At 54.7% G+C, this 51611-nt stretch carries 40 protein-coding genes and 3 tRNA genes; 29 read left to right on the top strand and 14 right to left on the bottom strand.

The window, feature by feature from the left end; genetic code table 11:
- Positions 1–1331, bottom strand: a 1331-nt coding sequence (locus tag GXP58_11275) for a glycosyltransferase family 39 protein (protein ID NOY54178.1), incomplete at its 3' end; no start/stop codon positions are given.
- A 228-nt stretch (positions 1332–1559) separates the two neighbouring features.
- Complete coding sequence (locus GXP58_11270) at positions 1560–2333, bottom strand: DsbA family protein (protein NOY54177.1); 774 nt, start codon at positions 2331–2333, stop codon at positions 1560–1562.
- A gap of 139 nt (positions 2334–2472) precedes the next feature.
- Here GXP58_11270 and GXP58_11265 point away from each other — a divergent pair, with 139 nt between their 5' ends.
- Positions 2473–3777 carry an alpha-amylase gene (locus tag GXP58_11265; GenBank protein ID NOY54176.1) on the top strand — a complete coding sequence of 435 codons (1305 nt, stop codon included), beginning with the start codon at positions 2473–2475 and terminating at the stop codon, positions 3775–3777.
- Positions 3778–4078: 301 nt separating this feature from the next.
- On the opposite strand, the gene GXP58_11260 is transcribed toward GXP58_11265, so the two are convergent.
- Together GXP58_11260 and GXP58_11255 are read right to left on the bottom strand one after the other, a co-directional pair.
- Positions 4079–4279, bottom strand: a complete 201-nt coding sequence (locus GXP58_11260; protein NOY54175.1) for a cold-shock protein — start codon at positions 4277–4279, stop codon at positions 4079–4081.
- 224 nt (positions 4280–4503) lie between these two features.
- A complete protein-coding gene (locus GXP58_11255; GenBank protein ID NOY54174.1) occupies positions 4504–5823 on the bottom strand; it encodes a B12-binding domain-containing radical SAM protein in 1320 nt (439 codons plus the stop codon).
- 388 nt (positions 5824–6211) lie between these two features.
- On the opposite strand from GXP58_11255, the gene GXP58_11250 reads away from it, so the two are divergent.
- The 7 genes from GXP58_11250 to hemH all read left to right on the top strand — a co-directional run bounded on the left by GXP58_11250 (position 6212) and on the right by hemH (position 13060).
- Entirely contained in the window at positions 6212–6991 is a 780-nt protein-coding gene (locus tag GXP58_11250; GenBank protein NOY54173.1) for an ABC transporter permease, read from the top strand.
- 9 nt (positions 6992–7000) lie between these two features.
- On the top strand, positions 7001–7774 hold the full coding sequence (locus GXP58_11245; GenBank protein ID NOY54172.1) for an ABC transporter permease: 774 nt from the start codon (positions 7001–7003) through the stop codon (positions 7772–7774).
- A gap of 2 nt (positions 7775–7776) precedes the next feature.
- Entirely contained in the window at positions 7777–8541 is a 765-nt protein-coding gene (locus GXP58_11240) for an ABC transporter ATP-binding protein (protein ID NOY54171.1), read from the top strand.
- A gap of 97 nt (positions 8542–8638) precedes the next feature.
- Positions 8639–9562: an MCE family protein gene (locus tag GXP58_11235; protein ID NOY54170.1), complete on the top strand. Its 924-nt coding sequence runs from the start codon at positions 8639–8641 to the stop codon at positions 9560–9562.
- A gap of 90 nt (positions 9563–9652) precedes the next feature.
- A complete protein-coding gene (locus tag GXP58_11230) occupies positions 9653–10723 on the top strand; it encodes a radical SAM protein (protein ID NOY54169.1) in 1071 nt (356 codons plus the stop codon).
- Positions 10724–11045: 322 nt separating this feature from the next.
- Positions 11046–12080: a uroporphyrinogen decarboxylase gene (hemE, locus tag GXP58_11225; protein ID NOY54168.1), complete on the top strand. Its 1035-nt coding sequence runs from the start codon at positions 11046–11048 to the stop codon at positions 12078–12080.
- Positions 12080–13060 carry a ferrochelatase gene (gene hemH / locus GXP58_11220; GenBank protein NOY54167.1) on the top strand — a complete coding sequence of 327 codons (981 nt, stop codon included), beginning with the start codon at positions 12080–12082 and terminating at the stop codon, positions 13058–13060. The genes hemE and hemH overlap by 1 nt, the downstream gene beginning before the upstream one ends.
- Here hemH and GXP58_11215 read toward each other — a convergent pair.
- From GXP58_11215 to GXP58_11195, 5 genes are all read right to left on the bottom strand, one after another.
- On the bottom strand, positions 13050–13988 hold the full coding sequence (locus GXP58_11215) for a hypothetical protein (protein NOY54166.1): 939 nt from the start codon (positions 13986–13988) through the stop codon (positions 13050–13052). The two genes, hemH and GXP58_11215, sit on opposite strands and share 11 nt — an antisense overlap.
- 160 nt (positions 13989–14148) lie before the next feature.
- Positions 14149–15093, bottom strand: a complete 945-nt coding sequence (locus GXP58_11210) for a hypothetical protein (protein NOY54165.1) — start codon at positions 15091–15093, stop codon at positions 14149–14151.
- Between the two features lie 19 nt (positions 15094–15112).
- Positions 15113–18541, bottom strand: a complete 3429-nt coding sequence (gene mfd / locus GXP58_11205; protein NOY54164.1) for a transcription-repair coupling factor — start codon at positions 18539–18541, stop codon at positions 15113–15115.
- Between the two features lie 120 nt (positions 18542–18661).
- Positions 18662–19207, bottom strand: coding sequence for an RNA polymerase sigma factor (locus GXP58_11200; protein ID NOY54163.1), 546 nt, complete (start codon positions 19205–19207; stop codon positions 18662–18664).
- A gap of 351 nt (positions 19208–19558) precedes the next feature.
- On the bottom strand, positions 19559–20380 hold the full coding sequence (locus GXP58_11195) for a protein phosphatase CheZ (GenBank protein NOY54162.1): 822 nt from the start codon (positions 20378–20380) through the stop codon (positions 19559–19561).
- Positions 20381–20556: 176 nt separating this feature from the next.
- Here GXP58_11195 and GXP58_11190 point away from each other — a divergent pair, with 176 nt between their 5' ends.
- From GXP58_11190 to GXP58_11160, 7 genes are all read left to right on the top strand, one after another.
- Positions 20557–21174 (top strand): RlmE family RNA methyltransferase, encoded by a 618-nt coding sequence (locus GXP58_11190; protein NOY54161.1) that lies wholly within the window; start codon positions 20557–20559, stop codon positions 21172–21174.
- 65 nt (positions 21175–21239) lie between these two features.
- Entirely contained in the window at positions 21240–21581 is a 342-nt protein-coding gene (locus tag GXP58_11185) for a hydrogenase maturation nickel metallochaperone HypA (GenBank protein NOY54160.1), read from the top strand.
- Positions 21582–21820: 239 nt separating this feature from the next.
- Positions 21821–22900, top strand: a complete 1080-nt coding sequence (hflK, locus tag GXP58_11180) for an FtsH protease activity modulator HflK (GenBank protein ID NOY54159.1) — start codon at positions 21821–21823, stop codon at positions 22898–22900.
- Entirely contained in the window at positions 22897–23757 is an 861-nt protein-coding gene (hflC, locus tag GXP58_11175) for a protease modulator HflC (GenBank protein ID NOY54158.1), read from the top strand. The genes hflK and hflC overlap by 4 nt, the downstream gene beginning before the upstream one ends.
- Positions 23758–23771: 14 nt before the next feature.
- Positions 23772–24488 (top strand): tetratricopeptide repeat protein, encoded by a 717-nt coding sequence (locus GXP58_11170; protein NOY54157.1) that lies wholly within the window; start codon positions 23772–23774, stop codon positions 24486–24488.
- A gap of 99 nt (positions 24489–24587) precedes the next feature.
- Positions 24588–25571: an ABC transporter ATP-binding protein gene (locus GXP58_11165; protein NOY54156.1), complete on the top strand. Its 984-nt coding sequence runs from the start codon at positions 24588–24590 to the stop codon at positions 25569–25571.
- Between the two features lie 109 nt (positions 25572–25680).
- Entirely contained in the window at positions 25681–26655 is a 975-nt protein-coding gene (locus GXP58_11160) for a dipeptide ABC transporter ATP-binding protein (GenBank protein NOY54155.1), read from the top strand.
- 161 nt (positions 26656–26816) lie between these two features.
- Here GXP58_11160 and GXP58_11155 read toward each other — a convergent pair whose 3' ends face one another.
- Positions 26817–27347, bottom strand: a complete 531-nt coding sequence (locus tag GXP58_11155; protein NOY54154.1) for a nitroreductase — start codon at positions 27345–27347, stop codon at positions 26817–26819.
- A gap of 307 nt (positions 27348–27654) precedes the next feature.
- Here GXP58_11155 and dprA point away from each other — a divergent pair, with 307 nt between their 5' ends.
- The 11 genes from dprA (at position 27655) to GXP58_11100 (ending at position 46391) form a co-directional block, all read left to right on the top strand.
- Positions 27655–28749 carry a DNA-protecting protein DprA gene (gene dprA / locus GXP58_11150; GenBank protein NOY54153.1) on the top strand — a complete coding sequence of 365 codons (1095 nt, stop codon included), beginning with the start codon at positions 27655–27657 and terminating at the stop codon, positions 28747–28749.
- An 85-nt stretch (positions 28750–28834) separates the two neighbouring features.
- Positions 28835–31267: a type I DNA topoisomerase gene (gene topA, locus GXP58_11145; protein NOY54152.1), complete on the top strand. Its 2433-nt coding sequence runs from the start codon at positions 28835–28837 to the stop codon at positions 31265–31267.
- A gap of 26 nt (positions 31268–31293) precedes the next feature.
- Positions 31294–32619, top strand: coding sequence for a methylenetetrahydrofolate--tRNA-(uracil(54)-C(5))-methyltransferase (FADH(2)-oxidizing) TrmFO (locus GXP58_11140; GenBank protein ID NOY54151.1), 1326 nt, complete (start codon positions 31294–31296; stop codon positions 32617–32619).
- Positions 32616–33578 carry a tyrosine recombinase XerC gene (xerC, locus tag GXP58_11135; protein NOY54150.1) on the top strand — a complete coding sequence of 321 codons (963 nt, stop codon included), beginning with the start codon at positions 32616–32618 and terminating at the stop codon, positions 33576–33578. The genes GXP58_11140 and xerC overlap by 4 nt, the downstream gene beginning before the upstream one ends.
- A gap of 140 nt (positions 33579–33718) precedes the next feature.
- Positions 33719–37231: a DNA polymerase III subunit alpha gene (gene dnaE / locus GXP58_11130; GenBank protein ID NOY54149.1), complete on the top strand. Its 3513-nt coding sequence runs from the start codon at positions 33719–33721 to the stop codon at positions 37229–37231.
- Positions 37232–37372: 141 nt separating this feature from the next.
- Positions 37373–38323 carry an acetyl-CoA carboxylase carboxyltransferase subunit alpha gene (locus tag GXP58_11125; protein NOY54148.1) on the top strand — a complete coding sequence of 317 codons (951 nt, stop codon included), beginning with the start codon at positions 37373–37375 and terminating at the stop codon, positions 38321–38323.
- A gap of 225 nt (positions 38324–38548) precedes the next feature.
- Entirely contained in the window at positions 38549–39190 is a 642-nt protein-coding gene (locus GXP58_11120; protein ID NOY54147.1) for a hypothetical protein, read from the top strand.
- Positions 39187–41280: a PAS domain S-box protein gene (locus GXP58_11115; protein NOY54146.1), complete on the top strand. Its 2094-nt coding sequence runs from the start codon at positions 39187–39189 to the stop codon at positions 41278–41280. The genes GXP58_11120 and GXP58_11115 overlap by 4 nt, the downstream gene beginning before the upstream one ends.
- Positions 41273–42601 (top strand): sigma-54-dependent Fis family transcriptional regulator, encoded by a 1329-nt coding sequence (locus GXP58_11110; protein NOY54145.1) that lies wholly within the window; start codon positions 41273–41275, stop codon positions 42599–42601. The genes GXP58_11115 and GXP58_11110 overlap by 8 nt, the downstream gene beginning before the upstream one ends.
- 461 nt (positions 42602–43062) lie before the next feature.
- The gene (locus GXP58_11105) at positions 43063–43956 is read left to right on the top strand and encodes a DUF3034 family protein (GenBank protein NOY54144.1); all 894 of its coding nucleotides are present in this window, start codon (positions 43063–43065) and stop codon (positions 43954–43956) included.
- A 269-nt stretch (positions 43957–44225) separates the two neighbouring features.
- Positions 44226–46391: a hypothetical protein gene (locus GXP58_11100; GenBank protein ID NOY54143.1), complete on the top strand. Its 2166-nt coding sequence runs from the start codon at positions 44226–44228 to the stop codon at positions 46389–46391.
- Positions 46392–46507: 116 nt separating this feature from the next.
- Here the strand turns inward: GXP58_11100 and GXP58_11095 are convergent, their stop codons facing one another.
- The 4 genes from GXP58_11095 to GXP58_11080 all read right to left on the bottom strand — a co-directional run bounded on the left by GXP58_11095 (position 46508) and on the right by GXP58_11080 (position 50783).
- Complete coding sequence (locus GXP58_11095) at positions 46508–46780, bottom strand: TMEM165/GDT1 family protein (GenBank protein NOY54142.1); 273 nt, start codon at positions 46778–46780, stop codon at positions 46508–46510.
- 21 nt (positions 46781–46801) lie between these two features.
- Entirely contained in the window at positions 46802–47497 is a 696-nt protein-coding gene (locus tag GXP58_11090) for a LysM peptidoglycan-binding domain-containing protein (GenBank protein ID NOY54141.1), read from the bottom strand.
- 248 nt (positions 47498–47745) lie between these two features.
- Positions 47746–49521 carry an aspartate--tRNA ligase gene (gene aspS, locus GXP58_11085; GenBank protein NOY54140.1) on the bottom strand — a complete coding sequence of 592 codons (1776 nt, stop codon included), beginning with the start codon at positions 49519–49521 and terminating at the stop codon, positions 47746–47748.
- Entirely contained in the window at positions 49518–50783 is a 1266-nt protein-coding gene (locus GXP58_11080) for a histidine--tRNA ligase (GenBank protein NOY54139.1), read from the bottom strand. Before GXP58_11080 ends, aspS begins: the two co-directional genes overlap by 4 nt.
- A 129-nt stretch (positions 50784–50912) precedes the next feature.
- Between GXP58_11080 and GXP58_11075 the strand changes: the two genes are divergently transcribed.
- The 3 genes from GXP58_11075 to GXP58_11065 all read left to right on the top strand — a co-directional run bounded on the left by GXP58_11075 (position 50913) and on the right by GXP58_11065 (position 51251).
- A tRNA-Gly gene (locus GXP58_11075) sits at positions 50913–50987 on the top strand.
- 51 nt (positions 50988–51038) lie between these two features.
- A tRNA-Cys gene (locus tag GXP58_11070) sits at positions 51039–51113 on the top strand.
- Between the two features lie 50 nt (positions 51114–51163).
- Positions 51164–51251, top strand: a tRNA-Leu gene (locus tag GXP58_11065).
- Positions 51252–51611 lie beyond the last annotated feature (360 nt).

The following is a 51611-nucleotide window of genomic DNA, read 5'->3' as shown; positions in this document are numbered from 1 at the left end:
TTTGATGAACGACTCTTGACGTCGATGGAAGGATAGACCACCCCCGCCATGAGGAGTTCCAGACCGAAGGCACAGACCAGGAAGGCCGTCACGATCCCTCTTCCTTCCCCTTTCCGGATCATCCGGTAGAGAAGCGCTGCGCCCGCCAGGGCAGCCGCGACAAGAAGGGCGACCGGCCGGGCAAGATCATGAAAACGGGTGGCCGCGAGCCAGGCGGCGGTCCCTCCCGCCGTGACGAGGAGAAGAGCAAAAAAGGCCGCCCCTCCCCGGATCCAGGGCAGAAGAGAGGCCAGGTTCTGCTCCGACGAGATCCTCTCCAGTGCTTCCGCCACGAGAAGGGAGAGGGCCGGATAGAGCGGAACGATATAGAGCGACCGTTTGCTTTGGGAGAGGCTGAAAAAGACGAAGGTCGCAATGAACCAGATGAGCAGAAAGGTCCGCCCTGGATTTTTCTCCTTCCGTCGGCGGAACCAGTAGGCGACGGCCGCCGGAAGCAGGAGGGTCCAGGGAAGAAAGTGGATCGGAAGTTTAACGAAATAATAGTACCAGGGTTGGATGTGATCGAAGGCGTGGAAGAAACGCTCGAAATTCTGCCGGAAGAAGAATTCGGCACCGAAGGCCCGTCCTTCCAGGATGAACCAGGGGGAGGCGACGGCGAGGATGATCAGCAGACCCGCCGGGAGTTTGATCTTTCCGATGGCCTTCAGGTCCCGCCGGGCCAGGAGATAGAGAAAGGCGATCATCAGCGGAACAATGACCCCCACCGGCCCCTTGGCCAGAACGGCAAGGCCCAGGGCGGCGTAGGCGGGGTAGAGCCACCCCGGCCGGTAATGCTCATGATAACAGTGGTAGAAGAGAAAGAGGGCGGCCGTGATGAGAAAGGTCAGGGTCATATCGATCTCGGCGGAACGAGCCTGTTCAAAGAGCATGTGGTTGCTGATGAAGATCAGTCCTCCGAGAAACCCCGTTTTTGTCCCGAAGATCCTTGCCCCCAGGAAAAAGACAAGGATTGCCGTGGTGATCCCGGCCAGTGCCGAGGGAAGACGGGCGGAAAACTCATCCACATGCCCCTGGAGTGCCGAAAAGAGGGCAATACTCCAGTAGTAGAGGGGAGGTTTGACCAGCGCAGGGTTATCCGTGACCGGATGACCGTTGTAGCTTAAGTGGATCCAGTCGCCCCGTTGCAACATCTCATGGGCGATCACCGCCCCCCTCGGTTCATCCGGGTCCCACAGGGAGATGTCTCCGAGATTGTAGAAAAAGACCAGGGCGGCCAGCAGCAGGATAAGCAGCGCAGGACCCCATTTGTGCCGGAAAAAAAGTTTCAACATTTGCCTGAATGAATTCGAAAAATAAAATTTTCTGAAACTTCAAGAAACTATATGGAAAGCGGGAGAGTGTCAAGAATTTTCATCGAAATTTCAACGGGGGGCCATGGATGATGAACTCGTAAAACGTCGTTTTCCGGGTTCCGTTCATGGTTCGACAAGCTCACCACGAACGGAATATTAATAACTTACACCGTTCGCCCTGAGCTTGTCGAAGGGCTTCATGACTTTTTACGACACCATCATGGATGCGGCTTCCTGCAGTTTTTCTTCGATCAGGGACCGGAAGGCGGCGAAGGGCTCACTCCCCCGGAGGATCGTCCCCTTGATCCGGCCATCCTTCCGGGTCACTCCGATGAAGAAACTCGGGGTCCCCGTGACGCCGGCCCGTTTCCCGTCCCGGATGTCCTTTTGGATCTCCACGGTATGTTTGCCGCTCTCCATGCAGAAAAGATAGTCATCCATAAAGAGGCCGGCCTCCTTGCCGTAGCGATTCAGGTTTTCCTGCGTCAGCGTGTCGTGGTGCTGAAAGAGGATGTCATGAAGATTCCAGAACATCCCCTGCTCGGCGGCGCAGGCCCCGGCTTCCGCCGCTTTTGCAGCGTTCTTGTGGAACGCCAGCGGATAGTTACGAAAGACGAAACGGACCTTCCCCGTATCGATATATTTTTTCCGGATCTCCGGAAATGTGTTCAACGCAAAGCGGGCGCAGTAGGGGCACTGGAACTCGGAAAACTCAATGATCGTGACCGGGGCATCCTTTTTTCCCAGCATCGGGTCGTCGTCAATCCCGATCCAGGTCGTTTTCGGCGGCGGGTTGAGCCGTTTGTTGATCGCGGCAAGAAGATTTTCCGTTTTTGCCGATGAGGTCTTTAACGCAGTGATCTCCTGTTGCAGCTTCTCCAACTCTTCCGTCAGTGCCCGGTTGCGTGCCCGGGAATAGAAGAAGGAGCCGATCAGTGCTGCAACAATAAGGAGCAGAATCAGGGGGGTTGTCTTCCGCATGAGGCGTCCTTTCCGGTGGAGCAGGGAATTTTTTATTCAGGAAATTAGCATACCTTCCCGAAGCAGGGCAAGATTTTTCTCCCATTGACAGGGCGACCTCCCCTCGGCTACACTTCCCAAATTCACCGAAAGGACGTTCATGAAACGACATCGCCCCGTTGCGGAAGGAGCGCGGATTTACAATCTTTTCCCGCTGATCGCCGGCCCCTTCGACCGTTGGCGCCCCCACCTCGAACGGGCGTGCGGCATGGGTTTCAACTGGATTTTCATCAACCCGTTTCACCAGCCCGGTTTTTCGGGGAGTCTCTATGCGGTAAAGGATTATTATGTGGTCAATCCGCTGTTTGTTGCAGACAACGGACTTCCGCCGATGGAACAGCTACGGCGGATTGTGGAGGAGGCGCGCGGGATGGGGCTTCACCTGATCATGGACCTTGTCATCAACCATACCGCCATCGACTCCCCTCTATTGAAGGAACACCCCGACTGGTACCGCCGGGATGAGAAGGGGAAGATCGTTCACCCCTCGGCCTGGGAGGGAGACAAATGCGTCGCCGTCTGGGGGGACCTGGCCGAGATCGACAACGAATGCTCCCCCGACCGGGAGAACCTCCGGCGTTACTGGGAGGATCTGGTCCTCAATTACCATGAGATAGGATTCGAGGGGTTCCGGTGCGATGCCGCCTACCAGGTGCCCGATGCACTCTGGGCGTCGCTGATCGGGAAGATCAAAGGAATCTACCCCGGGACCCTCTTTTTTGCGGAGACCCTCGGCTGCACGATTGAGGATGTGGTCCGGCTGGCGAAGGCCGGGTTCGACTACACCTTCAACAGCTCAAAGTATTGGGACTTCGAGGCGCCCTGGTGTCTGGACCAGTATGCCGAAAACGCACAATGGGCCCCCTCCGTCAGCTTCGCGGAATCCCACGATACGAACCGGCTGGCCGAAGAATTGGAAGGAAATGTGGCGGCGATCAGGCAGCGCTACCTCTTTTCCGCCCTCTTCTCCACGGCGGTAATGATGCCGATCGGGTTCGAATTTGGATTCCGGAAACGGCTTCATGTCGTTTCGACCCGCCCCTCCGACTGGGAGGAGACGGGGATCGATCTTACCGGATTCATTACCGAGGTCAATGCCTTCAAAAAGGGACACTCCGTCTTCAATGAGGACGGTCCGATCGAAGTCATCGACTGCGGCAATGACCGGATCTGCGCTTTGCGGAAATCGACCTTCGATCGGACGGAATCGGCCCTCCTCCTGCTCAACCGGGATCCCGCAAAAGAACAGGCCGGTCGGATCGAGTCGTTCCCTCCCCTCTTTCCGGAAGGGGTGCCTTTTTTTGAGGCGTTTTTGGGTCCGAACACCCGGGTACTTTCCGGTTTCTCTGATTTTAGCCTTCCCCCCTCCGGTTTCAAGATTTTCTTTTCCAGGGAAAATGTATAATCCCGCTGTGGTCAACTTTGGGGATTCCGAAATCTTGATGGTGTCGTAAAAAGTTACGAAGCCTTTCGACCCTTCGGCCGGCTCAGCACAGGCCCGCTCAGGACGAACGGTGTAAGTTATTGATATTCCGTTCGTGTGGTTCGGCAAGCTCACCATGCTCGGAAGCCTGTCGAACCATGAACGGAACTTTGTGAGCAACTTTTACGACACCATTAAATCTTGTGTGCGAAGCAAATGAGGGCATAAAAAAAGCTCCGTGGTTTCCCTCGGAGCTTTTTGGTTCGTAACCTCTGTTTAAGAGTTACATCTTGATCACTTTGGAGGCCTGGGGGCCTTTCTGCCCCTGGCTGACTTCAAAGCTGACCTTCTGACCTTCTTCCAGGGTTTTGAAGCCTTCATCCTGAATCTCGGAAAAATGGACGAATACGTCAGGACCATCTTCCTGCTCAATGAAACCAAAACCCTTGCCGTCGTTGAACCACTTCACTGTACCTTCTGACATTTTGTTCTCCTTTGTCTTCGGTATAAAACAATAACCCAATGTGCAGTTTTGACCGATGACCAAAAAAAGAAAACCGCACAGGTTTGACAATCTGTGCGGTTTATATTTATCTGATTTACGATGATATATCTGCACAACCCAAACTATGCCTCACAGTAGACCACATCCGGATCATCATGTCAAGGGAATTCTTGTCTTTTTTTCAGCGGACAGGATTGCGGCGGTTACCATTCGCATACTTCCCGGAAACGTTTGTAGTGAAATTTTCGGGCCAGGTTGTAGGCAAGAACTTGCAGAGGCCGTCTCGGCAGGTGCTGCAATGTCCGCCGAAGGATCGAGGAGGTTCCGTAGAACGACCGGTAGGCCCCGAGGTATCCTTCCATCAGTTCCTCCGGGGTCATGTTTTTGGGTTTGAAGACCACATGGTTGGCATCATACCTCGACCAGTCTTCGTGAAGTATGCGTCCATCGTCCTTCATCTCGTCGAAGAGCTTTGTGAACGGCATGGGTGTGAAAATATAAAAGTTTGCTGCAGCCAGTCCGTTGCGGATACAGAAATCGACGGTGTTATCAAACACGTCACTTGTGTCATGGTCGAGGCCGAAGATGAAGGAGCCCAAGACTTTGATCCCCGCCTGATGAATCGTGGCAATGGACGCTGCGTACTCTTCCACGGGATTCGTTCGGGATTTTCCCACGTCGGCGATGTTTTCTGAATTGACGCTCTCAAGACCCATGAACAACCAGCGGCATCCACTTTCGGCGCAGAGCCGGAGGAGTTCGGGATCCCTTGCGATCTTGAGGTCCGCCTGGCTGGCCCAGGTCCGTTTCAGCGGGGTAATGGCTCGAAAAAGTTCTTTGGCACGCCTGGGTGAGCCGATGATATTGTCATCGATAAAAGCGATTTCCCCCGGAGGCATGGAACGTATCTCCTCGATGACCTCTTCAATCGGTCGCAATCTGAATGTATGTCCCCAGTAGAGTGTTACACTGCAATATGTACATCGGTGCGGACATCCTCTTCCCGTTTCGATCACGTTCACAGTGTGGTAGGCATTGCGTCTGAGCAACTCAAGCCGGGGACGGGGAAGCCCTTTCATATCGTGCAGGTGCTCCCCTTCGTATCGGGCCTTCATGTCGCCGTTTAAGAAATCCTTCAGGAGTGGCGGCCAGGCCGTTTCGGCCTCCCGCAGGACAAGCGCATCCGCATGCTTTGCCGCTTCTTCCGGGAAGAAATAGACATGGGGACCCCCGAGGACAACTTTGACTCCCTCTTTCCGGAAGGCATCAGCGATTTCATAGGCCCGTTTAGACGTCAGGGTCAGGACCGTTACTGCAACCAGGTCGGGCTTCATACGGAAGTCGATGTCGTCCACACTTTCATCCACGATACGGACATCGAAGCGTTCCTCCGCATAGGCGGCAAGCAGAGGAAGGGTGACCTTCGGAAAGCCGGTCGTACGCCTCCGTTTTGTCCCGAGCCGGTCACTTTCCTGTGCGGGCTGGATTAAGAGCAGTAAGGGTCTTTTTGGGGATGAGGGCATAATTATTTTCCTGCTTTCATAATCTGAATGTTGGTTCCCCCTGGGAGGTTTTGACCTTTTCCTCCGGTGTCGTGCAGGTCTTGCTTTTTTCTCCGCCGCAGGCTACGGTCAAAATAAGTATCCCCATACATTTCCGGAGGCGGGGGTTCATGGTGACTCTTTCGTAAAGTGTGATGGAGGTGACGACTTTTCTTTCATACTATGTCCGTGCTGCCTTGTCAATGAAATCATATTCTCGACCGGTGTGCAAAGAGCCTCCTTCGCTCCCCCTTTTGTTGACAAATCAACGGTTTTCATACTATGATAGGCCCGGTTCTAAAGATCGCTGAAAGAGCTGTCAAGATCTTCCGAAGCGAAAGTTCTCAGGTTAAAGGGGTGATGAACCGTCATGGAATGGGCTGCCGAGATGATTACCCGCTACTTCCCCGTGGTTCCAGCTCTGGGGAGGATCGCCCGATTTTTTCTGGACGTCCTGTTTGCGGTCTTCTCTCCGAAATTCTATTTCCGAAACCTGTTGGAACAGATGGAACGGATGTGCGTTCATTGCATGGTCCCGATCCTCTTTGTCCTTGCTCCCATGGGTGCCGTGATGGCCATGGAGAGTCTCAAGGTCTTTGCAATCTTCGGTGCTACGACGATGACAAGCAGCCTGCTCTCCGTAACACTGTTCCGGGAGATTGCTCCGGTGATGACGGCGATCATGGTTGCCTCCCAGACGGGGGCGGAGATTGCCGCCGAATTGGGAGCGATGCGGGTCAAGGGAGAGATCGACGCCTATGAGGTCATGGCCGTCAATCCCTATAAGGCCCTCATTGTCCCGCGCATGCTGGCGGGTCTCCTGATTACCCCCATATTAACCCTGATCGGCACCTTTACGGGGATCATGGGCGGCTATGTCATCACGGTGATGGTGCAAGGCTCCAACGGCGGTGGTTTCATGGGGAACCTTTTCAAATGGTTGAGCATGACGGACATTAGCGGCGGAATTATCAAGGCGGCCTGTTTCGGGCTCCTGGTGATCCTCATCTCCTGTTATTACGGTTTCCATGTCCGGGACGGGGCGGCCGGTGTGGGGCAGGCGACGAACGATACCGTCGTCTCTTCGGTGGTTTCCATCATGGTGATGAACTATTTCCTGACGACAGCCTTTTTCGGCTTCAGTTTCTAGGATGCAAATATGGCCTTACCCTCCCTCCAGTCCCGCGGGCTTCTTGATTTTCTCTTCGAGGAGTTCGGCCGGTTTGCCTTCTTTCTCATGGAGTCGGTCCGGAGCCTTTTTTCCCGGAAGTTCTATTTTCTAAACTTCATTGATGAGATGAACACGATCGGCAGCCGGTCCCTGCCGGTCCTCTTCCCGGTGGCGGCCTTCATCGGCATGAATCTCTGCGTGGAAGGGTATGTCATCTTCAAGAAGTTCGGGGCACAGGACTTGGTGGGAATGTTCGTAGCCGTAGCGAATATCCGCGAACTTTCCCCCATGATTGCCGGGCTGATTGCCGGGGCCAAGGCGGGAACGCAAATGGCGGCGAGGATCGGGAGCATGCGGATCGGGAAACAGATCGACGCCCTTGAGGTGATGGGGGTCAATCCCTATCCCTACATGATCCTTCCACGGATTCTCGCTGCCATTCTGGTTCTTCCGCTCCTGGTGGTGGTTACCTATTTTGTGAGTACTCTTGCAGCATATCTCGTGGCGGTTTTTCAACTCCATCTGAATGGAAGCGCCTTCATGGATCTTGTGTTCGCCAATATTACGATTCAGGATCTGCTGAAGGGGATGGTCAAGGGGTCGGTCTTCGGAGCGATCGTAACGACCGTCTCCTGTTACAGCGGCTATACCGCCTCGGGCGGGGCCAGGGGAGTGGGGGTGGCGACAAACCTTGCCGTGGTCCGGATGTCCACGGCGGTCGTTTTTATCAATATTGTCCTGACGCAGATCATGTTTATGTAATTATGATTGAATACCGTCATGTCAGCAAGGCCTTCGATGACCTTGTGGTCCTCGATGATGTCTCATGCGTGATTCCCGAGGGGAAGATCACCATGATTATCGGGCCGTCCGGTACGGGCAAGAGCATCTTCATCAAGCTTTTAGTCGGTCTGATGAAGCCCGATGCCGGGGAGGTCATTGTTGACGGAGAGGTGATTTCCCGTATGCCTCCCGGAGAACTCTACGAGTTCCGGAAGAAGTTCGGCGTCCTTTTTCAGAACGGGGCACTTTTCGACTCCATGTCCGTGGGGGAGAATGTGGCCTTTCCCTTACGGGAGCATCGGAACCTGCCGGAGGATGAAATCCGTGAGATTGTTGCCGAAAAACTGGCCGCCGTGGGGATGGCCAATTCCGATTGCCGGTGGCCTTCGGAACTTTCCGGTGGGCAGCGGAACCGGGTGGGGCTGGCCCGGGCCATTGCCCTGGAGCCCCACATTGTCGTTTTCGACGAACCTTCATCGGGGCTTGATCCGGTGACGGCCGATTCGATCGATAACCTGATCCTGGAGATGCAGCAACGTTCGAAATGTACCTTCATCGTTGTCAGTCATGATATTCAAAGTACCTTCAAGATTGCAGATTATATCGGGATGCTCTGGGCGGGAAAACTGGTGGCCTTCGGATCGAAGGAGGAGGTCCGTACCATGGACAATGATGTGTTAAAGCAGTTTTTCGGCCGCAGTTCGGAGGGGCCGATTCAGATCGTGCCGCCTGTCTGTGAATCTTGATCTTGATCTGCATTGATGGGATGCAAGGGAAACAATGGTGTTTTTTGGCGGATTGCTGACAGCGGATTGCTGACAGCGGAATTATGAGAGGGACCTCATGGGCCGGAATCGTTTTGTCATACTCGGTATGTTCGTTCTCCTTGCCATTGCAATGTTTTTTTACCTCGCTTTCAAAGTCGGATCCTTTTCTCTGCATCAGGGGCGTGAGGTGACGGTCGTTTTTAATGACGCCACGGGGCTGAAGAAGGGGGGGGACGTGAAGATCAAGGGGGTGAACTTCGGGAAGATTACCTCCTTGGCCTTCAGGGGGGGGAAGGCGGAAGTCAAGATCCGTCTGACCGGAGATGTGGTGGTCCCCCGTGATGTGGAGGCGAAGATCCGTCCCGAAAGCCTGTTAGGGGAGAATTTTCTGGAACTGATCATCCCGGCGGAGAGCACGGCCGGCCCCTTGCGGGACGGTGATGTGATCACGAAGGCGACCAAGGCAATCGACATGAATCAGTTTGTCGACAAGGTCGGGCATTTCATTGACCGTTTTGAGGCCGAAGGCTTCGCGGACAATTTGAGCCGGGTGGTGAAGACCCTGGCCGACAACAGCGGGAAGCTGGACCGGACGATCGGGAACCTGGATCAACTGACCCGGGATGCGAAGGATCTGATCTCCGACAACAAGGAATCGCTGAACCGCACCATTCACAACCTGGAGCGGATCTCCGTTTCCTTCGGGAAGAATGCTCCAAAGACGGCGAAGAACCTGAATCTCATCCTTGCCCGCCTGGAGAAACTGACGTCCGATCTTGAAAAGAAGTCACCCGACCTTGCCGAAAACCTCGGGAAGACGATGAAGAATCTCTCCATCGTCTCGGAGAAACTTCCCGGCACCCTGGACGATTTCCAGGATCTCTCCGGGCGCCTCAAGACCTCCCTGGACCATGTGGACCACTTCTTCGTGGAGGATGTCCCGGATATAAAGGATATAATGGAAAAGCGGGGGATCAAGGCGCGGGTGAGGATCTGGTAGAAATATAATGCTATTCGGATTGAATTCAGCTGTTCTTTGTGATAAAAATATACAGATACGTGAATATTATACCGGAGACAGGGGAAACCTATGACCAAAGAATTTATCCCCAAATGGATTGCCTGGGAGACGACACAGCGGTGCAATCTTCATTGTGTTCACTGCCGTTGTTCCTCCGATCTCACGGCTTCGGAGGGAGATTTCACCACGGTGGAGGGGAAGAAGCTCATTGATGACATTGTCGAGTTTTGCAGCCCTGTCGTCGTTCTTTCCGGCGGGGAGCCCCTCCTGCGGAAAGATATCTTTGAACTGGCCGCCTACGGGACTGGAAAGGGCCTCCGCATGTGCATGGCCACGAACGGGACCCTTGTCGATGACAAAATCTGCGAGAAAATCAAGGCCTCGGGGATTCGGATCGTCTCTTTGAGCCTCGACGGTTCCTCCGCGGAGATCCATGACAACTTTCGGGACTGTGAGGGCTCCTTCGAAGGGATCCTCCGTGGCGCACGGACCTTGAAGAAGCACGGCATTGAGTTCATCATCAATTCCTCCTTTACCCGTCGGAACCAAACCGATATTTCCAACGTTTTCCATCTGGCGAAGGATTTGGGGGCGACGGCGTGGTACATGTTCATGATCGTTCCGACCGGCCGGGGAGAGGCGATTACCGCCGAGCTGATCTCCAAGGAGGACTACGAAGAGATCCTGAAATGGCACTACGAGCAGGAGAAGAAGGAGAAGGAGATCCTCATGCGTCCCACCTGTGCCCCCCATTACTACCGGCTCGTACCGCAACTGGCCAAGGCCGAGGGGATTCCCTTTGAGCGGCGAAGCCTGAAGTTTTCCACCGGCGGGGGTAAGGGGTGCATTGCGGCGCAATCGATCTGTCTGATCGATTGTTTCGGCGAGGTGAAGCCGTGCAGCTATTTCCCGAAATCGGCGGGGAATGTGAAAACAAAGAAGTTCCGGGAGATTTGGGAGAATTCGGAGCTGTTCCGGGATCTGCGGGATTTCAAGAAATACAAGGGGAAATGCGGCGCCTGTGAATATATCAACGTCTGCGGTGGTTGCCGGGCGCGGGCCGACGCGATCCATGAAGACTATCTGGCGGAAGAGCCCTTTTGCAATTATATTCCGATCAAGATGCGGAAAGAAAAGTAGGCGGAAACACTTTTATCACGGAGCACACAGAGATCACAGAGAGAAACAATAATCAAAGGCGAAAAGCACTCACCGCAAAGACGCAGAGGACGCGGAGAAAAGAAAGGTCAGAGTCAAAAGCAAAAGCATTGAACCACAGGGAACACGGGGAGTCACGGGGAAGAAAGACGAGACACAGCGGGTCAAAGGCACACAGGCACAAAGTTCAGGGTCAAGATCAACGGCTTGGACGAGCAAATAAAAAGAACGAAAACAATCAGTTACCCGTTCTCTTTGCGTTCCTTGCGTCTGGTGAAGAATCGACTTTTCAAAGGGAGAAGTTATGGCATTCAATGATCTGTTCTTACGGGCCTGCCGAGGCGAACCGGTAGAGAAGACCCCGGTCTGGATGATGCGGCAGGCAGGCCGGTTTCTGAAAAGTTACCGGGAGCTGCGGAAGAAGGCGGACTTTCTGACCATGTGCAAGACTCCGGAACTGGCGGCCGCGGCGACCCTGCTTCCCGTGGACGAGGTCGGTGTTGATGCGGCCATCCTCTTTTCCGACATCCTGATCCCGATCGAGCCGATGGGGATGGAACTGAAGTTCACCCCGGCGCCCCTCTTTCCCGACCCGATCCGGAACCGGGCGCAGATTGATGCCCTCCGTGTTCCCGACCCGGAGGAGTCGGTCCCCTTCGTGATGGAGGCTGTCCGGCTGCTTCGCAAAGAACTGGAAGGGAAGGTCCCTCTTATCGGTTTCTCCGGTGCTCCGTTTACCCTGGCGACCTACATGGTCGAAGGAGGCGGCTCAAAAAGTTATATCCACCTCAAGAGCCTCATGTATCAGGAACCCGACCTCTACGCCGCTCTGATGGACAAGATCACCGGGACGATCATCCGCTATCTCAATGCCCAGATCGCCGCCGGCGCCCAGGCCGTCCAGATTTTCGATACCTGGGGAGGGATTCTTAGTCCCGGCGATTACGAGATTTTTGCGCTTCCCTACACCAGGCGGGTTATCGAAGGGGTGAACCGGGAAGACGTTCCGGTGATCCATTATGTGGGAACCGGATCGGCCCTGCTTTCAAAGATTAAAGAAGCCGGCTCCGATGTGGTCGGTATCGACTGGCGGATTGATCTTGATGAAGCCCGACGGATTCTCGGACCGGGAACCGCCGTCCAGGGGAACCTCGACCCCACCGCCCTCTTTGCTCCGATTCCGGAGATTGAGCGGCGGGTGCAAAAGATCCTCGAATTGAACGGCGGTGCGCCGGGGCACATCTTCAATCTCGGTCACGGGATCCTCCCCCCCACGCCGGAGGATCATGCGAAGGCATTTATCGATGCCGTCCATCGTTACAGCAAAAAGAGCGGGTGATGTCTCAGAAGATCGCCGTGATTCTTCTCAATCTCGGGGGGCCGGGAACGCTTGATGAAGTCCGTCCCTTTCTGATGCGCCTTTTCTCCGACCGGGAGATCATTCGTCTTCCCTTGCAGCCTCTCTTTTCTCGCCTGATCGTTTGCTTCCGGTTGAAAAACGTTCTCGACAACTACCGGAAAATCGGAGGGGGGTCCCCCATCCTGAAGATCACGCAACAGCAGGGGGAGGCGTTGCAGGATCGGCTTCGCAGATCCGGGATCGATGCCTCCGTCCGGATCGCCATGCGCTATACTTCTCCCACCGCCTCCGAGGTCGTTGCCGAAATCGAACGGGAAGAGGCGGATAAGGTGATCGCCCTTCCCCTCTACCCGCACTATTCCCGGACCACCACCGGGTCCAGCCTGAACGACCTCGACCGGGCTTTTGAAAAAGCCGGGATCAGGAAAGAATATACCGCCGTCCGGAGCTGGTGCGACCACCCCGCTTATCTCGATGTTCTGGCATCAAAAGTTCGGGAGGGACTTGCCGATTTTCCGGAAGAATGCAGGGACGAAGTCGAGGTCGTCTTCTCGGCCCATGCCCTTCCTCAGAGGATGATCGACGAGGGTGATCCCTATCTATCGGAGATCGAAAAGACCGTCCGAGGGGTTGTCGAACGTGTCGACGGGATCTCCCATCACCTGGCCTTCCAGAGCCGGAGCGGTCCGGTGAAGTGGATGCGGCCCGGCACGGAAGAGGTGATCGACCGGCTTGCCGCTGCGGGAAAAAAGGCGCTTCTTATGGTCCCCGTCAGCTTCGTCTCCGATCATATCGAGACCCTCTACGAGATCGATATGCTCTACCGGGACCGGGCGAAGGAACGCGGGATTACGGAATACCGCCGTACCGAATCGATCAACATCGACCCCGAGTTCATCAATGTCCTGGCCCGGATCGTAGAAGAACATATGGGAAAAAAGAATGTGATCAGAGTTTAATCTCGATGTAGGCTTCCTCGCGTAGCTCCTTGATCCAGGACTCGTATTTTTTCTTTACCTTTTCCTGGTAGAGGGCCTTCCGGATTGAATCTTGGACCTTCTCAAAAGGAATGGGTTTGGGCTTTTTGATCTCTTCGACCATCAGAAGGGTAATTCCCTCCGGTGTCCGGAAGACGGAAGAGACGTCTCCGGCCTTCAATCCTGCAATCGCCCGGCTCAAATCTTCCCGGAGTTCACCTTCGGCAAAGTCACCGAGGTCTCCCCCGTTTTTGCTTTCCGGTCCCTCAGAGGTACGAATCGCAAGTTGCCGAAAATTCTCACCGCTTACGATCCGTTTTCGTAATTTCTCCATCTCCTCCTTTCGGGCGTCGATGATCTCCTGTGTTGCTCCTTCGGGCAGGGTCAGCAGTATCCTGAGGATATGTTTTTTTGCTTTACGGACGAAACGGTCCTGGTGCTTCAGATAGTATTCCTTCGCTTCTTCGGGGAGCAGGACAATCTTGGAGCGGATTTCCCGGTTCAGCATCCGAGTCAGAATTATCTGGTCGCGGATCTGTTCCCTGTAGTCGTTCCAGGGGATGCCCTCCTTCTTGAGTTTTTCTTTCAGAATTGTTTCCGTCAGACCGTTTCGTTGGGCGATCTCGTTGACGCCGTCGTCCACGGTTTTATCGGAGACGACGATCCCCAACTCCTTGGCTTTTTGCAGTTTTATTTTTTTGTTGATGAGTTCGTTAAGGAGTTTGGCCGGGGCCGGTTTCGAGGAAGACGGGCCGGTTTGAAGGATAGAGGTCTCCGCCTGTTTCAGCTCGCTTAGGGTAATGACATCGTTGTTGACAACGGCGACGATTCGGTCGAGAATCTCCGCGTGGGCGGTGCCGAGCGTTCCGAGAAGAAAGAGGATAAATATGATGGACTCGTAAAAAGTCACGAAAAGCCCTTCGACAAGCTCAGGGCGAACGGTGTAAGTGATTGATATTCCGTTCGTGGTGAGCCTGTCGAACCATGAACGGAATCCGGAAAACAACTTTTTACGAGAGCATCAAATATAAAGGATTTCCGGATCATACCGCTTCTCCATGGATGAAGGATCAATGAAAGATGATCTCTGACTGGTTCCAGAGTTTTTCCTGATAATGTTCAAAGGCCTCCTCCCGTTTCCTGGCCATGAATTTTTTGTAAAGCTCCTTTCGGGCCTCTTTGAAGGTCTGCCGTCCCGCCGGGAAGTGCTGCTCTACACGAAAGAGGTGGTAGCCGTAAGGGGATTTCACGACCGGGCTGATTTCGCCGACTTCCAGCGCAAAACAGGTCTTGTCGAACTCCGGGGGCATTTGTCCCCGGGCAAAAGTGCCGATGTCTCCACCCTGCTCTGCATCGGGGCTGAGTGAGACCTCCACGGCAACCAGGGCGAAGTCCTCCTTCCCGTCAACGAGTCGTTTGCGGATTTTTTCGGCCTCTTCTTTTTTTGCTACGACAATCTGCCGAACGTGTACCCGTTCCGGTAGATCAAACTCTTTGGGGTGGGCTTCATAGTAGGCGATCAGTTCTTCATCACTGACATGGAGTTTTGCATTGATCTGTTGTTGTATCAGCCGTTCGATCAGTGCGTCTTCGATGATCCCTTTCTTCCATTCATCGTAATTGTGGTTGGTATTTTTGAGCAAGGTTTCCAGATCCTTCCGGGAGAGATCTCCCTTTCGTTCGGCCACCATTTTTGCCGCCTCCTTGCCGGAAAGGGTCATTCCCAGTTTTTTCGCTTCCTGTAACAGGAGGCGTCGCCGGATCATCCGGCGCAGGATTTCCTCCGAGAACTTCCGGTCCGGTTTCCGTTCCACCGGCAGGGAAAAACTGTTGTCAATATGGAGGATCTCCCGGTCCAGTTCCGCCTGCAGGATGGGCTCGCCGTTCACCCGGGCGACAACGGACGCCTCCTCCTTCTCCGGGATCTTGCTGCATCGGGAGAACAAGATCGGGACGAAGAGCATGAAGAACAGTGTCCGGAAAATGGGTGCCCGGAGAATGGGGGAATGCGACATGACTGGGTTCCTATCATAATCAGATCAGTTCCTGCAAGAAGTTTTTCATCCGGACCCAGGTCTCGCCGAAGGACTCTCCTTCCTTCATGAATTCCAACTGGTATTCGGACAGCGGGTGGATGAGATGGGGAGCGCTTTGCAAAAGCGTAATGATCCGTTCCCGGGAAACCGGGGTTTCCCGGTCGAAGCTCAGACGGATTCCCTTTTTCTGTTCGAGGATCTCCAAAACACGCAGCTTTCTGCAGAGGATACGCAACTCCGCCAGCCGCAAAAGATTGTGGACTTCCTTCGGGGGCGTGCCGAAACGGTCCTTCATCTCATCTGCAATCCGGTAAAGTTCTTCGTTTGAATCGAGAAGAGCCAGACGGCGGTAGAGATCGAGACGAAGACGATCCTCCCGGATGTAAGCCTTCGGGATGCGGGCCGAGACGCGTATCCGGAGGGAAGGCTCAATCGTCTCTTCCCGTTTTTCTCCTTTTAACTTGAGGGAGACTTCTTCGATGAGCTGCATGTAGAGGTCGATCCCTACGGCGGAGATAAAACCCGATTGTTTCGCGCCCAGAAGATTTCCCGCTCCCCGGATTTCAAGGTCCCGGGCGGCCAGTTGAAAGCCCGATCCGAGCTCGGTCAACTCCTGAATGACCTGCAGCCGCTGACGGGCCACCTCGGTCATGGAGCGGTCGGCCCGGGTCAGAAGATAGGCGTAAGCCCGATGACGAGTCCGTCCGATCCGTCCCCGGAGCTGGTAAAGCTGCCCGAGTCCAAACATTTCAGGCTGATGGATAAGCATGGTGTTGGCGTTGGGAATATCGAGACCCGACTCAATGATGGTTGTCGTGACCAGCAGGTCCGTTTCCCGATCGAGGAAGCGATTCATGACTTCCTGCAGATGGTGCTGCTCCATCTGCCCGTGGGCGACGTCCACCCGTGCCTCGGGGACGATCCGTCGCATCCTCTCTGCCATCCGGTCGATGTCCCGTACCCGGTTATGGACGAAGAATATCTGCCCGCCCCGGTCGAGTTCTCTCAGGCATGCCTCCCGGATGATCCCCTCCGAGAATCGGACCACGCGGGTATCAATGGAGAGCCGGTCCTCCGGGGGGGTATTGATGATACTGATGTCCCGGATGCCGAGCAGAGACATCTCCAGTGTCCGGGGAATCGGGGTGGCGGTCAGGGTGAGAACGTCCACCTCTTTCCGGAGCTGTTTAAGCTTTTCCTTATGGCGAACGCCGAAGCGTTGTTCCTCGTCGATGATGAGAAGTCCAAGATTTTTGAAGGCGATGTCCCGGGAGAGGAGGCGGTGTGTTCCGATCAGGATGTCCGTTTCGCCCTTTTTGATCTTCTCCAGGGTCACTTTCTGTTCGCTTCGGTTCGCAAAACGGCTCAACATCGCCACCTCCACCGGAAAGGGGCGGAAGCGCCTGGCAAAGTTTTCGGCATGCTGACGGGCCAGGAGGGTTGTCGGAACGAGGATGGCGGTCTGTTTCCCGTCGAGAGCCGCTTTGAAGGCGGCCCGGATTGCTACCTCGGTTTTGCCGTACCCCACGTCCCCGCAGACAAGCCGGTCCATGGGGGTTGGTTTTTGCATATCCTGGAGGACCTCCTCGATGGCCCGCGCCTGATCCGGTGTCTCATCATATTCGAAGGTTTCTTCAAATTCGCGGAAGAGGCTGTCCGGAGGGGAGAAGGCGGTTCCTTGTGCGACCTTCCGTTCGGCATAAAGTTCGATCAGCTCCCGGGACATCTCTTCGATGGATTTCTTGATTTTTCCCTTCAGTTTTTCCCAGCCGGTTCCCCCCAACTTGCTGATCTGGACGGCATGTTCATCGCTGCCGGAGTATTTCTGCATGAGGTGCAGCTTTTCCGGAGGCAGGTAGAGGAGATCTTTGCCTGCATATTCGATCCGGATCAGGTCCCGGGCGCTTCCCTCGACCTCCACCTCCCGCAGGCCCCGGTAGATCCCGATGCCATGATCGATATGAACGACGAAATTCCCTTCCGCAAGATCGGAAAGGCGGGTGACAAAGGGACCTTCCTTGACCTGACGGGGCGGACGGCGGCTCCGTTTAATGCCGAAGATCTCTTCCTCGGTGATCAGGGTCAGGCCGAAGAGGGGAAAACGAAACCCCGAAGAGAGGGGGGCGATCAGGATTCCGACCGCCCCTTTCGGCCTGGGGACCTCCGGCAGATGGTCGATCCGCCGACAGGGGATTCCTTCCTCTTCCGTCAGGATCTCCATCAATCGTTCGGCCTGCCCTTTCGTACGGACCACGATGGAAAGGTCCGTTTCATTCCGAAGGGTCTGAAGGGTCTCACTCAAAGCGGTGATCCTGCTTTTGCCGGGACGGGCCAACCCGCCGATGGACTCCGTTTTGAAAAAAAGTTCTTGTGGTTCTTCTCCTCCCGACAGGACAAACCATACCCGGTGTTTTGTCTCCAGTACCGCCTGGAAATCTTTTGCATCGAGATAGAGTTCCTCTGCGGCACAGGGAGCTTTCCCCTGTTCCCGGACGATGTCATGGCGTTCGGCAATCTCATGGTGAAACTTTTCCGCCTGCTCTTCGACTTTTGCAGGTTGGTCGATGACCACTCCGGTATTCTCCGGGAGATAATCAAAGAGGGTGGCCATGCGCGGCGTGAAAAGAGGGGCATAAAACTCAATTCCTTCGGGAATGATCCCCTCCTCAATCTGTGACAATGCCGGGCATCGCTGCATCTCACCGTCCGGGTGCAGGGATGCCATGGATGCCGGATCGAGCAGGATTTCCCGGGAAAGAAGGATGGTGCAGGAATCGACCGGGTCCGTCGAACGCTGATTTTCAGGGGAGAAACGACGGATGGATTCGATCTCATCGCCGAAATAATCGAGACGCAAAGGGGTGTCAAGATTCGGGGGAAAGAGATCAAGAATCCCCCCTCTCCTGCAGAAGGTGCCGGGACATTCCACGAGATCGGTCTGACGGTATCCGAAATGGATCAGCTCTTCCGTCAAGAGGTCCGGCTCCAGGGACTCTCCGACATGGAGCGTGAAGGAGCCTCTTGACAAGGCCTCTTTCGGCAGGACCTTCTGGATCGCCGCCCGTACGGTTGTGATGGTGATGAGGTTTTCGTTTCCGGCCAGCCGGTTCAGGGCCGTCAGACGTTGCCGAACGATCTCCGGGTGCGGGCTTCTGTCATCATAGGGGAGGACCTCCCACTGTGGAAAGAGGACGACCGTTTCTCCCAGTGAGGCTCCCCGCAGGAAAAAGGAGAGATCGTTAAAAAACCGTTCCGCCTCCGAGGGAGAAGAAGTAATCACCAGGAGGGGATGGGGCCGGAATTCTTCCAGGCGGGCCAGCAGGTACGCCCGGGAGGACCCCGCCAGCCCGGCCAGGTCGACCCGGTCCCCTTCCGGGGCGAGAATACGGTCCCAGAGGTTTTGAAGATTTACAATCGTGTCGGTCATGGTTTCCAGCAGAGAGATGGAATCTTCTTAAAACCGGTTCAGTGTAGCATCAATTAATGTGGCGGGCAATGAATATGGATTATGAATGTGGAAAGATCTTGGAAAGGATGGACGGCCGGGTCAACCCGTTTCTTCCGTCAGGGCTATTTTCGTGCGATAAAGGGAGGCCTTGATGGCGCCGACTGATTTGTTGGTTTTCCGGGCGATCTCTTTGATGGTCAACCCGTTAAAATGTTTCAGATAGAAAATCGTTCTGGAGTCAGGCGGCAAATTGGAGATGTTTTCGTGCCACTTCTCCAGAAATTCCTTGTATTCCAGGTGGTCTAGGGGGGTCTGAAAAATTTTATGAAAGTTGTTTCGGCACTGACCGTCGGCGTCCACAAAACAGGAACTGTTCTGTTTCCGGGTCCGGTAGAAGTTTTTCAGCATGTTTTTGGTAATGCTGAAGATCCAGCAGAGAAGGGAGGATCGTCCCTCATAACTTTCCAGCGACTCAATCGTTGAGACAAAGACGTCCTGCACCAGGTCTTCCGCCTCCGTCCGGTCCCCCAGTTTCATATAAACATAATTGTAGACCTTCGGAAAGTAGAGGTCGTAGAGGGTCTCGAAGGTTTCCCGTTCACCATTGAGGATTCGTGTTACCATTTGCAGGTCTTTATGTGCCACGTCTTTTCCTTTAAATTGAGGTGTCCTTTCTCAGAAGAATGATTTTATTATATGCAATTCAGATGCCGGAATGTCGGATCTCCCGGCGGCAAATTGCCTATCACATTGAATTATATGTTAAAAAAAGCATCGGCCTTTTTGGCGGGAAGAATTTTGTTTGGTCTGTTTATTTGCAATTTATGCCGTTCGGTCTACAGCAAATTGCAGATATACTGTATATAATTGATTGTTTACAGTGGGTTATGAGGATGATACAGGCACGCAGGCGTGAGTGGTACTCTCTTGAGATGAATAAGAAAAGAAATGCCCTATATATGAAAAACTTTTCCCAAAATGGGAAAAGTTTTTCCACTATTTCAAAAATTCCGTGAGTAATTGATCGACTTCTTCCTGGTCGATCGTTTTTTTGTTCGCTCCCTGCAGGAGGTGCAGCATCTCTTCGCCCCGTTTGATCACCTCGTCATCGGGGTTTTCTTCCTTTCGGAATTCGATCCCGAAATGGAAGAGGATGGAGAGGAGCTTGTCTTCCATCTCCTCCTGCGCGCCGACCACTTTCTGCAGTTTCTGGTTGGTAATGTCATGGAAGGTAAGGGTCGTCATGATCTTCGTCAAATCCGAATTATTGGCATTAATCACGCCTTCCAGTCCCTCAATCAGCTCAAAAAAACTTGTTTCCTGTTTCTTGATCTCCTCCAGTGCCGACTTGATCGCTGAAAATTTTTCCCCCATTTTTTGTTGACTCTCCTGAACCTTTTCGGTCAGTCCCATGATGTTGTCGGCCGTGGCGGCGGATTCGGACTGAATCGAGGAGAGCTGGTCCGAGGTGGTGGGGAGTCCTTCATGGGTGATCCGGGCAAGGTCCTGCTCCATGTTCCTGGATAATTTCCGTTTCATATTGGCGACGTCGTCGGAGACCTCTTTGACTTTGGAGAGAAACTCCCGGTAGAGCTGTTCGTAGGAATCATGACCGGACGACTTCTTTTCAAAAGTATCGACGAGTTCTCCGGCACGATAGAGGGGAAGACGTTCGTCCTGATACTGGATTTCATTGGGAATTTGGGGTGGAAAATTTTGCGGAGGCAGGATAGTATAAAGACCATCCACTTGGATTGCGGTCTTTTTCCCGTTCACATTGGCCAATATAAGATAGCGTGCATTTTCTCTTGATTCCATGACGAGCCTCCAGAGAGTAGAGAAAACAATCAGGATTGAAAATGATTCATTGACAAGGTTGACGGATTGTTTTCAATATACCACGATGCAAAAAATAGTTGCAACCATAAATCGCCTCTTTTGCGCGGGCAAGCATTTTCGATTATAGTTTTCATAGTTAGATGGAGTCGTGACCGGTGAGCCGCTCTTCCAAAAGGTGGATTCGGGAACATGAAAGGGATCTTTACGTTCGGCAGGCCCGGGAGGGGAAATACCGTTCCCGATCGGCCTACAAATTGCTGCAGATTCAACAGAAGTTTCGGGTGATCCATCCCGGAGACCGGGTCCTCGATCTGGGGGCGGCGCCCGGAGGATGGAGCCAGGTGGCGGTATCGATCGTCGGAAGGAAGGGACGTGTCGTCGCCGCGGATCTTCTTGCGATGGATCCGATCCCCGGCGTGACGATCCTGCAATGTGATCTCCTTGACCCTGTGGGGATTGAACGTCTCATCGGTCAGTTCCCGGCTGAAAAGGTCGATCGTGTCCTTTCGGATATGGCCCCGAATACCCGCGGGATCCCCTCCCTCGATCATGACATGAGCATGGTCCTGGTGGAAGGGGTAATCGACCTTCTTCCCGACGTACTCCGGTCCGGGGGGGGATTGGTGGTCAAGATCTTCCAGGGAAAAGACTTTCCCCCTCTTCTGAAACGATTGCGGGGCCGTTTCAGAAGCTGCCGTGTTGCCAAACCTCCGGCGTCCCGTTCCCGAAGTGTGGAACTCTATCTGGTGGCGGAACATTATTGCCCGGAATAAAGCGACGGTGCCTTGTGGCCTTCAGAATCTATGGTATAATAACAACAAACCACCACGAGGAAAAAATGGACTGTATGACCGTCACCCGTGAAATGCTGCATCAGCTCATTGAGAAGGCCCAGTCCGAGGGTGCGAACCGCATCAAGCGGGTGGTTCTGGAGGTTGGAGAGATGAGTGGTCTTGACTCCAATGATCTGCGGGATTCTTTCCAGATTTTGAGCCGGGATACACCGGCCGAAGGGGCGGAACTTGCGATTAATGCCGTACCGCTCAGGGTTCGTTGTCTCTCCTGTTCCGCCGAGTACAGCGCCGGCGGCTTCAGAATGACCTGCGAGAAGTGCGGTTCGATTGCCTCCGAGCTGATTTCCGGAAATGAGCTTCGGGTTCGGGAGATGGAGGTTTTCTGACAACGGAAATTGCCTTTGCGGATTCCGGCGGAAGGGCCTTTCGTATCCGGGGGATTGCCTGTGCGCTCTTTCTCTCATCTTTTCTCATGCACGGGGCTTGATCTTTCACTGTAAATCGATTAGACTCACCACACACATTACCGTTTTTCTTCGCGATCATCTTTATGATTTAATATGCATCCTCCTGATGAGGAGAGATGCCTGACCCCTCGTCGATCGAGCAGAGGAAGGAGTGACTCATGCCTTGGGATCCGAACAAACCGGGAGGCGGTTCGTGGGGAGAAGGGCCTCCGCCCATTGAAGATGTTGTCAAGAAGCTGGAAGAGTCCCTCCGTTCCTTCAAGTCCTTCCGGAAGAAGCTCCCCGGTGCCTGGGTGCTTCTCCTGTTGTTTTTTCTCCTCTGGATGGCCTCCGGCGTCTATGTTGTGGCTCCGGAGGAAATGGGTGTGGTCAAGCGTTTCGGCGCCATGGTTCGTACGAGTCCTCCCGGTCCGCACTGGCATGTCCCCTTTCCTGTGGAGACGGTCCTGAAACCGAAGGTGACCAAGGTCCACCGTCTGGAGGTAGGGTTCCGCACCATTACCGCCGGTCCTCCCGCCCGGTATCGTTCCGTCCCGTCGGAGGCGCTGATGCTGACGGGGGACGAAAATATCGTCGCACTGGAATTTATTGTGCAGTACCGGATCAAGGATCCCGTGCAGTATCTTTTTGCCATTAAAGGACAGGAGAAGACGATCAAGGATGCATCGGAGGCGGCCATGCGGGAGGTCGTCGGCAAAAACCGGATCGATGACGTCCTGACGGGAGGAAAACTGCAAATTCAGGAAGATACCAAGAGTCTTCTGCAGGAGATTCTCGACAAGTATCATGCCGGTCTCAAGGTCGATGCGGTGCGGCTGCAGGATGTCCTTCCGCCGAAACCGGTTATCGAGGCCTTCAAGGATGTTGCGTCGGCCAAGGAGGACAAGGAGAAGACGGAAAACCAGGCCATGGGATACCGTAACGATATTCTGCCCAAGGCCAAGGGAATGGCGGAACAGCTTGTGAATGAGGCGCAGGCCTACCGGGAGGCGGAGATCGACCGGGCCAAGGGGGATGTGAGCCGTTTTCTTCAGGTCCTCACGGAGTACCGGAAGGCGAAGGATGTAACCCGCACCCGGATCTATCTGGAGACCATGGAGAAGATCATGCCTCGGATGGAGAAGATTATCATCGACGGGAAGACCGCGGACAAGATTCTTCCCTACCTTCCTCTGGACAGGATCCAAAAGGGGACGCAGGACAGTGCTGCTGTTGACGGGAAAGGGGGAAGAAGATGAAAAAGTTCTCTTCAGCCATAGCCGTGATCATACTCTTCGGGGCACTGGTTCTGATTCCCCAGGTCTTTTTTACCGTGGACCAGACGGAATCGGCCGTGGTCCTTTTCATGGGAAGACCGGTGAAGACGATCCACAAGCCCGGCCTGAATATCAAGGTCCCCTTCGTGCAGCAGGTTCTCTTCTTCGACAATCGAATCCTCGAATACGATGCCGACGCCCGGGTGGTGGTGACGCAGGATAAGAAGAACCTGGTCATCGACAACTATGCCAAGTGGTATATCTCGGATCCGCTGAAGTTCTACCAGACCATGCGTAATGAAAGCGGCGCCCAGGCCCGGCTGGATGATATCATCTATTCCAACCTCCGGGCGGAACTGGGGAAATATACCCTCGCCCAGATTGTTTCGGAGAACCGGGCCCACATCATGGGGGACGTGACCAAGGATACGAATCTGAAGACCCCCTCCTATGGGATTCAGGTCGTCGACGTCCGGATCAAGCGGGCCGACCTGCCGGAACAGAATGAAAAGCATGTCTTCGGCCGGATGCAGGCCGAACGGCAGCAGGAGGCCAAGCGTTACCGTTCCGAGGGGGAGGAGAAGGCCATCAAGGTGCGGGCCGAAGCCGACAAGGAACGGACTATCCTTCTGGCGCAGGCAAAGCGGAAGGCACAAGAGCTGAGAGGAGAAGGAGATGCCATCGCGACCCGGATCTATGCCGAGGCCTATCAGCAGGATCCCGACTTCTTTAAGTTCATGCGTACCATGGATGCCTACGGGAATTCGCTGAAGGACAAGACATTGCTGGTCCTCAGTCCGAAATCGGAATTTTTCCACTATCTGGAAAAGAGTCGTTAAGAAAGGAGCCCTTCATGAAAGAGTCCGTACACGATATGATCGTCCGGGGGAAGATGCATTTCAAGCAGGGAGAATACGACCCGGCCCGGGAATGTTTCGAGAGGGTTCTTACGCAGGAGCCGAATCTTGCCGAGATCCACAGCAAGCTCGGAACGATCTATCATGCCGACGGAAAATTTCAGAAGGCAACGGAAGCCTTTCGCCGTGCCTTGGAGATTAATCCGAATTATACGGAGGCGGCCTTGAACCTGGTAATTACCCTTAATGAAAGCGGTCGTTTTGACGAAGCCGAAGAGGTTTTTCACTTGACCGCCGACAATGTCAGGACGGCTCCCCTGTCGATCGATCCCTTTGTTAAGGGGAAACTGACGGGCATGCATGTGGAGACCGGGGATGCCTACAACGAGATCGGTTGGTTCGACGAGGCGATCCATGAATACCGGATGGCGCTGAAGATGCGTCCCGACTCCATCGAGGTGCTGATGAAGATCGGGCTTTCCCATCGGGAGAAGGGGGATTTCAAGGGTGCATTGAACTATCTTGAGGAGGCGAAAAAACTCAATCCGCTTTATATTCCGGCCCTGCTCCATCTCGGTCTGACCTTCTACAAGCAAGGGAGGCAAGACCTGGCAATCCGGGAGTTCCGGGAGGCTGAGCGAATCGATCCTTCACACAGGGAAACGGCGACCTTTCTCCGTCTGGTTGAGCCGAAAGATGAGGCTGTGGGGTAGGCGGCCGGTCTTGTGAAAAATTTTGTTCCGGACGGATTTTTTTGCGAAGCCGCCAATGTTCCGCCTCTTCGTGGCGGTGGTCAATCATCGACGATATTCATGCCCATCCTGCAAATCAAAAATCTCACCGTTCATTTTCATACCGATTCCGGCGTTGTCCACGCCGTGAACGGTGTCGGTTTTTCCCTGGCAAAAGGGGAAGTCCTGGGGGTCGTCGGAGAGTCGGGTTGCGGCAAGAGCGTCACGGCACTGTCTATCCTGAGACTCCTGTCCGTCCCGCCGGCGCAAATCGTCAGCGGGAAGATCCTTTTCGAGGGGCAAGACCTCCTTGAACTTGAACCGGAGCGGATGCGGAGCATCCGGGGAAACCGGATTTCGATGATTTTTCAGGAACCGATGACCTCCCTTAATCCGGTCTTTACCATCGGGAACCAGATCGCCGAGGCCGTGATCCTTCACCAGGGAGTGAACAAAGGGGAGGCGAGAGCACGAACCCTTGATCTTTTACGCCGGGTCCGGATCCCCTCACCGGAACAGCGGATTGACGAATATCCCCACCAGTTCTCCGGCGGAATGCGCCAACGGGTCATGATCGCCATGGCCCTCTCCTGCCATCCTTCCATCTTGATTGCAGATGAGCCGACCACCGCCCTTGATGTGACCATTCAGGCCCAGATTCTCGACCTGATGAATCAGATCCGGCGGGAGTCGGAAATGTCGATTCTGCTGATTACCCACGATTTGGGTGTCGTCGCGGAAATGGCCGACCGGGTTTTCGTCATGTATGCAGGCGAAATTATGGAGAGCGCACGGACTTCCGATCTCTTCCGGCGGCCGGGCCATCCTTATACCATCGGTCTGCTGGAATCGATTCCCCGGATCGGAGAAACCGGCGGGATGGGGCGCCTGAAACCCATCCCGGGGGCCGTTTCGGACCTGGTCGATCTCCCCCCCGGTTGCAGCTTTGCCCCCCGTTGCCGCCATGTGACCGGCGAATGCCGCCGGCGGAAACCGGCAAATGTGGAGCTGGAGCCGGGGCATTGGGTTCGGTGTATTAAGGACTTCAGGGGGGAGAGGGGCTGAGGCACAAAGGCAAAGCACGGAGGCATAGAGCAGAGTCGAAAGCGAAAGACATTCTCACCATGAAGGACATGAAGGGATTGAAGAAGGTATAAGCAAAAAAAAGGGTTCTATCTTGTCGGCAATTCTTAAAGTCAGGGGGCTGAAGAAATATTTTCCCGTCGGTGGAGGGTTTTTCCGCAGGGGAACAGGGCAGGTACGGGCCGTCGATGGGGTGGATCTTACTTTGCAAGAGGGCCGGACGTTAGGTCTGGTGGGAGAATCAGGCTGCGGGAAATCTACCGCCGGTAAGTGTATCCTTCGTTTGATTCAACCCACGGCGGGGGAGGTTTTCTTCCACAATGAAGATCTCCTCAAAAAAAGTTATAGCGAAATGCGGCGGATACGCTCGGAGATCCAGATCATCTTTCAGGATCCTTTCGCTTCCCTCAACCCCCGTATGACCGTGGGGCAGACCGTGGAAGAGTCCATCCGGATCAACATGCACCTGAAACGGAAAGAGAGGGTCGAGAAGGTGGGTCAACTCCTGCAGGATGTGGGCCTCTCGGTGGAGGACTATAACAAGTATCCTCATGAATTCAGCGGGGGACAGCGGCAGCGGGTCGGGATTGCCCGGGCCCTTGCCGTCCACCCGAAAATCATTGTGGCCGATGAACCGGTTTCCGCTCTGGATGTTTCGATCCGGGCACAGGTGTTGAACCTGCTCCAGGACTTGAAGGAGCGTTATCACCTGACCTATCTTTTTATCTCTCACGATCTGAGTGTGGTCGAATATCTCTGCGACCGGGTGGCGGTGATGTACCTGGGCAAGATCATGGAGGAGGCGGATCGGGACGATCTCTATCGGGAGCCGTTACACCCCTATACGCGGGTGCTCCTCTCTGCGATCCCGGTTCCGGACCCGACGAAGAAGAAGAAACGGATCCGGATCACCGGAGAGATTCCCACGGCTGCCGCTCCGCCGCCGGGCTGTCTTTTTCATCCCCGTTGTCCCGAGCGTCTTGAACTCTGCGACAAGGTCGCCCCTCCCCTGGTCGCCCTGGGGGGCAACCGTCGGGTCCGGTGTCTTCTGTATCGGGAGGGGTAACGTCCGCTGCAGAGGCGAAAGGCGAAGGTGCAAAGGGGCAGAGGCACAAAGGCACAGAGTCAAAACACAAAAGCCTCTACCACGGGGGAACACGGGGCGTCACAGGGGAAAATCTGAGGCACAGAGCGTGTAGCGCCGATTTACCCGTGGCGGCCTTTTCTCTAATAAGCTTCCCATCTTTCATAACAGACGATCTCGTCCAATGATTTTCTTCCCCGGTCGGGGGGGGATTCATCAGGATACCCCAGGGGGGTCATGGCGACCACCCGCCAGGGATCGGGGATGTCGAGGAGGGTCTTGACCTTTTCTTCATCGAAGGCGCCGATCCAGCAGGTTCCGAGCCCTTCCGCCGTGGCTGCGAGTATCATCTGCTCCAGGGCGATCGCCACGTCGATGGCAAAGGTTTTCATGTAGTTTCCCTGGCGCTGGTAGCACTCCTTCTCGTTTCCACAGGCAACGAGGATAACGTCCCCCATGCCCAGGTGGGTATGCTTGCCGCCTCGGGTACATTCGACCAACTCCATTTTGGTTACCGGTTCCCGAATCACGATAAACCGCCAGGGCTGAAGGTTGACCGCCGAGGGGGCAAGCCTTCCGGCATTGAGAACCCTGGTCAGTACCTCTTTTGGGATTGTTTTGTCAATAAAACTCCGAATACTGCGCCGTTGCCGGATGGCCTCATGAAGTTTCATCTTTTTTCCGCCCGTTCTTAAGGGCGCGGCAAACAAGGTCCCGTTCACGGCAAATCTAAAGATGAGATTGCCATTAGAGAGACGTTCTGCCGTGCCGTCAAAATATTGTTTGATCTTCCGGGTGCTTTGAATTATCATATTATCTGAATGTAACTTCCCGGTCAATGCTTTCGTAACACAATATAGGGATTCATTCCTGCGGGTGTTCCGCACGAAAGGCGGGTTTTCAGGGGCCGAAGAGGTTTTTGTGTCCGTACCATAGGGGGTGTTTTCGCAGGACGACGATGCGAAGGAGAAAAGGAATTCCGTGGATAAGAGGGCCGCGTACATTGCCCTGAATGCCCAGATGGGGATGATCCCCAGGGTTTTCTGGAGGGCTCTTCAGCGAAGTCATGATCCTGTACGGATTTTTTCCGGGTCCGAGGATGAACTGACCACTTTCGGGTTTTCGATAGAGATGGCCCGCCGTATCCGGGAATGTGACCCCGAGAAAACGGTTCGAACAGAGGAGGAGAAGATTCTACACGCCGGGGGGCGGATCGTTACGTGGGAAGATGCTGATTATCCTCCGTCCCTGAAAGAAATTTCCGATGCTCCGCCGGTTCTTTATATCGCGGGGAAAATAAAGAAATCCGACCGTATCGCCCTCGCCGTGGTCGGGTCCCGTTCCGCCACAACGCAGGGACGGCTGAATGCGGAAAAGATTGCCTCCCGGCTGGCCGGTCTGGGGATGACGATTGTCAGCGGCCTGGCCATGGGGGTTGACGCCTGGGCCCATCAAGGAGCGCTCAAGGCAGGGGGGCGGACCCTGGCCGTCCTCGGATGCGGTCTTGACTACCCCTATCCCCGGATCAACAGGGAACTGAAGGGGGAAATCGCGAAACAGGGGGCACTGATCAGCGAGTTTCCCATGGGGACCCCTCCGGTCCCCTATAACTTTCCCCGGCGGAACCGGATCATCAGCGGACTGGCCCTCGGGACCCTCGTGGTGGAGGCGACCAAAAAGAGCGGCTCCTTGATTACGGCAAAATTTGCACTGGAACAGGGGCGGGAGGTCTTTGCCATTCCCGGCAGCATCCGCGCGCCCCAAAGCGAGGGGGTTAACCTGTTGATCCAGAAGGGGGCCAAACTAGTCCAGACCATGGAGGATATCCTGGTGGAATTTCCTGCAGAGGTGTGCGAATACCTGAAAGTAAGCGGAAGGGAACCTCAATCGTTCAAGCAGGAGGTTGTAAAGGAGGAATCCCTCCTGTTGCAGTTGATTCAGGATGAACCGGTTCATATCGACGTTCTGGCGGGGAAGACCCCTTATTCGGCTGCGAGGATTTCTTCATTACTCATGAAGATGGAACTCAAGGGATTGGTCCGTCAGCATCCGGGGAAACTGTTTACCCGGAGATAATTCCGGAATAGATTCAAAACCAGTCCATTTGCGTCCGGTTGCGCTCTTACAGTAGAATTGAAGCGAATTTTCGATGGAGGAACAGATGGCAAAATCACTGGTGATTGTTGAGTCACCTTCGAAAGCGAAAACGATCAACAAGTTTCTGGGAAAAAATTATAAGGTCGTTGCCTCTGTGGGGCATGTCCGCGACCTGCCCAAGAAGGAACTCGGTGTCGATGTGGAACACGACTTCGAGCCGAAGTATGTAACCATCCGGGGGAAGGGGAAGGTCTTAAGTGAGATCCGGAGCGCCGCCAAGACGGCGGATGCCGTTTACCTGGCCCCCGATTTCGACCGGGAGGGGGAGGCGATTGCCTGGCATCTTGCTCAGGCCCTGGGGGATCGGGCCAAAGAGGTCTACCGGGTGGTCTTCAACGAGATTACCAAGAAGGCGATTCAGGAGGCCTTCAAGAAACCGGGCCGTATTGATGAAAATCGGGTCAATGCCCAGCAGGCTCGCCGGATACTGGATCGTGTTGTGGGGTATAAACTTTCTCCTCTCCTCTGGGACAAGGTCCGGCGCGGTCTTTCGGCCGGGCGTGTCCAGTCCGTGGCCGTGCGATTGGTCTGTGAACGGGAGGCCGAGGTTCAGGCCTTCAAACCTGTGGAATACTGGTCAATTACGGCGGAATTGGAAGGAGCCTCTCCGCCTCCTTTCGAGGCCAAACTGCACAAGATCAAGGGGAAAAAGGCGGAGATTCATAATCAGGAGGAGAGTGAGGCAATCCTTCTGGCGATCCGTGACCGGGAATTCCGGGTCGTAAAGATTGTAAAGAAGCAGAAGAAACGCAATCCCGTCGCCCCCTACACGACCAGCAAGCTCCAGATGGATGCTTCCCGGAAGCTCGGATTTTCGGCGAAAAAGACGATGATGATAGCCCAGAAACTTTATGAAGGAATGGCCGTCGGAGAGGAAGGAAGTGTGGGGCTTATCACCTACATGCGGACCGACTCCACCCGGGTATCCAACGAAGCGGTCGATGAGGTGCGGGGGCTGGTGCTGGAGAAATTCGGGAAGGACTATCTGCCGGAAAAGCCCCGGGTCTATGCCAGGGGGAAAAAAGCCCAGGACGCCCATGAGGCGGTCCGCCCGACCTCCTCTTTGCGGGAACCGGCAAAGGTCCGGTCTTATCTTGAGCGGGATGCCTTCCGGCTTTATCAGCTCATCTGGAATCGTTTTGTGGCAAGTCAGATGAACCCGGCCATCCTTGATACGATTTCCGTGGATATCGAAGTGGGGGATTATCTTTTCCGCGGCACCGGGTCGACGGTCCGCTTCAAGGGATTCATGACCCTCTATCTGGAAGGTACCGAAGAGGGGGAGGCCGTCGAGGGGGAGAAGATCCTGCCGCCGCTCAAGGAAGAAGAGGTCCTCACCGTCAAAAAGATCGATCCGAAGCAGCACTTTACCCAGCCGCCTCCCCGTTACAGTGAGGCGACGCTCGTAAAGGATCTGGAGGAACAGGGAATCGGGCGTCCCAGCACCTATGCCGCGATCTTGAGCACCATTCAAGACCGGAAATATGTGGAATTGCGGGAAAAACGTTTTCACCCCACACCCTTAGGGGTCCTGGTCAACAGCCTGCTGGTCGAAAGCTTTCCCGACCTCCTCAACGTGGAGTTTACGGCCAACATGGAAGGGGAACTCGACCGGATTGAAGAGGGGGCCGCCGACTGGAAAGGGACGTTGAAGGTCTTTTACGAAAAATTCGTCGCGGATCTGGAAAAGGCGAAGGTCACCATGCGGGATGTGAAGAAAGATGTCGAAGAGACGAACATCGATTGCGAGAAATGCGGCGCAAAGATGGTGGTCAAATGGGGATACAACGGTGAATTTCTTGCTTGCTCCACCTATCCCGACTGCAAGAACACAAAGGATTTTCTCCGGGACGATAACGGTGAAATCCGGATGATGGACGTGGAAAAGACCGAGGAGGTCTGTCCGAAGTGCGGCGCCGAAATGGTGGTCAAGAAGGGACGGTTCGGGAAATTCCTGGCCTGCACGAAATATCCCGATTGCAAGACCACCCGTCGGATGGTGCAGGATGAGACGGGGAAGATCAAGGCCGCCGAAGAAGAGACGACCGATGAGGTCTGCGAAAAGTGCGGCAGCCCCATGACCGTTCGCCACGGCCGGTTCGGAAAATTTCTCGGTTGCAGCGGATATCCGAAATGCAAGAACATCAAACCGATCAGTATCGGCGTCGATTGTCCGGAAAAAGGCTGCGACGGTTTTGTCGTGCAGAAGATGTTCAAAGGCCGGACCTTTTACGGTTGCAGTAACTATCCCAAATGTAAATTCAACAGCAAACAGCGGCCGATCAATGAGCCCTGCCCCGATTGCGGAAGCCCCTTCCTTGTGGAGCGTTTCCGGAAGGAGGATGAAGAATACCATAAGTTCATCGGCTGCCCCGTCAAGGAGTGCGATTATGTCCGGGAGGTCCGGGAGGAAGTGGTGGTGAAGAGCGGAGGCTGACGGCTGAATGCTGATTGCCGGGTATTATGGAAAATCATTCTTCCCCTGAACTGACAATTATCGGCGGTGGCCTGGCCGGTTGCGAAGCGGCCTGGCAGGCGGCGAAGCGGGGTGTTTCGGTCCATCTCTACGAAATGCGTCCGACCCGTTTTACTCCCGCCCACAAGACGGACCGCCTGGCCGAACTGGTCTGCAGTAACTCCCTCCGATCCGGCGACGTCACCAATGCCGTCGGCCTCCTGAAAGAGGAAATGCGCCGGGGCGGCTCTCTCATCATGGACGCGGCGGACGCCCATTCCGTGCCGGCCGGATCGGCGCTGGCGGTGGACCGGGAGAAGTTTGCAGCCCATATTACGGATGCCGTGACCGGGCACTCCCGGATCCATGTGATTCGTTCCGAAGTGACGGTGATTCCCGGAAAAGGCGTGACGGTCCTTTCCACGGGTCCCCTCACCTCCGACAGCATGGCCGAGGCGATCGGTCGCTTCAGCGGTTCGACACACCTCCACTTTTATGATGCCATCGCCCCGATTCTGGAAGCGGAATCGATCGACCGGTCCATTGTTTTTGCCGCGTCGCGTTATGATAAGGGAGGGGCCGACTATCTTAACTGCCCCATGAACCGGGAGGAATACGATCGATTTTATGAAGCCCTTATGGCCGGGGAAAAGGTTCCGGCCGAGGCCTTTGAGGAGCCGAAATACTTCGAGGGGTGCATGCCGATTGAGGTGATGGCCGAACGTGGAAAAGAAACACCCCTCTTCGGCCCGATGAAACCGGTGGGTCTTGTTGATCCTCGGACGGGCAAACAGCCTTATGCCGTGATCCAGCTTCGCAAGGAAAACCGGGAGGGGACGGCCTATAACATGGTCGGCTTCCAGACGAAACTGAAGTACCCGGAACAGGATAGGATTTTCCGGATGATCCCGGGACTTGAGAAGGTGGAATTCCTCCGTTATGGAAGTGTCCACCGGAATACCTTTGTCGACGGTCCCAGGGTTCTGACGAAGAGCCTTCAGTTCAAGGAGCGTCCCGAGGTTTTTCTGGCCGGCCAGATCACCGGCGTGGAAGGCTATGTGGAATCGACGGCCATGGGCTGGATGGCCGGGCTCTTCGCCGTCGAATGGCTGGAAGGCAGGCCGATCCCCGTGCCCCCGCCGACGACGGCCCACGGGGCATTGATTACCCATGTGACGAATGTGGAATCGACGAAGTTTCAGCCCTCCAACGTGAACTGGTCCCTCTTCCCTGCACTGGAGGAAAAGGTTCGTGCCCGGAGGCTTCGACGGGAGAAACTTGCGGCCCGGGCCCTGAAAGACTGGACGGCGTACCTGCAGGAGAAGGTGCAATGAGACCGGAGTCACCTTCCGATCCGCTGCCCTTTGGAGAGCTGATCACCGCCTTTGAAGGGTATCTGCAGGACGAAAAAAATGTCTCCCCCCATACCCTCCGAAACTACATCAGTGATCTGAACCAGTTTGCCGCTTTTCTGCAGCACCGTAAATTCGATTCCGACGGGATCGCAGGGATCGATAACCGGGTGATCCGCCACTACCTTGCCTCCCTCCATCAGAAGAAGTTAAAGAAGAGTTCCATGGGGAGAAAACTGGCGAGTCTGCGAGCCTTTTTCCGCTTTCTCCATCGGGAACGGGTGATCGGGATCAATCCGGCCAAGGTGGTTGCGACACCAAAGGCAGCCAAACGGCACCCCCACTTTCTGAGCGTTGATGATGTTTTTCGATTGATGGAGGTCCCTGATACAAAGACTGAATTGGGCGCGCGGGACCGGGCGATCCTGGAGGTCTTCTATTCTTCCGGCATCCGGATCAGCGAACTGGCGGGGCTGAATGAAGAGGTTGTGGACCTTTCCGTCGGCCTGATGAAAGTGACGGGAAAAGGGCGCAAGGAACGGATCGTTATCTTGGGTTCCCGTGCGGTTGCCGCCCTGCAGGTCTATCTGGCGGAAAAAAAGGAGGTGGAGAAGAAAGGTCTCCTCCGGGAGGGAGCAGGGACCCCTCTCTTTCTCAATCGATTCGGAAACCGGCTCGGCGTCCGGGGGATCCGGAACGTGGTGGACAAGGCCGTCCGTCAGGCGGCGCTTTCCCAGCCGGTTTCCCCCCACGGTTTGCGCCACTCCTTCGCCACCCACCTTCTCGACGGCGGCGCCGATCTCCGCTCCATTCAGGAACTCTTAGGCCATGTCAGTCTCTCCACCACGCAGAAGTATACCCACCTGAGCATGGGGAAACTGATGGAGGTCTATGACCGTGCGCATCCCAGGGCTCGCAAGAAAAGGGGGCGTCAGAGATAGAGATTCTTCCGTTTTGGGGAACTTCTGTTGACTTGTCTTATTGATCGATGTAAACTTTCCTTCAAGTTTTACGGCTTCTCTGTAAGGTCGTGAATTTCCAAATTCTCATCATGTGAATTTTCCGTAGGATCATCATTCTCATGTCCAGACACGCCGACTTTGTCCACCTCCATGTGCATACCCAGTTCAGCCTGCTCGACGGCGCCATTCGTTTGAAGGATCTCTTTGCCCGGGCCTCCGAGTTCAGGATGCCGGCCCTGGCCATTACGGATCACGGAAACATGATCGGTGCGGTGCATTTTTATAAGGAGGCCGTCAAAAGCGGGATCAAACCGATCATCGGCTGCGAGGTTTACGTGGCGCCGGGCTCCCGGTTGGAAAAGCCCGCGGGAAACGAAGAGAATGCCTATCACCTGATTCTCCTGGCCCGAAATATGGAAGGGTACAAGAACCTCATGTGGCTCGTCAGCGAAGGCTACCAGAAGGGGTTCTACCGGAAACCCCGGATCGATAAGGAGGTCTTGGCGGAACATGGGGAAGGGCTGATCGGTCTTTCCGCCTGCCTCCACGGGGAGATCCCGATTCATCTTCTGGAGGGGCGGGAGGAGCAAGCCCTCCGGACGGCACGGGAGTATGTCGAGATCCTCGGGAAGGAAAATTTCTACCTTGAGTTGCAGGAAAACGGTCTGGAGCGGCAGAAGACCGTCAACGAAGGGCTGATCCGGCTTTCTGAGAAGCTGGCCCTTCCGCTGGTGGCCACCAATGACTGCCACTATCTTCTGAAGGAGAATGCGGCCGCCCACGAAGTCCTCCTCTGCGTCCAGACCGGCAAGACCCTGGGGGATGAAAAACGATTCCGTTTCAGCACGGACCAGCTCTACTTCAAATCTCCGGAGGAGATGGGGCAGGCCTTCGCCCATGTACCGGAGGCGCTCCGGAATACCATTGAAATTGCCGAGCGATGCAATCTGAAACTCGATTTCAGCCGGACCTATCTGCCGACCTACGATGTTCCGGAAGAGGAGACTCTCGACTCCTACCTGCGGCGGAAGGCGGAAGAGGGGTTGCTGCACCGCATGGAGTCGGGGCAGGTCCCCCGGGATCAGGAGGACGTCTACCGGAAACGGTTGGAGGAGGAACTCGAGATCATCATCCAGATGGGCTTTGCCGGCTATTTCCTGATCGTCTGGGATTTTATCCGCTGGTCCAAGGAACAGGGGATCCCCGTTGGGCCGGGCCGGGGTTCCGGCGCCGGGTCGATCACGGCCTATTCCCTGGGGATTACCGATATCGACCCGATCCCCTACGGCCTCCTCTTCGAGCGGTTCCTCAATCCGGAACGGGTCAGCATGCCCGACTTCGATATCGATTTCTGTATGGACCGGCGCGGAGAGGTGATCGACTATGTCACGAAGAAGTACAGCATCGACAAGGGGTACGGCAAGGAGGCCGTGGGCCAGATCATGGCGGTCGGTTCCATGCAGGCCCGGGCGGTGATCCGGGATGTGGCCCGGGTACTTGAGATCCCCTACGCCGAGGCCGACCGGTTGGCGAAACTGGTGCCCAACGAGTTAGGGATCAAACTCGCCGCAGCGATCAAGCGGGAGAAGAAGTTCAACGAACTGGCCAAAGAAGACCCGAAGATCCGGAAACTGCTCGATATCGCCCTCGCCCTGGAGGGGCTGTCCCGGAATGCATCGACCCACGCGGCGGGGGTTGTGATCGGAGATCGGTCGCTTCGGGAGTGGACCCCTCTCTACCGGAGCGACGATGCCGAGGTGGTGACCCAATACGACAAGAAGATGGTGGAAGTGGTCGGCCTCGTCAAGTTCGATTTTCTGGGGCTTCGTACCCTGACGGTGATCGACAATGCCGTGAAGATGATCAACCGTCAGAAGGAGGACGAAGGGCTCACGGACCGTCTGGAGATCTCCACGATTCCCCTGGACGATCCGGCGGTCTATGATCTTCTTTCCCGGGGGGACGGGATGGGGATCTTTCAACTGGAAAGTTCCGGGATGCGTGAACTGCTGGTCAAAATGAAACCGCAGACTTTTGAAGATGTCATCGCCCTGGTGGCCCTCTACCGGCCGGGTCCGTTGGGAAGCGGCATGGTGGACGATTTCGTCCTCCGAAAACATGGAAAGAAGGCGCTGGAGTATGCACTGCCGGCGCTGGAACCGATTCTCAAGGATACGTACGGCGTGATCGTTTACCAGGAACAGGTCATGGAGATTGCCCGGGTCCTGGCCGGCTATTCCCTGGGCGCCGCCGACCTGCTGCGCCGTGCCATGGGGAAAAAGATTGCCGAGGAGATGGAGCGGCACAAGTCGATTTTTCTCCACGGGGATGAAAAGTTGGGAATCCCCGGTGCCGTGAAAAAGGGGTTTCCCTTGAAAAAGGCGGAGAAGGTCTTCGACGACATGGCCTACTTCGCCGGCTATGGGTTCAACAAGTCCCATTCAGCGGCCTATGCCCTGATCGCCTATCAAACGGCCTATCTCAAGGCCCACTATCCCGTCGCCTTTATTGCGGCACTGATCTCTTCGGATATGGACAATACCGACAAGGTGGTCCAATACATTTCCGAATGTCGGGCCCAGGGGATTGAGATCCTGCCGCCCGACGTGAATAAAAGCTCCGTCGAGTTTACCGTGGAGGGCAACAAGATCCGATTCGGCCTGGCCGCCGTGAAAAACGTCGGGGAGGGGGCGATTGAAGAGGTCCTGCGTGTCCGTGAGGTGGACGGTCCCTTTGATTCGATTTTTAATTTTTGCGAACGGGTGGACCTGAAGAAGGTGAACAAGCGGGTGATCGACGGATTGATCAAGTGCGGGGCCTTCGATTCCACCGGGGCGAAACGGGCGCAGCTCATGGCGGTCTATGAACGGGCCATGGACGCGGCGCAGCGGGTTCAGAAAGACCGGGAGCGGGGGCAGGGGAATCTCTTCGGCGGTTCGATGGGGACGGGCGCCTCCCCTGACGAGGGGGATGGTCTTCCCGATCTGGAGGAGTGGCATGAGAATCAGCGGCTTCGTTTTGAGAAGGAATCCCTCGGTTTTTATATCTCCGGTCACCCGTTGACTCGCTGTATCCATGAGATCCGGAAACTGACGAATGCCGATACGAAACGACTCTCCGGGATGAGCGACAACAGCGAGATCTCCCTCTGCGGGGTCATCAATGCCTGTAAGAAGAAAGTGACGAAACGGGGGGACAAAATGGCCATCCTCACCCTGGAGGACCTGCAGGGGTCGGTGGAGGTTCTGGTTTTTCCCAAGGTCTACGAGAAGATCCATGAACTGTTGGAGAGCGATCTTCCCCTCCTTTTGAAAGGACGGATCAAGAAGGATGAAAAAGGGGTGACCATCATTTCCGATGAAATTTCCTTGCTGAAAGATGTTCGGGTCCGGGAGGCCCGCCGGGTCGACGTTCGTTTGCAATCGCCCGGATTGAGTGATGATCATCTGGTCCGGATCCGGGATGTTCTGATGGAGCACCGGGGAAATTGCGGGGTCTTCATCCATATTGAGATTCCCAACCACAGCGAGGCCGTGATCTCCGTGGGAGATGAAATCCGGGTGACTCCCTCCGACAGCATGATCATGGCGATCGAACGGCTGGCCGGCGACCGGTCGGTGACGGTGTCTTAGCAAGATAGTTCGAACAGTTCAAGCGGTTTAAACCGTTTAAACTCTTTTGAACGGCTTGAACTTTCTTTGTGGAACGGTGACAAAATCTCAAAATGTGACAATCATTAATCCCATGGAGAGAATGGAAAGGAATCATCAACCATGGCCAACAACTATCTCGAATTTGAAAAACCGATCATGGAGCTGGAGAGCAGGATGGAAGAGCTGCGACAGGTCTCCAGTATGGAAGGGCGTGATTGTACGGATGAACTGCACCGTCTTCAGAAAAAGCTCCATCAGCTTCAGCGGAACGTTTATTCCAATCTTTCTCCCTGGCAGAAGACGCTCCTGGCCCGGCATGCCCGGCGGCCCAATATCCTTGATTACGTATCGCTCATGATGGAGGAGTTCTACGAGCTGCACGGTGACCGGACCTACGGGGATGATCCTGCCATTGTTGCCGGTCTGGCACGGCTGGACGGGATCCCCGTGGCTGTTGTGGGTCATCACAAGGGGCGCAACACACGGGAGAATATTGATCGGAATTTCGGTATGCCGGCACCGGAGGGATATCGCAAGGCTCTGCGGATCATGAGACTGGCGGAAAAATTCAAAATGCCGATCATTACCTTTATCGATACGCCGGGGGCCTATCCCGGCATTGGTGCAGAAGAACGGGGACAGGGGGAGGCTATCGCCCGGAACCTCTTCGAGATGTCCAACCTGAAAACGCCCATCGTTGTGGTGGTTTCCGGAGAGGGGGGGAGCGGTGGGGCACTCGCCATCGGCGTGGGGGATGTGACGATCATCCTGGAGAATGCGGTCTATTCCGTAATCTCTCCCGAGTCCTGTTCCTCGATCCTCTGGAGGGAGACCTCGAAGGCGGAGGAGGCGGCAAAGGCCTTGAAGATGACCGCCCAGGATCTGGAAAAGATGGGCATCGTGGACCGGATTCTTCCGGAACCCTTGGGGGGGGCACACAGAAATCATGAGGAGATGGCGGAGACCTTGAAGACGGCCCTGCTGGAGGTTCTCGAAGATCTTTCCAAGATGCCCCCGGAGCAGTTGACGGCAAACCGACTTGAACGTTTCCGTAAGATCGGCGCTTTCTGACGGGTTTACAGGATCTCCATCGTCCGGTACAGAAAAGTTTCCCCGATCTCCCGCCTAAAGCACAGCGCTCTTCAAAGGTAGAAAAAGAGTGAAAAATTATGTATACTGTGCCCCATGACGGTATTGCGCTTTTTTCTTCTGATCTTATTCATCCTTTGCTTCTCCGTGCCTGCCTTCGGAAGCGATAGCTGTGTTACATGCCATGCCAGGCTTGTCCGCCCTTCCATGAAGGAACGCCATGCCGAGTGGCGTGATTCCGTTCACTCCCGTATGGGGGTGACCTGCAATAATTGTCATGGGGGAAACCCGGGAAAAGAGAGTAAAAAGGCGGCCCATGAAGGGGTCTATGATTCGATGAACCCGAAGAGTTCCGTCTACTATACGAATATCCCCCGGCTTTGCGGGCGGTGTCATAAACACGAATTCCTCGAATTCAAGATGAGTGTCCATTACAGGATGCTGATGACCAAAGGGGTCGGGCCGAACTGCGTTACCTGTCATGATGCCATGTCGACGAAGGTCCTCCGCCCGACACAGTTGGAACTCTTCTGCGGCATATGCCATAATACAAAAATGAGCAGCCGTCCCGGTATTCTCAATCAGGCGAAAGAGGTCCTGCTGAAGATGAACCGTATTTCCCGGAAGGTGGACCGGACCGAGACCAAGCTTCATGCGACCCGGGCGAGAGGGTGCAAGATTTCAAAGGCAGAGGGTTTTCTGCATCTGGCACAGCATGAACTCATTGCCTGTCGGCAGGACTGGCATACCTTTAAGCTGGCCCGGATCGAAAAGCGGCTGAACGGTGTGGAGACGCTTCTGCACGAGGGGCTGGCGACGCTTCCCTCGGGCTGGAGAACGATAAAATGATCCGGTTCTTCAAATACTACAGGCATTTGTCGATTAACCAGAAGGTGATCGTCACCTATATCCTCTTTGTGGTCATCATCGGCGGGGCGGGGAGTCTCCTCGTGGTCCGCAATGAAAGAACGATCATTCGCCAGGAACATATCGCCCTGGCCATTAATCTTGCCGAGAATGTTCCGCCCATTCTGCTGATCGAGCACAAGATGATGCTGAACCGCCTGGTGCAGATTGTGGGGAAATTGTCCGACGTCCGGGACTGTTCCATCCTGAACCGGGAGGGGATCGTGGTTGCCCAGACTCATCTGGAGGGGATCGGGAAAAGGGTCCCGGTGGGTGCCGCTGCACGGAAGGCCTACCGGGAAAAAGGGTATTACTACTTTCAAAACGCCGCCGAGGGAATCGAAGGGGTCTATGCCCCGGTTTACAGCGGGAATCAGTACCTGGGGAGTACGATCGTTACGTTTGAGCCGATTACCCTCCGTCGTATTTTCAAACATCCAAGACGGGCGACGCTGGAAAACATCCTGAGTGTCATTCTCTTTGTCGCCGTCTTCGGCCTGATTGCTGCCTTTATCGTTGTCAAACTGGTCTCCTATCCCGTTCACCTTCTGACCGACAAGATCTACGATGTACTACACGGCAAGTTTCCGGAAAAGCGGATGCCGATGAACTATGTCTACTGCTGGGAGGAGCTGGATTGCAAACAAGAGAAATGTCCTTCTTATCAGAATCGGGAGGAGAAGTGCTGGGTGATGGCGGGGACTTTCTGTAAAGGCGAGGTGCAGGGGGTCTACGCCCAGAAGATCGGGGACTGCCGGGAATGTGTTGTCTATCGGAAAAACAGCGGTGACGAGTTGGAACAGCTTAACGACGGTTTCGACATTATGGTGCGGGACCTGGTTTATAACACGGAACGGATGAAGGAAGCCAAGGAGAATATTGAAGTCTATGCAAAACAGCTTGAGCGGGCCAACCGTGAGAATGAAGAGTTACGGGTTTACAACGAACGGATCTTGAACAGTCTCTCCTCCGCCGTTATTTCCATGGATTCTCACCTGATTATCCGGACCTACAACCATGCCGCCCAGAAGATCCTCGGAGGAGATCTGACTCAGCTCCTGGGAAAGAGTATCGTCGAGGTTCAGAAGATCTGTACCCGGTGCAATGCATTCTTCGGTATGATTCTCCAGGCGATTGAGCGGTATAGGGAGGAAGGGAACCCCCTTGTGGGACATGAAATGACGGTCCGGAAGATGGGGGGGGAGAGGATGACCTTGAGTTTGAGCGTCCTGCCGCTTCATGGGGATAATCGGGCCGGAAATTCTCCGATCATTGTTGTCTTTGAGGATATTACCGATAAAGAAAAAATGCGCGAAGAACTCAACATTTCCCGTCATTTGGCCGAGCTGGGTGAAGTCGCCGCCAAGGTTGCTCACGATGTCCGGAATCCCCTGAATGCCATCGAGGGAGGGGTGCATTATCTCATTACGAAGTATCAGGAAGACCCCGAGATCCTGAATATCTCCAACCTGGTCCGGGGGCAGGTGGAGCGGCTGAATAACGTCACTTCCGATCTGCTGAAGGTCTCTAATCCGATGGTGCCGAATTTCAACGAATGCGACCTGAATCAACTCCTCGAGGAGTCAACCTCCTTTCTCGTGGAAGAGATCCGGCAGGCCGGTCTTTCGCTGGTGAAGGAGTTTGACCCCGGGATCCCTCCTCTCTGTATTGATGCCAACCAGATTCAGCGGGTGATCATCAACTTGCTGGAGAACGCCATTGAGGCTATGCCGACGGGGGGGATTCTTCAACTTGCGACCCGGAATATGGAAAACGGCCGGACAGGGGATTGGGTGGAGGTTGCGATTCGGGATACGGGACGGGGAATTCCGGAAGAACTCATGGATTCCATTTTTAAGCCCTTTTTTACGACCAAAGTCAATGGGACTGGTTTGGGGCTGGCCATCGTCCGCCAGATCATCACTCAGCACCAGGGGGAACTGAAAGTTCAAAAACGGACCGATGGACCGGGTACGGAAGTGGTGATACAGCTTCCCATCAAAATCACACTGAAGGGAAAAACGGATGCCTGAACAATCAACCATTCTTGTTGTAGATGATGAGCCGGCAATCCTGGAGGTGATGCGGCTGAACCTGGCCACCCAGGGCTACCGGGTGGAAACGGCTCCTTCAGGCAGGGAGGGGCTGGATGTATTGGTGCAAACGACCTGTGATGCCGTGATCGTTGACTACAAAATGCCTGAAATGACGGGGATCGAGTTTCTGGAACAGACGCGGGGAAAGTACCCTGATCTTCCGGTGATCATGGTGACGGCTTTCGGATCGATTGAAATGGCCGTGGAGGCGATGAAAAAAGGGGCTTTCAATTATCTCACCAAACCGCTGAACTATGAAGAGATGTTTCTCCTGCTGAAACAGGCCGTGGAGAAGAAGCACCTTGTTGAAGATGTCCGTGGCCTCCGGAAGGAGGTGAAGAAGCAGTACCGTTTCGAGCGGATTATTACGAATAACAAAAAGATGCTCGACCTTCTGGGCGTTGTGGACAATGTCGCCGGGACTGATGCCACGGTCATGATTCGGGGCGAGACAGGGACCGGGAAGGAACTGATCGCCCGGGCGATACACTACAACAGTCCCCGTTCGGAAAAGGTCTTCGTCAAGATCAACTGTACGGCCCTGCCCGACACTCTCCTGGAAACGGAACTCTTCGGCCATGTTCGGGGAGCTTTTACCGGTGCCCACCGGGACCGTAGAGGGCGGTTTGAACAGGCCGACGGCGGAACCCTCTTTCTCGACGAGATCGGGGATATTTCCATGAGCATGCAAGCCAAGCTGTTGCGAGTCCTTCAGGAGATGGAATTCGAAAGGTTAGGAAGCAATGAAACCGTCCGGATCGATGTCCGGGTGGTGGCCTCCACCAACGTGGACATGGAAGAGGCGATCCGGAAAGGCCGGTTCCGGGAGGATCTCTACTTCCGTCTCAATGTGGTTCCCATCGTGATCCCTCCTCTTCGGGAAAGAAAAGACGATATCTATCTTCTGGCCAATACTTTTCTGGAGCGGTTCAACGAAAAACACAAAAAAGCGATTCAGGTCATTCCTTCGGAGCTTCTGACCCGTTTTCTTCAGTATGACTGGCCGGGGAACGTTCGGGAATTGGAGAACAACATTGAAAGGGGGGTTGTTCTTTCCCGCGGCGATATCCTTGATGTACAACATTTCCAGATCTTCCCGACGGAGGTTCTGGAAAGGAAGAAAACCGAGAAGGATTTTCTGCTGGAACTGGAAGAAAAATATTCCGGTTTTCCCAACACCCTCGCCATGGTCGCGAAGGAGCTTGGCATCAATGTTTCCACCCTCTACCGCAAACGGAAAAAGTACGGTCTGATCTAATCCTTTTTCGACTTCCCGCACGATTTATGCACTGTGTGGGAGGGCATGCTGCACGATTGTCCACCCGGTATTTGTTGCGGCGGCCGGGGAATTTGCCCATCCAGTATCTTTCTGTTTTTAATTATTTCAATAGGTTGTCTCCCAAAATGACGTGTCATCCGCCGTCTCCAGCTTGTCGGCACGGGGATTGCATTGTTATATCCTATCGTTGACACCGGGTCTGCGTGAGTATGGGTTCGCGTACTCATGCACAATGCACCCGGTGACGATTCTCGCCCCGGCACAACAAAACAGACCATGGGAAAATGCGTAACCGCTGTCGTTTTTATATGCCGGTGCGGGTGGGTCTGTCCGGTAAAATGTCAGGCTTGATAATTCCACAGAAGGGGGGGAGGAGGTAGGGAGGGAAGGGACGATCGATCGTAAACTTGATGCAAGCTAATGTATTTAGGAGGTACAGAATGATGAAGAAATGTTATCACGCTTTGCCGGTTTTTTCGATGTTTTTGGTCAGTTTTATCTTCCTGGTTACGAGGTCCGCAATCGCAGGTCCTCCTGTGGTCAATATTGAAGGGGAAGGCGGGGGAGGGCTCGTTCCCTGGGCCTATCTGACGAATCCCCCCGCAGATGGGCAACTTTTCGGGAATCCGTCCGTGGGATCGACCTACATCTTCCCTCAGAATTTCAATGTGAATGTATATCACTTCAACGAGACCATCAGCGACCGCCTGGAACTTGGCTTTGCACGCACGGTTTTCGATACGACCAATATCCTGGGCGGGAACGGTCTGAATATCGGCATTGACGAGTTGACGATTGACACTTATCATGCTAAAGTCTTGCTGTTAAAAGAAACGGATACTCTTCCCGCGGTATCGGTTTCCATCGAGTATAAAAAGAACCAGGATATAGCCCACGCGGACAAGAACGGTGGAGGGGCGTTTACTTCCACCGGTATGGATGATGATTCGGGTCTGGATTATTGTCTTTCGGTGACCAAGCTCTATAAAGGGTGGAAAATGCCGGTACTGATCAACCTGAGCGGCCGGTACACCAAGGCTGCGCAGACCGGCTATCTCGGCTTCAGCAAGAACGGGAATTTTGAGCCGGAAGCCTCCCTGGCTGTTCTCCCGGAATCAAATGTAGCGGTCGGCGTGGAGTTCCGGGGCAAACCGAACGAGTACAAGAGCGTTGCCGGTATCGGTTCCTTCCAGGAAGATAACTGGACCGATTTTTTTATCGCCTATTTCCCGACCAAGGGACTCTCGATCACGGGGGCCGTGGTTAATTTCGGCAATATTGTGAACCGGAATGTGAATACCGGTCTTTATATGAATATGAAGTATGACTTTTAACCATGAAGGAGGCGGGGTCTATGAAAAAATTACAAAACCGGGGCGTGTGGATGACCGTTGTTTTTGCAGCGATCCTTTTCTCTTTTACTCCGTCCCTCCTGGCCAAGGCCCGATATGACACGAAGCCTCCCTTCGGGCTTGATTTTTTAGAGCCTTCCACGCTGAAGACCGGTGGATTTTTCGGGAGGAAGATTGTGGCCTACAATCCTCGAAACCCGTACAACATTTTCATCAACTATGAATTAGGGATGCACTGTGTCGGGTTCAATATGACTTATTGCTGTATCATTCCCCCCTATAACAGCATCCAGGCCCAGGCGGTCAAATCGGGGGAGAACGGGAAACTTCCCCAGCTTCTCTCCCCCGATGACAATGTGAAGCTTTACTACTATATCAAGGACAACAGCTACAGTGAAGGAAACAAGATGCGGTACTGGGGGGTGGCCAAGGATGTGAACGGGAATGGCCGGATGGATGACGCCGGTGACAATATGGCTAACTATGTCTGGACGCACCTGTTCATTTACCGGGACCTGGATGGGACCGTTCCCAAGGATTGGAGTCCCAAAAAGCGTCTGCACATCGGGAAAGAGATCCAGATTCCGGTCGATGCCGGGCCGAGCGGTAAGGCGTTGTCCGGTGGTTATCTCGACTATGCCGGTGACGAAGGGGGGAATGTCGTTCTCACGGACACCCTGATTCCGGCGGTTCGGAACGTGCCGTTAAAACTGACATCCTCTTATGTCTGGGATGCGCTGGGGCTTCCCCTGACGGCTTTTAATGACAGTCGGCTGACCAAGACCATGCGTACCATCACCAACAAGAACTTTCAGCCCTACCAGGTGTCGGTGGTGCAGCTTCAGGACGGCAACAAAAAGCCGATCATGCACAAAGGCCGTGTTATCCAATATATCGGGACCAACCCCGTTGATATCCCGAACTGCTATGCTTGCCACTCCGGTGACGGCCGGGCGGCGATTATGTCGCGGCAGGAAGGGCTGGTTCATTTTGACGAGGAGTATTTTTACCGGACGCACGCATATCCGGACATCTCCGAGTACATGGCTCGATTTTCCCAGGCTGCGATCAACATCCTGGAACTGCATGACAAGCATTTTGGAACCGGGTTTCTGAAGGAGTATGACAAGAATGCCTCAACGCATCGACTCGGTTCGGTCGGGCCGGTCAACTGTGCCGACTGCCATGGAGACAACATCTCCGGCAATCTGCATGAACCGCGTTCCGGTGTGACCGGCTATAAAGCGGTGCAGGCCATCCCGCTGACCGAAGCGATACACGGCACTCACATGCAAGTGATTCCGATGGGGGACAAAGCCGGTCGGACACAGAGTTGTCAGGCTTGCCACCCGACCCACTGGCAACCGAAAGAGATGAATGATTTTTCCAGCAATCCCTTCCAGATCATCAACGATGTGGGGATCCCCCGCTTTACCGGTGCCGACCAGAGAATCGCCGGCGGCGGATGCTATCTGAGGCGGGATGCGCACACGAATCCCGACGTCAAGCCGCCCTTTTTCCTGAATAACGTTGGACGGTGGTATCTGGAAAATGTCAGTCTGCGTGACGAGAACGGAGAAAAGATCAACGAAATGCGGGGGCTGACCTGTACCAACTGTCATAACCAGTTAACGCAGGACCTTTATCGGTATGACAATCTTACAAATGTTGTTACACAGAAAGGGAAGACCCTGCGTAATCGTCCTATTCAGGAGGTTGTAAAGACGATCTCCGGTGGGGATGAGGCGAAATTCAGAGATTATTATGCGGACCCGAAAGTGGGTACAAAATCTAATCCTTTAACCAGCTTTTACCTGGACCATAAGGGTGCGACTATGGTGCGTGCATCCAAAGATGCGAAAGGAAAGCTTGTTCTTGCTGCTTGGAATGCAAAAAAAGGGAATCCCGTTCCCTACGACGGAGCCTCCGGTGGAAAGGATTGGTGGCTGGCGGCCTCGGAGCCGCACTGTGCCAACTGCCATGCGGCGCCTTTCGTGGAGAGTGAAGGAGGGCAATACTTCCCGATCGACCAACCGAACAAGTACGCCCTCTATCGGTATTCCAAGGCCCACGGAGACATGGCGTGCCAGTCCTGCCATGAATCGATTCACGGTCTTTATCCAACACGTTATGAAGGGCCGGACCGGACCGTGGACCGGACCAGTCATGAACAGGCTCTCCAGTTCAGTCCGGACGGGAAATATGCGGGACCGGTCACCTGTGCAGCCTGTCATACGGTCAACAAGATGGGTGTCCCGGTCCAGTTGAAGGGGTCGGCCGTGTATAACGATTACTGGGCGTCAGTGACGCTGATGCACTTCATGCGGCAAGGAGATCAGAAACTTTCGGTCAAGGATCTCGTTCGGAAGTATCCTTACGATAAGCTGCAGAAAATTGTAGCGGATTCCTGGAAATAGAGAAAGCCGACACAAACCCCATCCCCCATCCTTTTTTCCTGCATAGTATAGAGGGAAAGAGGATGGGGATTTTTTATGCTTTAGCGTGAGGAGGCAGGCGTCCAGCTCCCCTTTGCTCACCCCCGCAGCAGTGTCCAGACTCCCACGATGATAAAGGTTGTACCGGCGATTCTTGTCATGATCTTTGCGTTGATTTGATGAGAGAGATAGTAACCTGCAAACACAGCGATCGTAGAGGTCAGGGTGAGAGCGGCTACGGCACCTATCCAGACGGCCAGGCGGGAGTTGCCGCTGTCCGAGGCATAGAGAAAAGTCGCGATCTGCGTCTTGTCGGCGACCTCGGCGAGGAAAACGGTGGCAAAGACTGTGATAATAAGTTTCAGGTCCATTGGGAGCTGCCGGATACAAGGTTAATGTGAGCGAGAGAATTCCTTCCTGGAAGGGAGATAAATCTGCTGGCCGGGATAGAGGACGTCGGGGTTACGGATCTGGTCCCGGTTAGCCTTGTATATGATCTCCCAGAAAGACTCATCTCCGTAGACCGGTTCGCTCTTCGCGATACTTTTCAGGGTTTCCCCTTTCCGTACAATGTGGTAATGGGGTAGTTTCTTCTCTAATTCCTTCTTGAAAGCACGGGCCTTGGTAATGCTCTCTTTTGCATATTCCAGGGCGGATTCCGACTCTTTCAGTGCTTCAGTATAGCGGCATTCCTCCTGGGAGAGCTTCCGTGCCTTGCGTACACCGGCAATCGCTTCTCTGTATTCCTTCCGGGCGTAGCGATTTGCCTCCGCCTTTTCTCCTTCGTGAATGTTCTTTATGGCGAGAAGGATATTCTGCTGGATTTTCTTATAGAGTCTTGTTTTAATGCGGGCCGTTTCGTTGACCATCTTTTTGGAGAGATCCTGGACCTCAAGGGCAAGCTTTCTCAGCTTCTTTTTGGGGAGGCGGGTTTTCTTCCGTGTTCCCCGGTCGATTTGACCGAGTCTTGACTGCGCCTGTTTCATCTCCTGCGTCATGTAGACCCGGGCGCAGGAACTCTTTGCCGCCTCGAAGAGGTCTCGAGCGTCCTGGATCTCCTGGACAGGGATCCTCGCGCAGGAAGTCAAGAAGATGATTACGACAAGAGAGCAGAGGCATAACAGAGAGTGAAAAAAGAACTTTCCCGACTTTCTTCTTCCTTTGTCAGATGCCTCATGGAGATTTTTTCTCCTACATAGGACCGGAGGTTGTGCAGGATTTTTTTGCAACATATCTATATGATCTCCTCATTCCGCCCACTGGGAAGATATGCCGGGCGGAGATGTTTTTCGAATGGATTCTTTTCCATCCCCCCCGGCAGAAGCGGGGAGAAAATTTATTCTACGATTTCCGTCCGGATCATCAGCTCATCAAGTTGTTTTTTGTCGACCCGGGACGGTGCCTCGGTCATCAGGCAGGCTGCCTTCTGGGTCTTCGGGAAAGGAATGACCTCCCGAATGGATGAGGCGCCGCTTAAAATCATGGTAATACGGTCGAGACCGAAGGCGATCCCGCCGTGGGGCGGCGCACCGTATTCAAGGGCCTCCAGGAGGAACCCGAAGCGATCCTTCGCCTCTTCACGGTCTATCCCCAGGGCGTCGAACATCTCCTCCTGAACCTCCTGGCGATGGATACGGATACTGCCGCCGCCTATCTCCGACCCGTTTAAAACCAGGTCGTAGGCCCTGGCACGGACCTTCCCCGGATCGGACTTCATCAGCGTAAGATCCTCCTCCCGCGGGGCGGTGAAAGGATGGTGGAGCGCGACGTAACGTTTCTCCTGCGCATCCCATTCAAGGAGCGGGAAGTCGGTGATCCAGAGAAAATCGTGCAAGGTCTTGTCGATCAGCCCCAGGCGCCTCCCCATTTCGTTGCGAAGGTTGCCGAGGGCCTCGAAAGCGACCTCCGGGGAGTCCGCCACGAAGGCGAGCAGGTCGCCGGGAGTTCCGCCGAGCCGTTCCCGGATCGAACCGAGTAGCTCCGGAGAGAAGAACTTTGCGATGGGAGATTCGATCCTGTTGCCTTCTGCGACCTTCAGCCAGGCGAGCCCCTTCGCCCCGAAGATCTTGACATATTCCGTCAGGTTGTCGAGATCCTTCCGGGAATAGGAGGCGCAGCCGGGGAGGCGGATCCCCCGCACCGTCCCGCCGGAGGCCACGGCCCCCGTGAAGACCTTGAACCCGGACTCTTCCGCCAGGCCGGATATATCTTTCAATTCCAGTCCGAAGCGGGTATCCGGCTTGTCGAGTCCGAAACGGTCCCGGGCCTCGGCGTAGGGCATACGCAGGAAGGGTGTCTTCACCTCGATTCCCCTCGTCTTCCGGAAGATCCGGGCGATCATCTCCTCCACGATGGTGAATATGTCTTCTTCATCAATGAAGGAGAGTTCCATGTCTATCTGGGTGAATTCCGGCTGCCGGTCGGCCCGGAGGTCCTCGTCCCGGAAACACCGGACGATCTGGTAGTAACGCTCGAAACCGGACATCATCAGGAGCTGTTTGAAGAGTTGAGGCGATTGGGGCAGCGCATAAAAATGCCCGGGCGAGACCCGGCTGGGGACAAGGTAATCCCGCGCCCCTTCGGGCGTAGACTTGGTCAGGATCGGGGTCTCGATCTCCAGGAACCCCTTCTGATTCAGAAACTCCCGCGTGATCCGTGAGATGTGGTGGCGCAGTTTCACGGCCTTCTGCATCTGCTTGCGGCGCAGGTCGAGGTAACGGTACTTCAGACGGAGGCTCTCGGAAACGTCGATGTCGTCCTCGATCATGAAGGGAGGGGTCTTGCTCTTGTTGAGGATCTCGAGATGATCGACATAGACCTCGATCCGGCCTGTCTCAAGCTTGGGATTGATCATCTCCTCCGGGCGCCTCCGGACCTCGCCCCGCACGACTATGACATATTCACTTCGAAGATCATGGGCCAATTCGTGGCTATCCCGGGAAACGTCCGGGCTGAAGACGATTTGGGCAATGCCCGACCGGTCCCGGAGATCGATGAAGATCAATCCCCCGTGGTCTCTCCGTTTCTGTACCCAGCCGGCGAGGACGACCGTCGTCCCTGCATCACCGGCCCCGAGTTCTCCACAATATCTGTTCCGTTTGATGGTTTTCATGAATGATCCCGTGACAACGTTGAGGTAATAACTTCGACAAATTGGTCCAGAGGGACCTTTCGTTGTTCCTTGTTTGCCATGTTGCGTAGGAGGACGACCCCCTCGCTCAATTCATCCTCTCCGAGGATGCCCACATAGCAGGCATGCAGCCTGTCCGCTCTCTTCATCTGACTTTTGAGACTCTTCCCCCGGTAATCCGTTTCCGCAGAAATCCCCCGGCTTCGGAGCTGGTGCATCAGCCGCGGCGCCCGGACGACGGCCGCATCACCCAGGGGGGCGAGATAGAGGACGTGACGATCGCTGCGGCCCGTACCTTCCGGCAGCAGGGCAATGAGCCGTTCCATACCGAGGGCGAAACCGATCCCCGGCGTGGGAGGTCCCCCCAACTCTTCCACCAGCCCGTCGTAACGGCCGCCGGCCGCCACGGCATTTTGTGCACCGAGCTGAGTCGTGGTGAACTCGAAGGTGGTCCGGGTATAATAGTCGAGCCCCCGGACCAGCCGTTCATTGATTACATAGGTGATGGCAAGATCGTCCAAGGTATTTTTCACCGTTTCAAAATGGTCCATGCAGTCGCTGCATAGAGAAGAAAGCACCGACGGAGCGTCCTTGATCGCCTCCCTGCAATGGGGATTCTTGCAGTCGAGGACCCGAAGGGGATTGAGATCGGTCCGTCGTATGCAGTCCGTGCAGAGAGCGTCCCCGGCAGCCCGCAGGAAATCCTGCAGGGCCGTCCGGTATGAGGGACGGCATGATTTGCAGCCGAGGGAATTGAGCTCCAGTTGAATTCCGTTGATGCCGAGACGCTGCAACAGCAGGTGGAGCATGGAGAGGACCTCCGCGTCGACTCTGGGATCGTCAACCCCCAACAGTTCGGCGCCGATCTGATAGAATTGGCGGTATCTTCCCTTCTGGGGCCGTTCGTGACGGAACATGGGGCCGATATAGTAAAGCTTGTTGACCGCAGAAGGCGTGAGAAGGTGATGCTCGATTGCTGCGCGGACCACGCCGGCCGTTCCTTCCGGCCGCAGGGAGATCTTGCCCCCTCTGCTGTCCGCAAAGGTGTACATTTCTTTCTCGACGATATCCGTGCCTTGGCCGATACTCCGTGCGAAGAGTTCCGTTGCTTCAAAGACGGGGATCCGGATCTCCCGGTAGCCGTGATTCTCCAGCGTCTCACGGGCAGAGGATTCGACCGCTTGCCATTTATCGATTTCTTCGGGGAGGATATCTTTTACTCCCCTGATTGCGTTGAATTCCACGCAGAGTTCTCCCTGTAAAATCCACACAATATAACGGCCGGGGGGTAAGATGTCAATAAAAAAGGGTTTTTTCTCATTTTTTGTTTGACAACCTTGATGAATCTTGTTAATTTTCTTAAAACTGAATGAGCGGGAATAGCTCAGTGGTAGAGCATCGCCTTGCCAAGGCGAGGGTCGCGGGTTCAAATCCCGTTTCCCGCTCCATTTATGAATACTCAAAGAGCAGCGTTAGTCTGTTCTTTGATTAATTTATCAGGCGGCGTAGCCAAGTGGTAAGGCAGAGGTCTGCAAAACCTTTATGCACCGGTTCGAATCCGGTCGCCGCCTCCAGCTCCGTTCATGTTGCATCCCTCAAGCGTAATTTCTTATCCCTGCAAACGGCCCGGGTGGTGGAACTGGTAGACACAAGGGACTTAAAATCCCTTGGAGCTTGGCTCCGTGCCGGTTCGATTCCGGCCCCGGGCACCAACCATATCTGTAAGTCATTGAAAACAGCCATAAAAATTTCTCGCACCCTCTGTGTGTGCCAAAATCGTGTGCCGTGGATATGGGCTTCTGTGTAGTCGGAACCGGGTTTTGGTAGGAGAAACCCGGGAAAATGATGCCTTAATTTTGAGGCATTTCTCCGGCTGATGGGAGGGCTGTAAGGCGTTTGCGGAGGGATTTCCCGGCACCCCGATTGAGCTGAGATATGAAATGTATCTTGCCATTTAGCGATCTTATCGTGGATAAGGGAATATTACTTTCATTCTTCTGTCGTTTACGGGCAATGACTTCTATCTCATGGCGAATTTCTTTTATCTTGGCGCTTGGGGCGTCAAGACCATG

Source organism: Deltaproteobacteria bacterium (genome assembly GCA_013151235.1).
In the GTDB taxonomy this organism is placed as follows: domain Bacteria; phylum CG2-30-53-67; class CG2-30-53-67; order CG2-30-53-67; family CG2-30-53-67; genus JAADIO01.
Note: the sequence above shows the minus strand (reverse complement) of the source record. Positions and strands in the feature narration are given on the sequence as shown.

Bases quoted from the DNA above. Each gene is read 5' to 3' on its own strand.
- GXP58_11115 (NOY54146.1), top strand. From the start codon at position 39,187: ATGATCCGGTTCTTCAAATACTACAGGCATTTGTCGATTAACCAGAAG.
- hflC (NOY54158.1), top strand. From the start codon at position 22,897: ATGAAAAAGTTCTCTTCAGCCATAGCCGTGATCATACTCTTCGGGGCA.
- mfd (NOY54164.1), bottom strand. From the start codon at position 18,541: ATGACCGACACGATTGTAAATCTTCAAAACCTCTGGGACCGTATTCTC.
- GXP58_11210 (NOY54165.1), bottom strand. From the start codon at position 15,093: ATGTCGCATTCCCCCATTCTCCGGGCACCCATTTTCCGGACACTGTTC.
- hflK (NOY54159.1), top strand. From the start codon at position 21,821: ATGCCTTGGGATCCGAACAAACCGGGAGGCGGTTCGTGGGGAGAAGGG.
- xerC (NOY54150.1), top strand. From the start codon at position 32,616: ATGAGACCGGAGTCACCTTCCGATCCGCTGCCCTTTGGAGAGCTGATC.
- hemE (NOY54168.1), top strand. From the start codon at position 11,046: ATGGCATTCAATGATCTGTTCTTACGGGCCTGCCGAGGCGAACCGGTA.
- GXP58_11165 (NOY54156.1), top strand. From the start codon at position 24,588: ATGCCCATCCTGCAAATCAAAAATCTCACCGTTCATTTTCATACCGAT.
- GXP58_11170 (NOY54157.1), top strand. From the start codon at position 23,772: ATGAAAGAGTCCGTACACGATATGATCGTCCGGGGGAAGATGCATTTC.
- topA (NOY54152.1), top strand. From the start codon at position 28,835: ATGGCAAAATCACTGGTGATTGTTGAGTCACCTTCGAAAGCGAAAACG.
- GXP58_11265 (NOY54176.1), top strand. From the start codon at position 2,473: ATGAAACGACATCGCCCCGTTGCGGAAGGAGCGCGGATTTACAATCTT.
- GXP58_11255 (NOY54174.1), bottom strand. From the start codon at position 5,823: ATGCCCTCATCCCCAAAAAGACCCTTACTGCTCTTAATCCAGCCCGCA.
- GXP58_11270 (NOY54177.1), bottom strand. From the start codon at position 2,333: ATGCGGAAGACAACCCCCCTGATTCTGCTCCTTATTGTTGCAGCACTG.
- hemH (NOY54167.1), top strand. From the start codon at position 12,080: ATGTCTCAGAAGATCGCCGTGATTCTTCTCAATCTCGGGGGGCCGGGA.
- GXP58_11235 (NOY54170.1), top strand. From the start codon at position 8,639: ATGGGCCGGAATCGTTTTGTCATACTCGGTATGTTCGTTCTCCTTGCC.
- GXP58_11110 (NOY54145.1), top strand. From the start codon at position 41,273: ATGCCTGAACAATCAACCATTCTTGTTGTAGATGATGAGCCGGCAATC.
- GXP58_11260 (NOY54175.1), bottom strand. From the start codon at position 4,279: ATGTCAGAAGGTACAGTGAAGTGGTTCAACGACGGCAAGGGTTTTGGT.
- GXP58_11120 (NOY54147.1), top strand. From the start codon at position 38,549: ATGAAGGAACGCCATGCCGAGTGGCGTGATTCCGTTCACTCCCGTATG.
- GXP58_11125 (NOY54148.1), top strand. From the start codon at position 37,373: ATGGCCAACAACTATCTCGAATTTGAAAAACCGATCATGGAGCTGGAG.
- GXP58_11240 (NOY54171.1), top strand. From the start codon at position 7,777: ATGATTGAATACCGTCATGTCAGCAAGGCCTTCGATGACCTTGTGGTC.
- GXP58_11195 (NOY54162.1), bottom strand. From the start codon at position 20,380: ATGGAATCAAGAGAAAATGCACGCTATCTTATATTGGCCAATGTGAAC.
- GXP58_11185 (NOY54160.1), top strand. From the start codon at position 21,240: ATGGACTGTATGACCGTCACCCGTGAAATGCTGCATCAGCTCATTGAG.
- GXP58_11105 (NOY54144.1), top strand. From the start codon at position 43,063: ATGATGAAGAAATGTTATCACGCTTTGCCGGTTTTTTCGATGTTTTTG.
- GXP58_11100 (NOY54143.1), top strand. From the start codon at position 44,226: ATGACTTATTGCTGTATCATTCCCCCCTATAACAGCATCCAGGCCCAG.
- GXP58_11095 (NOY54142.1), bottom strand. From the start codon at position 46,780: ATGGACCTGAAACTTATTATCACAGTCTTTGCCACCGTTTTCCTCGCC.
- aspS (NOY54140.1), bottom strand. From the start codon at position 49,521: ATGAAAACCATCAAACGGAACAGATATTGTGGAGAACTCGGGGCCGGT.
- GXP58_11250 (NOY54173.1), top strand. From the start codon at position 6,212: ATGGAATGGGCTGCCGAGATGATTACCCGCTACTTCCCCGTGGTTCCA.
- GXP58_11140 (NOY54151.1), top strand. From the start codon at position 31,294: ATGGAAAATCATTCTTCCCCTGAACTGACAATTATCGGCGGTGGCCTG.
- GXP58_11155 (NOY54154.1), bottom strand. From the start codon at position 27,347: ATGAAACTTCATGAGGCCATCCGGCAACGGCGCAGTATTCGGAGTTTT.
- GXP58_11245 (NOY54172.1), top strand. From the start codon at position 7,001: ATGGCCTTACCCTCCCTCCAGTCCCGCGGGCTTCTTGATTTTCTCTTC.
- dnaE (NOY54149.1), top strand. From the start codon at position 33,719: ATGTCCAGACACGCCGACTTTGTCCACCTCCATGTGCATACCCAGTTC.
- GXP58_11230 (NOY54169.1), top strand. From the start codon at position 9,653: ATGACCAAAGAATTTATCCCCAAATGGATTGCCTGGGAGACGACACAG.